General features: G+C 61.1%; 43 protein-coding genes and 4 tRNA genes (2 of these 47 cut by a window edge). 32 read left to right on the top strand and 15 right to left on the bottom strand.

Translation table 11 applies throughout. The features are described 5' to 3' along the window. The 3 genes from ACJO3T_RS08795 to ACJO3T_RS08785 all read right to left on the bottom strand — a co-directional run. Window positions 1-2,178: the 5' portion of a valine--tRNA ligase gene (locus ACJO3T_RS08795; protein ID WP_406964600.1), read on the bottom strand. 675 nt of this gene lie to the left of the window's left edge; only the first 2,178 of its 2,853 coding nucleotides appear in the window; its start codon is at window positions 2,176-2,178; its stop codon lies off the left edge, out of view. Window positions 2,179-2,333: 155 nt separating this feature from the next. Next, window positions 2,334-2,813, bottom strand: a complete 480-nt coding sequence (locus ACJO3T_RS08790) for a DNA polymerase III subunit chi (protein WP_406964601.1) — start codon at window positions 2,811-2,813, stop codon at window positions 2,334-2,336. Next, on the bottom strand, window positions 2,800-4,293 hold the full coding sequence (locus ACJO3T_RS08785) for a leucyl aminopeptidase (RefSeq protein WP_406978324.1): 1,494 nt from the start codon (window positions 4,291-4,293) through the stop codon (window positions 2,800-2,802). Before ACJO3T_RS08785 ends, ACJO3T_RS08790 begins: the two co-directional genes overlap by 14 nt. Before the next feature lie 207 nt (window positions 4,294-4,500). On the opposite strand from ACJO3T_RS08785, the gene lptF reads away from it, so the two are divergent. Together lptF and lptG are read left to right on the top strand one after the other, a co-directional pair. Further along, on the top strand, window positions 4,501-5,610 hold the full coding sequence (lptF, locus tag ACJO3T_RS08780) for an LPS export ABC transporter permease LptF (RefSeq protein WP_406964603.1): 1,110 nt from the start codon (window positions 4,501-4,503) through the stop codon (window positions 5,608-5,610). Beyond that, the gene (lptG, locus tag ACJO3T_RS08775) at window positions 5,597-6,658 is read left to right on the top strand and encodes an LPS export ABC transporter permease LptG (RefSeq protein ID WP_406964605.1); all 1,062 of its coding nucleotides are present in this window, start codon (window positions 5,597-5,599) and stop codon (window positions 6,656-6,658) included. Before lptF ends, lptG begins: the two co-directional genes overlap by 14 nt. Here the strand turns inward: lptG and ACJO3T_RS08770 are convergent, their stop codons facing one another. Next, a complete protein-coding gene (locus tag ACJO3T_RS08770; protein ID WP_406964607.1) occupies window positions 6,659-7,207 on the bottom strand; it encodes an RDD family protein in 549 nt (182 codons plus the stop codon). A 141-nt stretch (window positions 7,208-7,348) separates the two neighbouring features. Here ACJO3T_RS08770 and alaS point away from each other — a divergent pair, with 141 nt between their 5' ends. The 8 genes from alaS to ACJO3T_RS08730 all read left to right on the top strand — a co-directional run bounded on the left by alaS (window position 7,349) and on the right by ACJO3T_RS08730 (window position 16,155). Next, entirely contained in the window at window positions 7,349-9,979 is a 2,631-nt protein-coding gene (gene alaS / locus ACJO3T_RS08765; protein ID WP_406978323.1) for an alanine--tRNA ligase, read from the top strand. Between the two features lie 171 nt (window positions 9,980-10,150). Beyond that, window positions 10,151-11,383, top strand: a complete 1,233-nt coding sequence (locus tag ACJO3T_RS08760; protein ID WP_406964610.1) for an aspartate kinase — start codon at window positions 10,151-10,153, stop codon at window positions 11,381-11,383. 186 nt (window positions 11,384-11,569) lie between these two features. Continuing rightward, complete coding sequence (csrA, locus tag ACJO3T_RS08755; protein ID WP_406964611.1) at window positions 11,570-11,770, top strand: carbon storage regulator CsrA; 201 nt, start codon at window positions 11,570-11,572, stop codon at window positions 11,768-11,770. 169 nt (window positions 11,771-11,939) lie between these two features. Next, a tRNA-Ser gene (locus tag ACJO3T_RS08750) sits at window positions 11,940-12,029 on the top strand. Window positions 12,030-12,218: 189 nt separating this feature from the next. Further along, window positions 12,219-12,295: transfer RNA gene (locus ACJO3T_RS08745), tRNA-Arg, on the top strand. A gap of 188 nt (window positions 12,296-12,483) precedes the next feature. Beyond that, window positions 12,484-12,560 (top strand) — tRNA-Arg (locus tag ACJO3T_RS08740). A 451-nt stretch (window positions 12,561-13,011) separates the two neighbouring features. Further along, complete coding sequence (locus ACJO3T_RS08735) at window positions 13,012-14,439, top strand: alpha/beta hydrolase (protein ID WP_406978322.1); 1,428 nt, start codon at window positions 13,012-13,014, stop codon at window positions 14,437-14,439. A gap of 276 nt (window positions 14,440-14,715) precedes the next feature. Then, complete coding sequence (locus ACJO3T_RS08730; protein ID WP_406978321.1) at window positions 14,716-16,155, top strand: alpha/beta hydrolase; 1,440 nt, start codon at window positions 14,716-14,718, stop codon at window positions 16,153-16,155. A 45-nt stretch (window positions 16,156-16,200) separates the two neighbouring features. On the opposite strand, the gene ACJO3T_RS08725 is transcribed toward ACJO3T_RS08730, so the two are convergent. Then, window positions 16,201-16,740 carry a DUF2058 domain-containing protein gene (locus ACJO3T_RS08725; RefSeq protein ID WP_406964614.1) on the bottom strand — a complete coding sequence of 180 codons (540 nt, stop codon included), beginning with the start codon at window positions 16,738-16,740 and terminating at the stop codon, window positions 16,201-16,203. A 99-nt stretch (window positions 16,741-16,839) separates the two neighbouring features. On the opposite strand from ACJO3T_RS08725, the gene dbpA reads away from it, so the two are divergent. The 4 genes from dbpA (at window position 16,840) to ACJO3T_RS08705 (ending at window position 21,895) form a co-directional block, all read left to right on the top strand. Continuing rightward, entirely contained in the window at window positions 16,840-18,216 is a 1,377-nt protein-coding gene (gene dbpA / locus ACJO3T_RS08720) for an ATP-dependent RNA helicase DbpA (protein WP_406964616.1), read from the top strand. Between the two features lie 240 nt (window positions 18,217-18,456). Then, window positions 18,457-18,708: an OadG family protein gene (locus ACJO3T_RS08715; protein WP_406964618.1), complete on the top strand. Its 252-nt coding sequence runs from the start codon at window positions 18,457-18,459 to the stop codon at window positions 18,706-18,708. A gap of 42 nt (window positions 18,709-18,750) precedes the next feature. Further along, window positions 18,751-20,547, top strand: a complete 1,797-nt coding sequence (oadA, locus tag ACJO3T_RS08710) for a sodium-extruding oxaloacetate decarboxylase subunit alpha (RefSeq protein WP_406964619.1) — start codon at window positions 18,751-18,753, stop codon at window positions 20,545-20,547. Window positions 20,548-20,560: 13 nt separating this feature from the next. Next, window positions 20,561-21,895 carry a sodium ion-translocating decarboxylase subunit beta gene (locus ACJO3T_RS08705; protein ID WP_406964621.1) on the top strand — a complete coding sequence of 445 codons (1,335 nt, stop codon included), beginning with the start codon at window positions 20,561-20,563 and terminating at the stop codon, window positions 21,893-21,895. 154 nt (window positions 21,896-22,049) lie between these two features. Here ACJO3T_RS08705 and ACJO3T_RS08700 read toward each other — a convergent pair whose 3' ends face one another. Genes ACJO3T_RS08700 through imuA form a run of 3 tightly spaced genes read right to left on the bottom strand, consistent with a single transcriptional unit; the run spans window position 22,050 to window position 27,293 of the window. After that, complete coding sequence (locus tag ACJO3T_RS08700; RefSeq protein ID WP_406978320.1) at window positions 22,050-25,172, bottom strand: error-prone DNA polymerase; 3,123 nt, start codon at window positions 25,170-25,172, stop codon at window positions 22,050-22,052. A 10-nt stretch (window positions 25,173-25,182) separates the two neighbouring features. Further along, the gene (locus ACJO3T_RS08695) at window positions 25,183-26,601 is read right to left on the bottom strand and encodes a Y-family DNA polymerase (protein ID WP_406978319.1); all 1,419 of its coding nucleotides are present in this window, start codon (window positions 26,599-26,601) and stop codon (window positions 25,183-25,185) included. Next, the gene (imuA, locus tag ACJO3T_RS08690; protein ID WP_406978318.1) at window positions 26,598-27,293 is read right to left on the bottom strand and encodes a translesion DNA synthesis-associated protein ImuA; all 696 of its coding nucleotides are present in this window, start codon (window positions 27,291-27,293) and stop codon (window positions 26,598-26,600) included. Before imuA ends, ACJO3T_RS08695 begins: the two co-directional genes overlap by 4 nt. Before the next feature lie 122 nt (window positions 27,294-27,415). Between imuA and ACJO3T_RS08685 the strand changes: the two genes are divergently transcribed. Then, window positions 27,416-27,757, top strand: coding sequence for a 4a-hydroxytetrahydrobiopterin dehydratase (locus tag ACJO3T_RS08685; RefSeq protein ID WP_406964626.1), 342 nt, complete (start codon window positions 27,416-27,418; stop codon window positions 27,755-27,757). Here the strand turns inward: ACJO3T_RS08685 and ACJO3T_RS08680 are convergent, their stop codons facing one another. Next, window positions 27,758-28,546, bottom strand: coding sequence for a universal stress protein (locus tag ACJO3T_RS08680; RefSeq protein ID WP_406978317.1), 789 nt, complete (start codon window positions 28,544-28,546; stop codon window positions 27,758-27,760). A gap of 118 nt (window positions 28,547-28,664) precedes the next feature. After that, complete coding sequence (locus tag ACJO3T_RS08675; RefSeq protein WP_406978316.1) at window positions 28,665-29,522, bottom strand: helix-turn-helix domain-containing protein; 858 nt, start codon at window positions 29,520-29,522, stop codon at window positions 28,665-28,667. A gap of 374 nt (window positions 29,523-29,896) precedes the next feature. Here ACJO3T_RS08675 and ACJO3T_RS08670 point away from each other — a divergent pair, with 374 nt between their 5' ends. Beyond that, window positions 29,897-33,007 (top strand): hypothetical protein, encoded by a 3,111-nt coding sequence (locus tag ACJO3T_RS08670; protein WP_406978315.1) that lies wholly within the window; start codon window positions 29,897-29,899, stop codon window positions 33,005-33,007. Between the two features lie 100 nt (window positions 33,008-33,107). Here the strand turns inward: ACJO3T_RS08670 and ACJO3T_RS08665 are convergent, their stop codons facing one another. Next, complete coding sequence (locus ACJO3T_RS08665) at window positions 33,108-33,791, bottom strand: substrate-binding periplasmic protein (protein WP_406978314.1); 684 nt, start codon at window positions 33,789-33,791, stop codon at window positions 33,108-33,110. Window positions 33,792-33,940: 149 nt separating this feature from the next. Here ACJO3T_RS08665 and ACJO3T_RS08660 point away from each other — a divergent pair, with 149 nt between their 5' ends. Beyond that, window positions 33,941-34,393 carry an acyl-CoA thioesterase gene (locus ACJO3T_RS08660; RefSeq protein ID WP_406964633.1) on the top strand — a complete coding sequence of 151 codons (453 nt, stop codon included), beginning with the start codon at window positions 33,941-33,943 and terminating at the stop codon, window positions 34,391-34,393. Here the strand turns inward: ACJO3T_RS08660 and ggt are convergent. Further along, complete coding sequence (gene ggt, locus ACJO3T_RS08655) at window positions 34,390-36,111, bottom strand: gamma-glutamyltransferase (RefSeq protein ID WP_406978313.1); 1,722 nt, start codon at window positions 36,109-36,111, stop codon at window positions 34,390-34,392. The two genes, ACJO3T_RS08660 and ggt, sit on opposite strands and share 4 nt — an antisense overlap. A 163-nt stretch (window positions 36,112-36,274) precedes the next feature. Between ggt and purU the strand changes: the two genes are divergently transcribed. The 12 genes from purU (at window position 36,275) to pyrF (ending at window position 50,900) form a co-directional block, all read left to right on the top strand. Then, on the top strand, window positions 36,275-37,129 hold the full coding sequence (purU, locus tag ACJO3T_RS08650; RefSeq protein WP_406964636.1) for a formyltetrahydrofolate deformylase: 855 nt from the start codon (window positions 36,275-36,277) through the stop codon (window positions 37,127-37,129). 75 nt (window positions 37,130-37,204) lie between these two features. Then, entirely contained in the window at window positions 37,205-39,826 is a 2,622-nt protein-coding gene (gene gyrA, locus ACJO3T_RS08645) for a DNA gyrase subunit A (protein ID WP_406978312.1), read from the top strand. Next, window positions 39,819-40,901 (top strand): 3-phosphoserine/phosphohydroxythreonine transaminase, encoded by a 1,083-nt coding sequence (serC, locus tag ACJO3T_RS08640; RefSeq protein ID WP_406978311.1) that lies wholly within the window; start codon window positions 39,819-39,821, stop codon window positions 40,899-40,901. Before gyrA ends, serC begins: the two co-directional genes overlap by 8 nt. 2 nt (window positions 40,902-40,903) lie before the next feature. Then, on the top strand, window positions 40,904-42,001 hold the full coding sequence (gene pheA / locus ACJO3T_RS08635; protein ID WP_406978310.1) for a prephenate dehydratase: 1,098 nt from the start codon (window positions 40,904-40,906) through the stop codon (window positions 41,999-42,001). A gap of 76 nt (window positions 42,002-42,077) precedes the next feature. Then, window positions 42,078-43,199, top strand: coding sequence for a histidinol-phosphate transaminase (gene hisC, locus ACJO3T_RS08630; protein ID WP_406964641.1), 1,122 nt, complete (start codon window positions 42,078-42,080; stop codon window positions 43,197-43,199). Between the two features lie 40 nt (window positions 43,200-43,239). Beyond that, entirely contained in the window at window positions 43,240-45,435 is a 2,196-nt protein-coding gene (locus ACJO3T_RS08625) for a bifunctional prephenate dehydrogenase/3-phosphoshikimate 1-carboxyvinyltransferase (RefSeq protein WP_406964786.1), read from the top strand. Beyond that, entirely contained in the window at window positions 45,435-46,124 is a 690-nt protein-coding gene (cmk, locus tag ACJO3T_RS08620; RefSeq protein ID WP_406978309.1) for a (d)CMP kinase, read from the top strand. Before ACJO3T_RS08625 ends, cmk begins: the two co-directional genes overlap by 1 nt. A gap of 172 nt (window positions 46,125-46,296) precedes the next feature. Then, entirely contained in the window at window positions 46,297-47,988 is a 1,692-nt protein-coding gene (rpsA, locus tag ACJO3T_RS08615) for a 30S ribosomal protein S1 (RefSeq protein ID WP_406964644.1), read from the top strand. 259 nt (window positions 47,989-48,247) lie between these two features. After that, window positions 48,248-48,544 (top strand): integration host factor subunit beta, encoded by a 297-nt coding sequence (locus ACJO3T_RS08610; RefSeq protein WP_248231122.1) that lies wholly within the window; start codon window positions 48,248-48,250, stop codon window positions 48,542-48,544. 98 nt (window positions 48,545-48,642) lie between these two features. Beyond that, on the top strand, window positions 48,643-48,945 hold the full coding sequence (locus ACJO3T_RS08605; RefSeq protein WP_406964645.1) for a LapA family protein: 303 nt from the start codon (window positions 48,643-48,645) through the stop codon (window positions 48,943-48,945). Beyond that, window positions 48,946-50,115: a lipopolysaccharide assembly protein LapB gene (gene lapB / locus ACJO3T_RS08600; RefSeq protein ID WP_406978308.1), complete on the top strand. Its 1,170-nt coding sequence runs from the start codon at window positions 48,946-48,948 to the stop codon at window positions 50,113-50,115. It begins immediately after the preceding gene. 80 nt (window positions 50,116-50,195) lie between these two features. Next, a complete protein-coding gene (gene pyrF, locus ACJO3T_RS08595) occupies window positions 50,196-50,900 on the top strand; it encodes an orotidine-5'-phosphate decarboxylase (protein ID WP_406978307.1) in 705 nt (234 codons plus the stop codon). Window positions 50,901-51,422: 522 nt separating this feature from the next. On the opposite strand, the gene ACJO3T_RS08590 is transcribed toward pyrF, so the two are convergent. Beyond that, window positions 51,423-51,498, bottom strand: a tRNA-Asn gene (locus ACJO3T_RS08590). A 125-nt stretch (window positions 51,499-51,623) separates the two neighbouring features. After that, window positions 51,624-52,808, bottom strand: a complete 1,185-nt coding sequence (locus ACJO3T_RS08585; protein WP_406964649.1) for a pyridoxal phosphate-dependent aminotransferase — start codon at window positions 52,806-52,808, stop codon at window positions 51,624-51,626. 143 nt (window positions 52,809-52,951) lie between these two features. Here ACJO3T_RS08585 and uvrB point away from each other — a divergent pair, with 143 nt between their 5' ends. The 3 genes from uvrB to ACJO3T_RS08570 all read left to right on the top strand — a co-directional run bounded on the left by uvrB (window position 52,952) and on the right by ACJO3T_RS08570 (window position 56,943). Next, the gene (gene uvrB, locus ACJO3T_RS08580) at window positions 52,952-54,979 is read left to right on the top strand and encodes an excinuclease ABC subunit UvrB (RefSeq protein WP_406978306.1); all 2,028 of its coding nucleotides are present in this window, start codon (window positions 52,952-52,954) and stop codon (window positions 54,977-54,979) included. Between the two features lie 113 nt (window positions 54,980-55,092). Then, the gene (locus ACJO3T_RS08575; protein WP_406978305.1) at window positions 55,093-55,896 is read left to right on the top strand and encodes a flagellar motor protein MotA; all 804 of its coding nucleotides are present in this window, start codon (window positions 55,093-55,095) and stop codon (window positions 55,894-55,896) included. Between the two features lie 30 nt (window positions 55,897-55,926). Beyond that, window positions 55,927-56,943 (top strand): peptidoglycan -binding protein, encoded by a 1,017-nt coding sequence (locus ACJO3T_RS08570; RefSeq protein WP_406978304.1) that lies wholly within the window; start codon window positions 55,927-55,929, stop codon window positions 56,941-56,943. Between the two features lie 17 nt (window positions 56,944-56,960). Here the strand turns inward: ACJO3T_RS08570 and ACJO3T_RS08565 are convergent, their stop codons facing one another. Next, window positions 56,961-57,671 carry the 3' portion of a GNAT family N-acetyltransferase/peptidase C39 family protein gene (locus ACJO3T_RS08565; RefSeq protein WP_406978303.1) on the bottom strand. Its footprint extends 408 nt past the window's final position, so only the last 711 of its 1,119 coding nucleotides appear in the window; the start codon falls outside the window, past its right edge; it ends in the stop codon at window positions 56,961-56,963.

Here is a 57,671-nt window from a genome sequence, read left to right as displayed (position 1 = left end):
GTTTTCATCGTTCAGGACCGGCTTGGACAGCTCCAGATACCAGTCACAGTATTCGTTCCAGATAAACTCGTAGAGGGCGTGGGCCGCCAGGTCGAACCGGTACTGATCCAGGTGACGGATCACCTCGCCTTCGCAGTATTGCAGTTCGCTGATGATCCAGCGGTCCGCCAGGGACAGTTCCACGGGTTCGCCGTTGACGCCGCAGTCCTCGCCCTCGGTGTTCATCAGCACGTAACGGGCGGCGTTCCACAGCTTGTTGCAGAAGTTGCGGTAGCCTTCCAGGCGCTTCATATCCCAGTTGATGTCCCGGCCGGTGGTGGCCATGGCTGCAAGGGTAAAGCGCAGGGCGTCGGTGCCGTGGGCGCTGATGCCTTCCGGGAACTCTTTCTTCGTGCGCTTGGCGATCTTCTCCGCCAGCCTGGGCTGCATCAGGTTGCCGGTGCGCTTGTCCAGCAGGTCGTCCAGGCCGATGCCGTCGATCATGTCCAGCGGGTCGATAACGTTGCCCTTGGACTTGGACATCTTGTCGCCATGCTCGTCCCGGATCAGGCCGGTGACATAGACGGTGTGGAAGGGTACCTGCGGGGTGCCGTCTTCATTCTTCATGAAGTGCATGGTCATCATGATCATGCGGGCCACCCAGAAGAAGATGATGTCGAAGCCGGTGACCAGCACATCGGTGGGGTGGAAGGTCTTCAGGCGTTCGGTAATTTCCGGCCAGCCCAGGGTGCCGAAGGTCCACAGGGCGGAGCTGAACCAGGTGTCCAGTACGTCTTCGTCCTGATTCAGCGCGAGGTCGTCAGCCAGGCTGTATTTCTGACGCACATCGGCCTCGTCCCGGCCCACATAGATGTTGCCCTCGGCGTCATACCATGCGGGGATCCGGTGGCCCCACCAGAGCTGGCGGGAGATGCACCACTCCTGGATATCCCGCATCCAGGCAAAGTACATGTTCTCATACTGCTTGGGTACGAACTGGATGCGGCCGTCCTCCACCGCCTCGATGGCGGGCTTGGCCAGGGTCTTGGCATCCACGAACCACTGGTCGGTCAGCATGGGTTCGATGATCAGCCCGGAGCGGTCGCCCCGGGGCACACTCAGGAAGTGGTCCTGGGTGTCCTCGAGCAGGCCGGCGGCGTCCAGGTCGGCGACGATCCGCTTGCGGGCCTCCTCGCGGGTCTGGCCGGCATAGGCCTCCGGCATGGTGCCGTCGAGATCGGTATTCTCGGTGCCGTCGGCATTGAAGATCTCCGCCTCGGCACGGATGCTGGCGTCCGGGGTCATGACGTTGATCATGGGCAGACCATTGCGCTTGCCCACCTGGTAGTCGTTGAAGTCATGGGCCGGCGTGATCTTCACGCAGCCGGAGCCTTTCTCCGGGTCGGCGTGGTGGTCGGCGACAATCGGAATGCGGCGGTTTACCAGCGGCAGCATCACGTGCTTGCCGATCAGGTGCTGGAAGCGCTCGTCGTCCGGGTGTACCGCCACGGCGGTGTCCCCCAGCATGGTTTCCGGCCGCGTGGTGCCGACCACCAGGTAGTCCAGGCCGTCCTCGGTTTTCGCGCCGTCCGCCAGCGGATATCGCAGGTGCCAGAAATACCCTTTCTCTTCCTTGTTCTCCACCTCCAGGTCGGAGATGGCGGTGTGCAGTTTCGGGTCCCAGTTCACCAGCCGCTTGCCCCGGTACACCAGGCCTTCGTCGAACAGGCGGATAAACACTTCCTGCACGGCTTTGTAGAAGCCATCGTCCATGGTGAACCGTTCATGGTCCCAGTCCACCGAGGTGCCCAGCCGGCGCATCTGGCCGGTAATGGTGCCGCCGGACTGTTCCTTCCAGTCCCAGATACGCTTGATGAACGCCTCACGCCCCAGGTCGTGGCGGGTCTTGTCTTCCTCGCTGGCCAGCTTGCGCTCCACCACCATCTGGGTGGCGATACCGGCGTGGTCGGTGCCCACGGTCCACAGGGCGTTGCGGCCCTGCATGCGGCGGTAGCGGGTGAGGGTGTCCATGATGGTGTGCTGGAAGGCGTGGCCCATGTGCAGGCTGCCGGTCACATTGGGCGGCGGGATGGCGATACTGTAGGACTGACCTTCACCGCTGGGGCGGAAATACCCTTTGGATTCCCAGTTTTTGTACCACTGGCGCTCGATGTTTTCTGGCTGGTAGGTTTTTTCCATGGGTGTCTTCTGGTGACCGTTTTGGTTGGTTCGCAAGGGACTAAAATGAAAGGCCGATTATACATGGTCACTGGTGTTGCGGCGAATGGGCGGCAGTCGATGCAGGCCGATGTTTTTGGCGGGCTGCGAAAGGTTTGGAGTGCGCTGCCGGGCGCTTATCGCTTTCTCTGATCATGAACCCTGGGCTCAATACCCAATGCCCTTAACTGCTTGAACTGGGAGCGTGCGGTACTCAGCGTTTGCGGGTCGTTGTGGGCCACCAGGGCCAGCCGCCGGAAGCGATCGGCGTCCGCCGGCAGCTTGGCGGACAGGATAACGACTGTGTCCCAGTCATCCGCCGCTGGCTCGCATAGCAGGATGCCCACCGGGTCAGGGCAGCGGGTGGTGGCGTCGGGCACAATGCTGTGGGGGATGAAGGCATCCGGTGCGAAGTTCCACAACAGGTCGTCCAGCTCCTCGGCGTGGCTGTACTGATCGCAGGCGATGCAGACCCGGTCTCCCTGCTGCCAGGCCTTGTCCACCAGGCGGACCGCATGGAGGTTGCGGTCCGCCGGGCTGGCACCGGCAAGGATATGGAACCAGTACGATCGGTTCCCGTTGCCGCCGGTTCCGGACGGGGTGTTACTTTCCGGCATTGGACATCAGGTAGTCGACCAGCAGCGGTACGGGGCGACCGGTGGAGCCTTTGGCCTTACCGGAGAGCCAGGCGGTACCGGCGATGTCCAGGTGCGCCCAGCGATAGTCCCTGGCGAACCGGGACAGGAAGCAGCCGGCAGTGATGGTGCCGGCAGGTCGGCCGCCGATGTTCTGCATATCGGCGAAATTGCTGTCCAGCTGGCTCTGGTATTCGTCCCACAGGGGCAGGCGCCAGGCCCGGTCGCCGGAGCGTTCACCAGCGGCCAGCAGGTCGTCCGCCAGGGCGTCGTTGTTGGCCAGCAGGCCGGTGGCATGACTGCCCAGGGCAATGATGCAGGCGCCGGTGAGGGTGGCCATATCCACCACCACTTCCGGATCGTACTTCTTGACGTAGGTGAGAGCATCACACAGCACCAGCCGGCCCTCGGCGTCGGTGTTCAGGATCTCGATGGTCTGCCCGGACATGGAGGTGACGATATCGCCGGGGCGGGTGGCGGTGCCGCTGGGCATGTTCTCGGCGGCGGCCACCACGGCCACCACGTTGATCTTTGGTCTGGTCTCGGCAATGGTCTTCATGGTGCCGAACACTGCGGCGGCGCCGCCCATGTCGTACTTCATTTCGTCCATGCCTTCGCCGGGCTTCAGGCTGATACCGCCGGTATCAAAGGTGATGCCCTTGCCGACCAGCACATAGGGTTTGTCCTTGGCCTTGCCGCCCCGGTATTCCATGACAATCAGGCGGGCGGGCTGGGCGCTGCCGGCGGATACGGACAGCAGGCTGTTCATACCCAGCTTCTTCATCTGCTTTTCGTCGAGAATCTCGGTTTTGATGACCTCGTTTTCCTTGGCCAGCTCCTTTGCCCGGTCGGCCAGCCAGCTCGGGTGACAGACGTTGGCCGGGGTATTGCCCAGGTCACGGGTGAAGTTCATGCCGCGGCCGGTGGCCAGGCCCAGGTTGAAGGCGTCCTTCAAGGCCTTGCCGGCACCGGAGGCCAGCACGGTCATCTTGGTGAGGTTGCGCTTGGGTGGCTTTTCACTCTTGAAATCGAAGAAAGTGTAGAACTGCTCCTCCAGGGTGCGGCCAATCAGGTTGAGCTTCGCGGCCTCGGAGGTGGTGGCGTCCTCGCCGATAAGTGGGGTGTCGGCCAGGGCGACAACCGCGTTCTTGGCGGCGCCGTCCTTGAGCGAACCCGCCATGGCGACCAGGGCCTTGCGGTAGTCCGCCGGCTTGCGACCCGCGTTGCTGCCGCTGCCCACTACCAGCACACGGCTCCAGGGCGTGTCTGCGGTGGGGATCAGCAGGGTACTGGCGGTCTTGCCGGTAATGTCACCACTCTTGTGCAGGGCCTTGAGCTGGCCGCCCATGGCCTCGTCGGCCTGGGTGGTGGACGCGGGCCATTCGCCTTTCTCGGGAACGGCGACGACCAGGCAATCGGTTTTGGCACTGCTGATGGCTTTGCTGCTGAGCGTGAAATTCATGGCGACTCCTGAAGGTTGTCGGCAAGGTGTCAGAATGATCCCTATAGCATCGGGGTCTGTTCCCGATTTATCAAGCACTTTGCGGTGTTGCGGCTATGGTTTATACCCTGGGAGTTATTCCGGGGCGCCCCTGTCATTTGGCGGGCAGGTTCCATAGAATAGCCCGCATTCCCTTTATGCCGGTGACTGCCCTTTGCGAGGCCATTGTTGAGCATCATCTTCCGCTATCTGACCCGACAGACCCTGATCACCATGCTCGCCGTCTCCGGTGTGCTGCTGCTGGTGTTCATGAGTGGCCGGTTTATCAAGTACCTGGCCGAGGCAGCCGCCGGCGAGCTGGCCGGGGATGTGCTGTTTGCCATCATGGCCTACCGGTTTCCCGGTTTCCTCGAACTGATCCTGCCCCTGGGGTTCTTTATCGGCATCCTGCTCGCCTATGGCCGCATGTACCTGGAAAGCGAGATGACCGTGCTGTTCGCCTGTGGTGTCAGTGATCGCCAGGTCCTGGGTCATACCCTGATCGCGGCGCTGGTGGTGATGCTGGTGGTGGGGGCCATGAGCCTGTGGGTTACCCCCTGGGGCATGAAGAACGTGGAGCGGATCTTCCACGAGCAGAGTCAGGTGACGGAGTTCGAGATGCTGGCCCCGGGGCGGTTCCAGGCCCTGGATTCCGGGGGGCGGGTGACCTACACCGAGGCCCTCAGTGATGACAAGCGCAAGCTCCAGGGCGTGTTTATCGCGGAGTATTCGGAGGCCGACCAGCAGTTGAGCCTGGTGGTGGCCGAGGAGGGCTCCCAGTTCGTGGACGAGGACACCGGAAGCCGCTTCCTGGTGCTGCAGGACGGGGCGCGTTTCCAGGGGCTGCCCGGCGAGCTGGACTACGCCATCACCGAATTCCAGGCCTATGGTCTCAAGGTCGCCGAGCAGGATGCCCGGGGTGGCGAGGATGAAGAGGGCATGAGTACCGCGCAACTGATGGAATCGGATGACCCGGAACTGCGGGCACTGTTGCACTGGCGTTTTTCGCTGCCGCTGATTGTTCCGGTGGTGACCCTGCTTGCCGTGCGCCTGAGCCGGGTAAATCCGAGGCAGGGGCGCTTTTTCCACCTGTTACCGGCGATGATGATCTACATCCTCTACTTGGGGCTGCTCATCGTGGCCCGTGATGCCCTGGCGTCCGGCAAGGTGCCTGAATGGATCGGCATGGCCTGGGTGCATCTGCTGTTCCTGGCTCTGGGGCTGTGGCTGCAGTTCGGCCCCGCCTGGCTCCATCGACGGCGGCTTGAGCGCGAAGGAGGTGCCCGTGCGCAGGCTTGACCGGTACATCATGGGAAATGTTGGCGGCGCCATGTTCCTGGTCATGCTGGTGGTGCTGTCCCTGGACCTGGTGTTCGGCTACATCGCGGAGCTGGACGACACCCGCAACGACTACCAGGCCATGGAGGCGGTCCTGTACATGCTGCTGACGCTGCCCCGGCGAATCTATGACTACCTGCCCCTGGGGGCGTTCATGGGCTGCCTGGTGGGTCTGGGGGCCATGGCCAGTTCCTCCGAGCTGACGGTGATCCGCGCGGCCGGCGTTTCCATTCGCCGTATCGTCTGGTCCGCCATGAAGCCGGCGCTGGTCATTGTGCTGATCGGCGTGGTGATCGGCGAATACGTGGCACCCCCGGCCGAACGGATGGCCCAGAGCCAGAAGGCGGTGGCCCGGGGCGGCTCCGGCAATATCGCCGATGCCAGTGGTGTCTGGCACCGGGAAGGGGATACCTTTATCCATCTCAACGCGGTGCAGCCGGACGGTGACCTGCATGGCGTTGCCCTGTTCCGGTTTAATGACGACCGTTGGCTGGTGACGGCCAGCTACGCGGCATCGGCGACCTACCGGGGCGATCACTGGCTGCTACAGGATGTGCGCAGGACCTTCCTGTCCCGGGACGGTACCCGGCAGGAAAGGGTTGACCAGGAACGGTGGGACAGCGGGCTGACGCCGGAGGTGCTCAGTGTGCTGGTGGTCAAGCCCGAGAACCTGCCCCTGGGTGGTCTGTTCACTTACGCCCGTTACCTGGATCAGCAGGGCCTGACGTCCGGCCAGTACTGGCTGGCATTCTGGAAGAAGGTACTGATGCCGGTGGGCACGGCCGTGATGGTCATCGTGGCCATTTCGTTCATCTTTGGCCCGCTGCGGTCGGTCACCATGGGCTTCCGGGTGTTTACCGGGCTGATCGTCGGACTGCTGTTCAAGTACATGCAGGATCTGCTGGGGCCCATGAGTCTGGTGTTCGGGTTCAATCCGATCCTCGCCATCCTGATTCCGATCGTGATCAACGGCCTGATCGGCGCCTGGCTTATGCGCCGGGCGGGCTGATCAGGCCTTGCCGCCGGCCTTCTTTTCCTTCGCCAGGGCAACCACGACACTGTTGGAGGTCCGGTCCGTCAATGACAGCCCGTTGATGGGGTAGAACAGTGACACCAGCAACGGGATGGTCAGCAAAAGCGTGACCGTTCCGATGTAGTGGCCGGCCAGCATGGCGAGAAAGGTGGCGGCGGCCGCCGTACCATAGCGCAACAGTGCCTGGGTCCAGCTCACCGAGGTGCCATCAAGGTTCTCGATACGGATGCGCCAGACCTGCATGCCGAGGGTCTGGCCGATGCGTGTCCAGAAATAGGCAAAGAACAGGTAAAGTACCAGGAACAGTACAAAAGTGAGGCCCGGGCCACCCGAGAGCTCGCCGGCTTCCGCCATCTGCTCGTACCGGTCCCAGCCGGTGATCCAGCCGGCGATCATCAGGTAGGCCCAGGTGGCGAGTAGCAGCACGGCAATGCAGATCAGGCCGTCGTAGACAATGGCCAGAGCACGCTTGAGCGCGGTGGCGGGGGGAAGCAGTTCCTCGGCGTCGTGGAAGCGTCGGGGCATTGGGGCTCCTGGGTGGTTTCACGTTTTTCCTGATTTCGGCGTGTGCTAGAGTAGCGGATTTGCACACGCATGTAATTATTCCTTATTAAACGCGGCCCTGGCGGGTATTCCGCCGGGTTTCTGGAAAGGTATCAAAGGTCTATGAAAACCGCAGAGTTGCGTCAGGCGTTTCTCAAGTATTTTGAACAGCAGGGGCATACCATCGTTCCGAGCAGTTCGCTGGTGCCACAGGATGATCCCACCCTGCTGTTTACCAATGCGGGCATGAATCAGTTCAAGGACGTCTTCCTGGGTCGCGAGGAGCGGGATTACGTTCGTGCCACCACCTCCCAGAAGTGTGTGCGGGCCGGTGGCAAGCACAATGACCTGGAGAACGTGGGGTACACCGCCCGGCACCATACCTTCTTTGAGATGTTGGGCAACTTCAGTTTCGGCGACTACTTCAAGCGTGAGGCCATCAACTTTGCCTGGACCTTCCTGACCGGTGAGCAGTGGCTGAAACTGCCCCAGGAAAAACTGTGGGTCACCGTCTATGCGGAAGACGAGGAAGCCTACGATATCTGGAATCGGGAAATCGGCGTTCCGGCGGACCGCATCGTGCGTATCGGCGACAACAAGGGCGCCCGCTACGCCTCCGACAACTTCTGGCAGATGGGCGATACCGGCCCCTGTGGTCCCTGCACCGAGATCTTCTACGACCATGGCCCGGATGTGGCCGGTGGCCCTCCCGGCAGTCCGGAGGAAGACGGCGACCGCTATATCGAGATCTGGAACGTGGTGTTCATGCAGTACAACCGCCAGGCAAACGGCGACATGCTGCCGCTGCCCAAGCCCTCGGTGGATACCGGCATGGGCCTGGAGCGCATCACCGCGGTACTGCAGGGCGTCCACAGCAACTATGAGATCGACCTGTTCCAGGACCTGCTGAAGGCGGCCTCTGATGTGCTGGGTGGCGTCGACACCACCGAAGCCTCCCTGCGGGTGGTGGCGGACCACATCCGCTCCTGTGCCTTCCTGATTGCCGATGGTGTCATGCCGTCCAACGAAGGCCGGGGCTTCGTGCTGCGCCGCATCATCCGCCGCGCGGCCCGCCACGGCAACAAGCTGGGCGCCAGGGAGGCTTTCTTCCACAAACTGGTGGCTGCGCTCGTGGGCCTGATGGGCGATGCCTACCCGCAACTGCGCAGCAGCCAGAAACAGATTGAAAAGGTGCTGCTGCAGGAAGAGGAGCAGTTTGCCAAGACCCTGGACAAGGGCCTGCGTCTTCTGGAGCAGGATATTGCCGACCTGAAGGGCAGCGAGATCCCCGGTGAGACCATCTTCACCCTGTACGACACCTATGGCTTCCCGGTGGACCTGACCAACGACATTGCCCGCGAGCGGGGCCTGACGCTGGACTATGAGGGCTACGAGAAGGCCATGGAACAGCAGCGGGAACGGGCCCGCGCCGCCAGCAAGTTCGGCATCGACTACAACACCGCCGGCATCAAGCTGGAAGGCAAGACCGAGTTTACCGGCTACGAGCGTATCGACGGCCACGAGATCATCCGCACCGTGCTGGTGGATGGCGAGGAAAAACCGGCCGAGGCCGGCGACGAGGCGGTGATCGTGCTGGAACGCACACCCTTCTACGCCGAATCCGGCGGGCAGGTGGGGGACACCGGCCTGCTGACCTGGAGTGGTGGCTGCTTCCAGGTCAACGATACCCGCAAGGAAGGCGACAACCACCTGCACATCGGCACCGTGGTGGAGGGTGACTTCACCGCCGGACAGGAGGTGGATGCCCGCATTGATCACAGGCGCCGCGAGGACACCAAGAAGAACCACTCCGCCACTCACCTGATGAACGCCGCCCTGCGCAATGTGCTGGGTGAGCACGTGAGCCAGAAGGGGTCGCTGGTGGACCCGGACAAGCTGCGTTTCGACTTTTCCCATTTCGAGCCGGTCACGGAGGAGCAGCTGCGTGAGATCGAGCGCCAGGTCAATGAGCAGGTCCTGGCCAATACCCCTGTCCAGACCGACCTGATGGACATGGAGAGCGCTAGGGAGAAGGGCGCCATCGCGCTGTTCGACGAGAAGTATGGCGACACCGTGCGGGTGCTGAGCATGGGGGCCGACGACTACTCCATTGAGCTGTGCGGTGGCACCCATGTTGCCCGCACCGGCGATATTGGCCTGTTCCGCATTACCTCCGAAAGCGGTATCTCCGCCGGCGTACGGCGTATCGAGGCGGTGACCGGTTTTGGCGCCCTGCGCTGGATAACCGAGACCGAAGACACCCTCAACCGGGTCGGCAAGCTGGTCCGGGGCAGCCGTGAGACCGTGGTGGAAAAGGTCCAGGCGGTAATTGACCGCGGCCGTCAGCTGGAAAAGGAAGTGGAACAGCTGAAGGGCAAACTGGCCAGTTCCGCCGGTGCCGATCTGGCGGGCTCGGCGGTGGACGTCAAGGGCCTGAAGGTGGTGGCCGCCCAGCTCGACGGAGCCGACCGCAAGTCGCTGATGGAGACGGCCGACCAGCTCAAGAACAAGCTGGGTGAGGGCGTGGTGGTGCTGGCCAGTGTGGAGGATGGCAAGATCACCCTGGTAGCTGGTGTCACCAAGTCCGCCACCTCCCGCATCAAGGCCGGTGACCTGATGAAACACCTGGCCGGCCAGGTGGACGGAAAGGGGGGCGGTCGTCCCGATATGGCCCAGGGTGGCGGCAACAACCCTGATGCGCTACCCGCTGCCCTTGAGAGTGTTGCTGGCTGGGTTGAGGAAAACGCTGGCTGAAGCCAAATGTGAAATCGCTTCTCCGCGACTGTTATTCCGCTTTTAAGCGAGTGTATAATTCCGCGGTTTTTTGGGTGGCGGGACACTAGTGTCTGGCCGTTGGGGCAGCCCGATTCCGGTGGTAGCCGGGTCGGGCTGCTTGGTATCCCTGACCGGATATTAGGGAAGGACATGGCTCTTCTGGTTCAGAAATTCGGAGGTACATCCGTCGGCTCCGTCGAACGGATTGAGGCGGTTGCGGAGAAGGTCTGCCGGTTCCGTAACCAGGGGCACGACATTGTCGTGGTGGTGTCCGCCATGAGCGGCGAGACCAACCGCCTGATCGCCCTGGCCAATGACATCATGGAGGAGCCCACGCCCCGCGAGATGGACGTGCTGGTGTCCACCGGAGAGCAGGTTACTATTGCGCTGCTGTCCATGGCCCTGCAGAAGCAGGGGTGTGATGCCCGATCCTACACCGGGTCCCAGGTGCGGATCCTCACGGACAGCGCCCACACCAAGGCGCGCATCCAGGACATCGACGAGCGCAATATGCGCGGCGATCTGGACAAGGGTCGTGTCGTGGTTGTGGCCGGTTTCCAGGGGGTCGATGAGCAGGGCAATATTACCACCCTGGGGCGGGGTGGTTCGGATACCACCGCGGTGGCCCTGGCGGCGGCGCTGAAGGCGGACGAATGCCAGATCTACACCGATGTGGATGGTGTCTACACAACGGATCCGAGGGTGGTGGATTCCGCCCGTCGCCTGGATCGCATTACCTTCGAGGAAATGCTTGAAATGGCGAGCCTTGGCTCCAAGGTATTGCAGATCCGGGCCGTGGAATTTGCCGGCAAGTACAATGTTCCGTTACGGGTGCTATCTTCCTTCCAGGAGGGCGAAGGCACCCTGATTACCTTTGAGGATGACAGCGCCATGGAACAACCGGTTGTTTCAGGAATTGCATTTAACCGAGATGAAGCCAAACTGACCATGGCGGGAGTGCCTGATACGCCGGGCATCGCGCTTCGTATTCTCAAGCCGGTCAGCGATGCGAACATAGAAGTGGACATGATCGTCCAGAACGTGGGGGCCGATAACCACACCGACTTCACGTTCACCGTTCACCGCAACGATTACCGTCGCACCCGTGAGATCCTGGAGAAACTGGCCAGGGAACTGGGTGCCCGGGAAGTGAACGGCGACGACAGGATTGCCAAGGTCAGCATCGTGGGCGTGGGCATGCGCTCACACGCCGGGGTAGCGACCCGCATGTTCGAGGCGCTGTCCAACGAAGGTATCAATATCCGTATGATCTCCACCTCTGAAATCAAGGTGTCGGTGGTGATCGACGAGAAGTATCTTGAGCTGGCAGTGAGGGCGCTTCATAGCGCGTTTGATCTGCAATCAGCCGGGACAGAGGCCTGAAAAAGGCGGATAAACAGGTCGGTCCGCCAGGGTCTCGCTATAAGAAAGGGAACCAAACCCGTCTTTAAGTCGTCACACTATTGCCTGTAAGGGATTGTGCGACTTTTGGTCAGGTGCATCCCAATATAAATTGGTAACTAATTGTTCAAGTCGGAACAGGTAGCTCTGGAATAGGGAGTAAAGGACATGTTGATCTTGACCCGCCGCGTAGGCGAAACCCTGATGGTCGGTGACGAAGTAACAGTCACCGTACTGGGTGTGAAAGGAAACCAGGTACGTATTGGTGTGAACGCGCCGAAAGAAGTGGCCGTACACCGTGAAGAAATCTACCAGCGTATCCAAAGCGAAAAAGGCGACCCTGAAGGCCCCGAGCCCGGCAATCGCTGAGAGACGTAACCGGCCGGGTTAAAGGCTGTTATCGTCCGAAAACCGCCATGACAACAGGCCGTGGCGGTTTTTTCGTTATGGATTGAGGGGATGGCCCAGGCGTCCAGAAAAATTCTGTGTCAACCCTATGAAAACAGAAAAATTATGGTAGTATACGCGCCGTTGTCACGGAGAGGTGGGTGAGTGGCTGAAACCAGTTCCCTGCTAAGGAACCGTACGAGCAATCGTACCGAGGGTTCGAATCCCTCCCTCTCCGCCATTTTTCCTTCTATAAAGGAGGGAAACTGGCGACAGGTTGAGATAGCAATCGACCAGGCGGCCTCAGGCTCGCTGAATAGCTAAATCTGATGCGCGGCTGTAGCTCCCCGGAGCGCCGGTCGGCTGGATAAAGCACCTGGCTACGAACCAGGCGGTCGAAGATTCGATCGAAAGCTTAGAAGTTTGATGCGCGGCTGTAGCTCAGCTGGATAGAGTACCTGGCTACGAACCAGGCGGTCGGAGGTTCGAATCCTCCCAGCCGCGCCACTTATTGCACAGTCTCATCGTGAATCCGGAAAGCGCGACAAGCTTTGGAGTTCGATGGGATTCGAACCGGAAGAGGTTCGACGAAAAGTTTAGAGTTTGATGCGCGGCTGTAGCTCCCCGGAGCGCCGGCCGGCTGGATAAAGCACCTGGCCACGAACCAGGCTATCGAAAGCTTAAAAGTTTGATGCGCGGCTGTAGCTCAGCTGGATAGAGTACCTGGCTACGAACCAGGCGGTCGGAGGTTCGAATCCTCCCAGCCGCGCCATTTATACAGAAACGCCTCAGTCTGGAGCACCCCTCTGGCTGAGGCGTTTTTCGTTGTCTACTGGGAGGATTTGAACCGATAGAGGTTCGACCGGAGCACGCGAAGCGTGCGGAGGAACGTCGGAGCCAAGCGACGACGGCCCCGAAGGGGAAGGGTCGCAGGCCCGCCTAATCCTCCCAGCCGCGCCATTTATACAGAAACGCCTCAGTCTGGAGCACCCCTCTGGCTGAGGCGTTTTTCGTTGTGCGGCACAAACATTCCGTTTGCCACAGGAATGCAAATTTTCATCAAAAGTAACACCAAAAACGCATAGCGTAGATACATGTGTATCTCAAGTGTTCGCGGAACGTTCTTTCCTCCCTTCTAATAATCTCTGGTTGTACAAAATGATATTCCGCATGGCGGAATATCTTGTCGGCCAAGATACAACAATAAAAGTCGGAGGTTTACCTTGAACAAAAACAAACTTGGGTTTGCGATTACTGCTGGGTTGTTGACCACGTCCATGCTGGCGGCCTGCGGTGGCGGCAGCAGTGGTGGCGATGATGACTCTGAAGTCACACGAACCCATGACTCCCGCGAGTTTGCACCCGCAACCGATATCTCGTTCTCGGCGTCTCCCTCGGCGTCGGCCTACTACGGCACCTATGAGGGCCTCCAGGGGCCGGCTGTCTACGCAGCCGAGATTCCCGACGGCTGGAATGGCCATGGATTGATCATGTACACCCACGGCTATCGCGGGACGGGCGAAACCCTGGAGGTGTCCGTTCCGGACGCCGCCTGGCGGGCGACGGTACTGGCGGCTGGTTATGCCTGGGCGGCTTCATCCTATTCCGCCAACTACTACGATGTGCGTGCGGCCATCGAGGATACCAATAAGCTGGCCCTGGAAGTGATGGACTACATCGAGACGGATTTCGGCAACGCCTATGACGATCCTCAGCAGATCCTGATATCCGGGTACTCCCTGGGCGGACACACCGCTGCGGCGGCGGTTGATCGTGAGAACATGGAGCGAACCGCCTATAAGGTGGACTACCAGGGGGCGGCGCCGTTCTGTCAGGCGGAGCAGAACCAGTTCCAATGGCTGGGCGATTATCCCCGGGTCATTCAGGAGCTGTCCGGGTATGGCGATGAGCCTTACGAGGATTTCCAGCAGAACCTTCCGAGCATGTTGGCGAACCTGTTCGAGTTAGATGGCGCTAATGTGGACTGGGATCAACCGAATGAAGCAGGGGAGCGGCTGAAAACCATTGCCATGAACCTGACAGGCGGAGAGCGCCCGATCTTCTATGACTTCGGTTTCCCGAATCCGGCGCTCCAGGGGGCGGTGCTTGGAAGCGGCGGCAGCGGCGGTGACGTCGCAGGCATCCTGGCCCGGAATATCTATGACAATACCGATCGGGGGTATCGCTGGACAGACAGTGATCCCATGTCCGTGGATGAAGAAAACTTCAATGACCAGATCGAACGGATCAGTGCCGACGCTGGCGTAAATCCGCTTCGGGACGACGGTGTCCGGTGGATACCGCTGGTACAGGGTGATTTCGACGTTCCGGTACTGACCATGCACACCCTGGGTGACTTCTACGTGCCGTTCAGACACCAGCAACTGTATCGCGAGGGTGCCATTGAAAATGGTTCCGACGACATGCTGGTACAGCGTGCTATCCGGGCGCCCGGTCATTGTGATTTCACTGGTACGGAAATCCAGACCGCGCTGGTGGACTGGCTGACCTGGGTAAACGGTGGTGCCAAGCCTGATGGTGACGAGGTACTGGATCCGGCTGTGGTTGCCGATCCGGAGTACGGTTGCGACCATACCGTCAATGACACCACCCAGGGTCGGGATTCTCTGGGCCTCCCGGCCTGTTCCTGATCAAACTGCCCTCTGAGGTACAGGTGCGGGCACGGTGGGTGCCTGCATCTGTACCCCTCCCATCCCGTCGGAGGCTCCGGCCAACCTTCCTGAAACATCCGCTTGCTGGTCTGCCGCCAAAGATACTCGAAATGCAAAATAGTGTTAAAAGAAGAGTGTGGTGTATTAGCTGAACGATCATCCCTCCCCTTTAATTAGACGTGCCTCACAAAATGGCATATTCGTCGGACGCGCTTTGGTCCGATCTATAACAACAAAAGGAAAGTGGAGGTTACCTTGAACAACAAACGATTCTCGCTGGCCGCCCTGGGTCTTAGCGCTCTTCTGCTGGGTGTTTCCACCTCAGCCAATGCTATCTGGTGGGAATGGCCTGAACAGGTCCGTGACCACGATAGCCGTGAATTTGTCGTTGCCGATCCCCTGTCCTTTGATGCATCGGCCGCCGGGTTGTCCGAGGCGGTTGTCAATGCCAACCGGCATTGGGGGCGCTATGAAGGTATCCAGGGGGAGGCCGCCTATACCGTGGAAGTTCCCGAGGACTGGAATGGCGGTCTGATCATGTGGGCCCGTGGTTACGGGGGGGAGGGCGAGACCCTGAGGCGGGTGGTTCCCAGCGTTCCCTTCCGTAATGTTGCCCTTGGCGCCGGGTATGCCTGGGCAGCCTCATCCTATTCCGCCAACTACTACGACGTGCGCGCCGCACTGGAGGATACCAACAAGCTTGCCCTGGAGGTGACGGATTACCTGGAGCAGGACTGGGGGGGCGACTATGGAGCCGTGCAACAGTACCTGATTGCCGGCGGCTCCATGGGAGGCCATACCGCTGCGGTAGCGGTGGAAAAGGAAACCCGGTACACAGCCCGTTACCCGGTCCGGTATGAGGGAGCGATGCCGCTATGTCAGGCGGAACAGAACCAGTTCAACTGGCTGGGTGACTACACCCGTGTGGCCCAGGAGCTGGCAGGTTATGGCGACTATCCCCAGGACCAGTTCCAGGAACTGTTGCCGTTGATCCTTGGCGAGCTGTTCGTTGCGGTGGAAGGGGAGAATGCCTGGGAGCCGAAAGGTGAAGCCGGCGACAGACTCTTCCACATTGCCGAGGAACTGACCGGTGGTGAGCGTCCGATCTTCGAATATGGCTTCCGCGTTGGCGGTCTGCAGTATGCGGTGCTGGGCACTGGCGGAGCCGATGGCACGCTGAATGGCATCCTGTCCCGGAATATCTATGACAATACCTGGCGTTTCTATCGCTGGACCGATGGTCGCCGTATCACCTGGGACGAGTGGCGCTTCAACCGTGAGGTTGACCGGGAACGCGCCGACCTGCTGGCCAATCCGATCCGCACGGATGGGGTGCGCTGGCTGCCCCTGGTGAAGGGCAATTTCGATGTGCCGGTGTTGACCATGCACACCCTGGGGGACTTCTACGTGCCGTTTAAACACCAGCAGCTTTATCGCAAACGGGCGGAGTTGCGTGGTAACGGTGATCTGTTGGTGCAGCGCGCCATCCGGGCGCCCAGCCATTGTGACTTTTCGGGTACCGAGATCGCCACCGCCACGATTGACTGGCTGACCTGGGTTAACGGCGGTCCCAAACCCGGCGGAGACGAAGTACTGGACCCGAAGGTGGTGGCCGACCCGGACTACGGCTGCCAGTTCACCAACAACGCGCTATCGGTCGGGCGTGACAACCTGCCCGCCTGCAGCGGCGACTAACCACATATCACCCCATCCCGTGCCAGGGAAGGCTCGGGATGGTGATCACCACATCAGGTCGTCCGGAATCTCGTAGCCCGCGTAAGGGTCGTCCTCATCCTGCTCCGCCTGCTGCTGGCGTTCGTGCAGCACCACCACGGCGGCCTCGTCCCGTTCCATGATCTTGCGGGCCACCGGCTCCGGAACCACTTCATAGTTGTCATTGACGAAAACCACCGCAAGCCGGCCCCGTGAGAGCTGATCGGTCATGGTGTCGTCCACCAGGATCTTCTTGATCTTCTTGCCGTGAACGAACTGGTAGTCGGTATCGCAGCGGCTGCGGTCCAGGCGGTTGGTGTCTACCAGTTGGCGGATCTGGGCGGCGATGGCCTTGCGCCGGGCTTCCTCGTTGCGCTGACGGTTCAGTTCCCGGTCGCGTTCGGCTTTTTCCTCCCGGGCCTGCTGAGCCCGTAACTTGGTTTCGTCCTGCTGGACAGCGCCCTTGGGTTGCTGTTTACGCTGTTTCTTCTTTTCTTTCTGATGGGCCTTGAGCTTTTTCTCGTCGGCAAGGCCAGCCTTGAGCAATTGTTCCTGAAGTGATGCCATGCTTGTTTCCGTGGGCGATTCTGAATTGACGACGGTTTCCGGTATTATAAGCGTCTGACGACCCTTGTCGTAACCTCCATTCTCCTTTCCGGACCTCCCATGACTACATTCCAGATACCTGGCCTGTCCAGCGCCATGCTCGACAACCTGACGACGCTCGGCTTCGAATCCCCGACGCCGATACAACAGGGGGCCATCCCGGTGGTGCTGGAAGGGCGGGACGTGATCGCCATGGCCCGCACCGGATCGGGCAAAACCGCCGCCTTCGGTATCGGAATGGTTGAGCGGCTCAATCCCAAACGGTTTGCGGTACAGGCTCTGGTGTTGTGCCCCACCCGTGAACTGGCCGATCAGGTGGCCAAGGCACTACGGGAGCTGGCACGGGCCTACCACAACATCAAGATTCTGACCCTGTGTGGCGGCACGCCAATCGGTCCGCAGATAGGTTCACTCAGCCATGGTGCCCATATCGTGGTGGGTACTCCGGGGCGAGTGCAGGATCATCTCCGCAAGGGCACGCTCTCGCTTGACCGGTTGAACATGCTGGTGCTGGATGAAGCGGATCGAATGCTGGACATGGGCTTCCAGGAAGCCGTGGAATCCATTGCCTCTCATTGCCCGGAGGATCGGCAAACGCTGCTGTTCTCGGCCACCTGGCCGGAGGCGATCCGCCGATTAAGTACCCGGTATCAGCGAGACCCGATCAGTGTGACGGTCAGTGGGGGGGAAGAGTCGACAGCCACCCTTCAACAACGGTTCTACGAACTGTCGCCGGGTCAGGAGGCAGAAGCGCTTATGGGGTTGCTGTCCAGGGAGCAGCCTTCCGGCTGTCTGGTGTTCTGTGCCACCAAACAGGATTGTGACACGGTGGCCTCCTCACTGACCCGAAGCGGTTTCAGTGCCCGACCGCTGCACGGAGATCTGGAGCAGAAAGAGCGGGACCTGGTACTGACCCTGTTCGCCAACCAGAGCTGCACGATTCTGGTGGCTACCGATGTGGCGGCCCGTGGGCTGGATATCGATGACCTGCCGCTGGTGGTGAATCTTGAGCCTGCCCGGTCGCCGGAAACCCACACCCATCGCATTGGGCGGACGGGGCGTGCCGGTCGGCAAGGGCTGGCCGTCACTTTTTTCACACCGGCCAGGGCGCACAAGATCACCCAATTGGAGCAGTCCACCGGAGAAACCATCGAACCCGTGTCGGTGGACGAGCTGCTGACCGTGCCCCTGGCACCGATCAAGCCCCGATATGTGACGCTCTGTCTGTCTGGCGGCAAAAAGGACAAGGTGCGCCCCGGGGATATCCTGGGAGCCTTGACAGGGGAGGCAGGTCTGCCCGGGAAGGTGGTCGGCAAGATCCACATCGATCCGTTTCAGAGTTTCGTGGCCGTTGAGTCGGCGGTCGCAAAAAAGGCGCTAAGTCGGCTTGAAGACGGTCGCGTCAAGGGCAGAAAATTCCGCGTGCGAATGGTTTGAAAGCGATCTGAAGAGGCCTTTTTTGCCATGAGGGGGTAATACGTGGTAATGCCAATTGCAGGATGTGAAGTGCTGGAAAAATGCGGGTTTCCGGCCAATAACCAAGTTGCCCTGTCAGGAATAAAACGGTAAATTACGCAGGATTTTGCCTCCGACAATGGTCTTAGTTCCAGTTGTGGTAAGGGTTGGGACACCGCTGTCAGAGGAAAGTCATCACATTCAACACAGGTAGCACATGTTATGAGTGAGCTGATGTCACAGGCGGTCGACCTGATGATCGCAGGCATGGGTTTCGTGTTCGTATTCCTGGTTATCCTGGTATTCGCAACCGGAATCATGTCCAGAATCATTGGCCGATTCGCGCCGCCCGAGCCGGCGACACCGGCCAGGGCGCCACGTGCCAAAGCATCTGCACCCGCTGCGGTTGATCCCGACACGGCGGAAGCAATAAAGAAAGCGATTGCACAATACCGGTCACGCCACAAGAAGTGACCGGCGCAGAATACTAGAACCTTTTAACAGAAGGCTGACACGATGACTGACACCAAGAAACCATTGGGGATCACGGACGTTATCCTGCGGGATGCGCATCAATCCCTGCTGGCAACCCGCATGCGTCTTGATGACATGCTGCCCATTGCCGAGAAGCTCGACAAGGTCGGCTTCTGGTCTCTGGAATCCTGGGGTGGAGCAACCTTTGACTCCTGTATCCGCTACCTGGGCGAGGATCCGTGGGAGCGGATCCGCGAACTGAAGAAAGCCATGCCGAATACCCAGCAGCAAATGCTGCTGCGCGGCCAGAACCTGCTGGGTTACCGTCATTACGCGGACGACGTGGTGGACCGGTTCTGTGAGCGTGCCGCCGAGAATGGTGTTGACGTGTTCCGGATTTTCGATGCCATGAACGATCCGCGTAACCTGGATCGTGCCATCAAGGCCGTTCGCAAGACCGGCAAGCATGCCCAGGGTACCATCGCCTATACCACGAGCCCGGTGCATACCATCGACATGTGGGTCGATATGGCGAAAGAAGTTGCCGATATGGGCGCGGACTCCATCGCCATCAAGGACATGGCCGGCATCCTCAAGCCTTACGTGGCCTTTGATCTGGTTAGCCGCCTGAAGAAAGAGCTGGATATCCCCATCCACATGCAGTGCCATGCGACCACCGGCATGTCTACCGCCACCGCCATCAAGGCCGCGGAAGCCGGTATCGACAATGTGGATACCGCCATTTCTTCCATGAGCATGACCTATGGTCACTCGCCCACCGAGGCCGTGGTTGCGATCCTGGAAGGTACTGACCGCGATACCGGGCTGGACCTGGAGTTGCTTGAGGAAATTGCCAGTTACTTCCGCCAGGTGCGTAAGAAGTATGCGAAGTTCGAGGGCAGCCTGCGTGGCACCGATTCCCGTATTCTGATTGCCCAGGTGCCGGGCGGTATGCTGACCAACATGGAGAACCAGCTTCGCGAACAGAATGCCACCGACAAGTTCGATGACGTGCTGGCGGAAATTCCCAAGGTTCGTGAGGACCTGGGCTTCATCCCGCTGGTAACCCCTACGTCCCAGATCGTGGGTACCCAGGCGGTACTGAACGTTCTGACGGGCGAGCGCTACAAGTCCATCTCCAAGGAAACGGCCGCCATTCTCAAGGGTGAGTACGGTGCCGCGCCCTCTGACTTCAACAAGGAGTTGCAGGAGCGTGTTCTCGATGGCAAGGAGCCGGTCACCTGCCGTCCGGCGGATCTGATCGAGCCGGAAATGGACAAGCTGACTGATGAGCTGAAGAAGCTGGCGGAAGAGAAGAACATCAAGCTGGCGGACCAGGCAGTGGACGATGTCCTGACTTATGCCCTGTTCCCGCAGATCGGCCTGAAGTTCCTGGAGAATCGTGGCAATCCGGATGCCTTCGAACCGGTACCCTCCGCGGAAGACGCGGCTGCGGCATCGGCGCCGGCCAAGTCCACCGAAGGCCCGGAAACCTACACTGTTACCGTGAATGGCAAGGAATACGTTGTCGGTGTTTCCGAAGGTGGTGAGCTGAGCCAGATCGAAGCCAAGGGTGGCGCTGCCGCACCTGCTTCCGGTTCTGCACCGGCACCGGCCACAGGGGAAGGTGAACCCGTTGTGGCGCCTCTCGGCGGCAACATCTTCAAGGTTCACGTTTCTCCGGGGGATCAGGTCGAGGAAGGCGATGTATTGATCATCCTCGAAGCCATGAAGATGGAAACCGAGGTCCGCGCTCCCAAGGCCGGCACCATCGGCGAAGTTTTCATCAAGGTTGGTGACGCCGTATCTCCTGATGACGAAATGCTGACAATCGCATAAGGGCCAGCATTCCATGGATAAATTACTAACGCTGTGGACAGGCAGTGGTCTGTTCAATATAGAGTTGGGCCAGGTGGTCATGATCGCCGTTGGCCTTCTTCTTCTGTTCCTTGCAATTCGCAAGGGGTTTGAGCCGTTGCTGCTGGTACCCATCGGGTTTGGCGGTATCCTGGCGAATATTCCGGAGGCAGGGCTTGCCCTGACTGCGGCGGAAAATGCCATCCATTTCGCGCTGAAGGGCGGTAATGCCGAGATTCTTGCCGCGCTGGCCGCGCCACTGGATGTGGCCTATCAGGCCGGCCAGTCGGTGACGCCCGAACTGAAGGAAGCCTTCAAGGTCGCGGTTAAGGAGGCCAGTTATTCCGAGATGGCGATGGCAAACTCCATCGCTCAGGATTTCGGTTACGGCAATGGCATGTTGTACAACTTCTACTCCGTGGTTATCGGCAGCACCATCGGGCCGCTGGTGATCTTCATGGGTGTGGGGGCAATGACCGACTTCGGTCCCCTGCTGGCCAATCCGAAGACCATGCTGCTGGGCGCGGCTGCCCAGTTCGGTATCTTCGGTACCGTGCTGGGTGCGGCGCTGCTCGACTGGCTGGGTGTTCTTGATTTCACCATCCTGGAAGCGGCAGCTATCGGTATCATCGGTGGCGCGGATGGCCCCACATCCATCTACGTGTCCAGCGTACTGGCTCCGCATCTGCTGGGCGCCATCGCGGTGTCGGCCTATGCCTACATGGCGATGGTTCCGATGATCCAGCCGCCGATCATGAAGGCGCTGACGACCAAGGAAGAGCGGGCCATCAAGATGAGCCAGTTACGTCCGGTCAGCAAGCGGGAGAAGATCACTTTCCCGCTGGTGGTGCTGATCGCCGTGGTGCTGTTCCTGCCGGATGCGGCGCCGCTGCTGGGCATGTTCTGCTTTGGTAACCTGATGCGTGAGTGTGGCGTGGTTGAGCGTCTGAGTGACACCGCCCAGAACGCGCTGATCAATATCACCACCATTTTCCTTGGCCTGTCCGTGGGTTCCAAGCTGATGGCGGACAAGTTCCTGGATGCCCAGACTCTGGGTATCCTGGCGCTGGGTATCGTCGCCTTCGGTGTGGGTACTGCCTGTGGTGTTCTGATGGCCAAGCTGATGAACTCCATGGTGAAAGAGAAGATCAACCCGCTGATCGGTTCTGCCGGTGTATCCGCGGTGCCAATGGCGGCGCGGGTCTCCAACAAGGTTGGTCTTGAGGCCAACCCGCAGAACTTCCTGCTGATGCACGCCATGGGCCCGAACGTGGCCGGCGTTATCGGCTCTGCGGTTGCTGCCGGTGTGATGATCAAGCTGCTTAGCTGATCTTCTGTCACTGGCTTTGGAAAACCCCGGTAGGCATTTAGCCTTCCGGGGTTTTTTTGTTTTCCGGCCTGGTGAATTTTGGGGGCTGGTCTGGTGGTAGGGGGTGCCATACTCCCCAATTTGCAGGCTAATGAAGTCGAAGCAAACGAGAAGCCTACTGAAAATCCCGGGAAGCCACCGGCAGGGTATGAATCAGATGACTCAGGTCCGTCAGCTTTCCCGCCATGATATGAACGATCTCCCCCTCACGCTCCACAATGCCCTTCACATGCAGCAACCGAGAGGTCAGCAGAGGTTTGCGTTGCTGCCGGGCAGTGTTTAACCAGACCACCACATTGATGTTGCCGAATTCGTCTTCCAGGGTCACAAAGGTCACGCCAGAGGCGGAACCGGGGCGCTGGCGACCGGTGACCAGGCCGGCGACCTGGACCGGGCGGTTGGGTTCGGCGGTTTTTAACTGCTGCGAGTTCAGGCAGTTGCGCAGTTCGCCCTGTTCCCGTAGCAGGGCCAGGGGATGCCGTTCCAGGCTGAGTCCCTGGCTGGCGTAATCCGCCAGGATATTCTGGCCCTCCGATGGCTCCGGGAGGTCGATGTCATCCTGCTCCGTCCGGTAGTCGCCGTCATCACCGGCCTCGGAAACCCACAGGGGCGCGGCGGGTTCGTGTCCCAGTAACTGCCAGTAACTCTGGTGGCGATGGCCACTGATAGCCTCCAGTGCATTGGCTCCGGCCAGCAACTCCAGGTCCCGCTGGGGCAGGGCGGTGCGCTGCCTGAGTTCCCTGATGCTGTGGTAGCCGCCGGGTGGTCGCTGACGGCACAGGATATCGGCGCTGTCCGGATTCAGGCCCCGGATCTGTTGCAGGCCAACACGCAAGTGTTGTCCAGGGCCCTCAAGGGTATAGTCCCAGTGACTGTGGTTCACATCCGCCGGCAGTACGGTGACATCATGGCGGCGCGCATCCTGGATCAGTTGCGACGGGGAGTAGAAGCCCATGGGCTGGCTGTTCAGCAGGCCGCAGTAGAAGGCCGCCGGGTGGTGACACTTGATCCAGGCGGAGATATACACCAGCAGGGCAAAGCTGGCGGAATGGGACTCCGGGAAGCCATAGCCCCCAAACCCGCAGATCTGCTGGTACAGCCGTTCGGCAAAGTCCTCATCGTGCCCGCGGGCCCGCATGCCGTTGATCAACTTGTCCCGGAACGGCGTCAGGTCGCCGTGGGACTTCCAGGCCGCCATGGCCCGGCGTAACTGGTCAGCCTCGCCAGCGGTAAAGCCGGCGGCCAACATGGCCAGTTTGATAGCCTGTTCCTGGAAGATGGGAACGCCCAGGGTTCGTTTCAGCACCGCCCGGACTTCGGCGTTGGGGTAGGTGGGTTTCTCCAGGCCGTGCCGTCGCTTGAGGTAGGGGTGCACCATATCCCCCTGGATGGGGCCGGGACGGACAATGGCGACCTGGATCACCAGGTCGTAGTACTTTTCCGGTCTCAGGCGGGGCAGCATATTGATCTGTGCCCGGGACTCCACCTGGAAAACGCCGATACTGTCGCCGGTTTTCAGCATATCGTAAGTGGCTTTGTTTTCCCGCTCGATGCCCTGCATGGTCAGGGGCTGACCGTCGCCCCCGGGGATGAGTGCCAGGGCCTTGCGGATGGCTGTCAGCATGCCCAGGGCGAGTACGTCCACCTTCATCAGCCCCAGGCTTTCCAGGTCGTCCTTGTCCCACTGGATCACCGTGCGGTTTCCCATGGCGGCGTTTTCCGTGGGTACCAGTTCCGCCAGGGGGCCCGAACTGATCACGAAGCCGCCCACATGCTGGGACAGGTGGCGGGGGAAGCCCAGCAGGGTGTTCACCAGGGTAAAGAACTGGTTGGCGACGCGCTCGTGACGGGTCAGTCCCTTGTCCAGAATTTGGCCGCGCCAGTCGGTTTCCCGGTCCCGCCAGTCGATGCCGTTGAGCAGTTGCTCCACCTGTACCGGGTCAAAACCCAGGGCCTTGCCCACATCCCGGATAGCGCTGCGGGGGCGGTAACGAATGACGGTGGCTGCCAGGGCGGCCCGGTCCCGCCCATAGCGCCGGTAGATGTACTGGATGACCTCTTCCCGTCGCTCGTGTTCGAAGTCCACATCGATATCCGGGGGCTCACCACGGTCCTTCGAGATAAACCGTTCGAACAGCAGCTCCACCTGGCGGGGGTCCACCTCGGTGATGCCCAGGCAGTAGCAGACCGCCGAGTTGGCCGCCGATCCCCGGCCCTGGCAGAGGATGTCCTGGCTGCGGGCGAAGCTGACGATGTCCTGGATGGTCAGGAAGTAGTGTTCGTACCGCATCTCATGGATCAGGGCCAGTTCCTTGTGGATCTGTGCCTGGAGATCCGCTGGCGTGCCGTCCGGGAACCGCCGTTGTTCGCCCTGGCGGGTCAATTCCTGCAGCCAGGAGGCCGGAGTCTCGCCGTGGGGGATCAGTTCCGATGGATACTCGTAATGGAGCTCGGATGGGCGGAAGGTGCACTGTTCGGCAATGGTCAGGGTCTCCTGCAACCAGGCCTTCGGGAACAGGCGTTCCAGTACGGGGAGGGGGCGCAGGTAGCGTTCACCGTTCTGGAACAGGTGATGGCCGGCGTCTTCCAGGCTGGTGTTGTGGCGAATGGCGGTGAGTACGTCTTGCAGGGGCTGGCGCTGCCGGCAGTGCATGTGCACCTCGCCGGTGGCGGCAATGGGGCGCCCGAGCTGTTGTGAGAGGGCGTGGATACGTTGCAGGTGTTGGTCCTCCCCGGATTCCAGGGTGCGACTGGCCGCCAGCCAGAGTTGGTCCGGGAACCGGTCCAGCAGCCATTCACCAATGCGATGTGCCTCGGCATACCGGTCCTGCTCCGGTACCGGTGGTAACCACAGGCAGAGACAGTGATCCAGGGTATGGGTTTCCAGGTCCTCCGGAAGCAGTTGATAGCGGCCTTTCGGAGCCCGGCGCCGGGCAGTGGTGATCAGCCGGCAGAGCTGGCCATAGCCCACCAGGGTGCGGGCCAGCAGGATTAGCCGGGTTGTGGGCGATGCTGGAAATGCCGGTTCCAGTTCGAAATAGCTGCCGGTGATCAGTGCCACCGGGCTGCCCTCCAGAGCCTGCCAGGCCCGGGGAATGCCGGCTACGGAGCAGGTATCGGTAATGGCCAGGGCCTGGTATTTCAGCTCCAGGGCCTTCTCCGCCAATTCATGGGGGTGGGAGGCGCCGGTCAGGAAGGTGAAATTGCTGAAGCAGTGCAACTCGGCATAACCGTTCATGGGGCGACTCCTAACCAAACCAGCCATGGACGAACCAGCTTAGCTGGTTGTCCCGGTAGACCCAGGCCAGTTGCCCGCTGGCAAGGCGGGCAATGTAGTAGTCCCGCATCACCCGGGCGCCATCCCACCAGCCCCCACTGATGCGCTCAGGGCTGCTGAGCCAGGCTTCCGGTGTGGTGTCCAGGGGGAGGGGGTGTGGCAACAGCCACAGCGGGCGCAAGGGAAGGTGTGCCGAAGCCCTGCCATGGCCGTGGTGCCCGGCGGCCAGGCTGCGGGCGCTCCAGGCCCGTTCCGGCCGGTGGTCCGCCGCCGGTGCCAGGTGATGCAGGGCCTGTTCCCCCAGGCGGGCCTGCAGGCGGCTGACCAGGGTATGCCAGGCTTCGCCGGGATCGGAGGCTTCCCCCAGCAGGTCCGTGTGGGTAACAGCCTGACGGTCGAGGAAGCGGGTGACTTTCAGTTCCAGGGTTTCCACCGGTGCCTGCAAGGGGTGCTGCTCCAGGCGAATCCTGAGCAGGCTCAGGAAGGCGTCCGCCCGGTGTTCCGGGCCGGTGGTGCGCACCCTCAGGCGACTGGGCTCCCGCCGGTAATGGTGGAGTATCAGCAACAGGCTGTCGGTGTCCTGCTGGCGCCATTGCAGGTCGCTTTCCAGTTCCGACAGCATGCGTTGCAGGGCGAACAGGAGGCCCTGGGCTTTCTCCACGGGCAGGCCGAAATCAGCCCGTTGCCGGAAGTGGTGGGGTGGCTGCCAACTGGTCTGCGGGTCCGGTCGCTGCCCCTGGAGCCGCTGGACATAGGCCAGGGTTTCCGGTGCCAGGCGGCGGGCCAGTTCCGGGGCCGGCAGCCGGAAGACCTGGCCCAGGGTGGTCAGACCCAGGCGGGTCAGGCGTTGCAGGGTGCGTTCATCAAAGCCGGCGTGGGCCAGGGGGAGAGCCTCGAGCCGACCTAGCATGTGCGATGCTTCCCCGGTACAGCACTGGACCCCGGCCCGGGCCAGCAGGCGGGTCGACAGGGGCGTCGTGCCGGTGGTCAGGGTGGCGTTCAGCCGTCGCTCGTCCAGGGCCTGCTGGAGTTGCTGCCGCAGTGTTTCCAGGTCGCCGTACAGTCGCTGCACGCTGGCGGCCTCCGCCAACAGGCCGTCCGGTGGATGCAGGGTGATTCGGTCCATGTAGCGGTACAGCCAGTGGGCCTGTTGCTCCAGTATCTCGCCCTGGCGGGCATCGTCGGCGTGGATCATGACCAGTTCCGGAGCCAGGTTGAGGGCGGTCTTCAGGGCCATACCGGGCTGGATGCCCAGCTCCCTGGCCCGGGGGCAGGCCTGCAGCACCTGCCGGGTGCCGTGGGACAGCACCGCCAGTGGCCCGGTATCCTGCCGGGAGCGGGCGATATGGTCCAGCAGCAGGTGCCGGAAATGCAGGTATAGCCAGGTCATGGCGCCGGTCCGTCAGGCCAGGGCCCGCGGATAACCGTGGCGGAGGGTTCCCGGTCGGCCTGTCCCGCCCGGGCTGGCAGGGGCAGGGTGCAGCCCTCACCGGGCCAGCTTCCCCGGCGTTTGAGGATGTTGATCCGCAGGGCCAGCGAAGGATCGGGTGCCAGTTCCAGGCGCAGGGCGGCCGGGGAACTCTGGTGAGCCTCCCGGCGGGACTGGAACAGGATGCAACTGCTCTGGCCGGCCTCGGCAGCCAGTTGCAGGCGGCGGATGTCCCGGGCGGCCAGGGTGCCCGGCCAGGCCATGACCAGGCCGGTGATGGTGGAGCGCAGGCAGTTTTCCAGGGTCCATAGCAGGTCCGGGTGGGATTCGGTCCGCACGACCACCAACTGATCCAGGTCGATATCCTCACGGGCCAGGGCGGGGGCGTAGGGTGTCAGGGGTGGATTGATCCAGAACACCGCCTGTTTACGGTGGGTTACCCGCCGCAGCAGGGGCAGTACCAGTTGCAGTTCACCGATCCCGGGGACATCCAGCAGGCATTCGCTGAGGGCTCCCCGAGGCCATCCAAGGCCGCCGAGCTGCTCATCCAGGGCGTCGAACCCGGTGGGATCCGGAGCGGGTGCGGTTGTCTTCTGGTGGTGTCCGTGCCACAGACGGGCATCCGTGAACAGGGTGTTCAGCAGGTCATTCATGGTTCAATCCGATACTGTTTAAATGTACAGTATTATGAACCCGGGAGGATTTCAACAGTGGTGCCGACCTGTTACGGTGAAGATGAACCGAACGGAACGCACAGACATAGGGAGACACTAAAATGATTGCACTGGAAAAAGAGCAATGTGAAGCCTGCCGGGCTGATGCGCCGACCGTCACCCCGGAAGAGCAGGATACCCTGATGAAGGACGTGCCCGATTGGGAAGTCATCAAGGTGGATGGGGTCAACCAGTTACGCCGGGAGTTCCGCTTCCGTAATTTCGTCCAGGCCCAGGCCTTCACCAACCGGGTAGCGGACCTGGCAGAGGAAGAGGGGCATCATCCAGCCATCCTGCTGGAGTTTGGCAAGGCGACGGTGCGCTGGTGGACCCACAAGATCCATGGCCTGCACCGTAACGACTTCATCATGGCGGCGAGGACCGACAAGCTGTTCGAGGAGTAGTCAGGGGACCAGCAACACCGGGTGGCGGCTTTCCCGTACGACGGTTTCTGCGGTGTGCCCGAGGGGAAACTGGTCCTCGGGCGTGCTGCCGCGCTTGCCGATCAGGGTCAGTGCTGGCTGGCTGTCCCTGATCAGCGTCAGTAGCTCACGGGACGGATGCCCGGTGAGGATCCTGGCATGGACCGAGGCCTTGCTGTTGGCGATATCGTGAACCAGCCTGTCCACCTCGTCGGCCTCCGGAGGGGCGTCATCCGGACGCACCCAGACCACCCGGCCTTCCTGGCCATCGCCTGTCAGCCCCCGGAACAGATCCTCGCAACGGCGGGCGTTCCCGGAACCGTCGGTGGCCAGGAACACTGGTGAATGCGGGGAGGAAGGTTGTGCCTCAACCGGCAGTATCAGTAAGGGACGCCGCGTCATACGGGCCAGGTTCATGGTGATATTACCCCTGAACAGTTCGCGACCGGCGGAGTGATGGGTGCTGCAGCAGATAACACCATCGGCCTGGTGGTGGCGGGCCAGCTCCAGTACACAGGAGGCCACGAACCCATGACGGACCTCATAGTCGGTATCCACCTGCCACTGTTCGGCATACTGCTTGGCAAGATCCCTCAGTTTGCTCTCCACGGCGCTGTCGCTGTCCCGAATATCTTTTCGGGTGTGGGGTTCAATTACATAGGTGAGCGTCAGCCTCTTGGTCCCAAGTCGCTCCAGCAAGGGGGGCAACTGCTTGATGGCCTGTTCCCAGTTGTCGGAATAATCAACGGTCAGAATCAGATGGCTCAGCATATCCAGCACGCTCCTTGGAAGCATCATCAGATGGTCATGGGAAAGGCCTGATACGGCATTAAGGACGCTTTCAGGGACTTCCTGATACAAAGCTAGCACATTGTGGTGACGGCGCTATTCAGGAAACTTCCAGGGGCTTGCTCGATCCGGACAGGGCGCTGAAACCCTCCGCCAACAGCTGGGGGTCGATATGGAAGCGGACGCCTTCACTGGTTCTGAGCAGTCCGGATGGCATGATGCCCATCATGCTGTGAAAAGTATTGGAAAAATGGGCCAGGTCGGAAAATCCCGAAGCCACGGCAGCCTGGGTGAAGGTCTGGCCATTGGCGATGGCCAGTGTGGTGGCGTGCATGCGGTGCCATTGCCGATAGCGACCGGCGGAGATGCCAAGGTACTGGCGGAACAGCTGGATCACCCGGGGCACTGAGAGGTTGACCGTGGCCGCCAGGTCTTCCGTGGTGATGTTCTGGGTTCGCCCTCCCCGGATCATGCTGATGGCCCGGACAACCCTGGGGTCGACGCCGGTCGGGTCCAGCCGGTTGGTGTCCGGCACCCCCAGCTTCACGAGGGTGCCCAGCACCGCCTGGGGAGACAGGGATGCTCCCAGGATATGCCGCGCCAGGGACACCAGGTGATCTTCACCGGACAGGGACCAGAGGATATCGCAGGTCCTGTGGACCGCGGTTCCGGACAGGGCAGCGAAGTCGTGCTGGAACGGATCAAGAAACAGCACCATGACGGATGGGCTGTCACTCTCGACCCAGATGGGCAGGCCGGGCCTGACCAGACAGCAGCGGGTATCCACCGCTTCGTCGGCATGGGTCTGTCGATGTACCCGCAGGTTGCTTTCCACACCGACCAGCAGGGCTGCACTGCCGTAGCTGCGGTAGCGCGGTGCCAGGCTGGGGCCGGCGTAAAGTACGCGGTTATCCCAGATATAGATGTGAGTGGGCACACGGTCGGCCGGAGATTGCACGGGGTTCCCTCCGTGGGATGCAAGTCTTTCCAAACTCCCTGAGAAGCCCCTGAACAACGGGGCCTGGGCGCGAGACGATGTTCAGCGCCTGTCAGTGGCTTTCTGTCATCCCTATATCCTACCCGGTATTGGCTGGAAGTGAGGTCATATCGGCGTGACCAAGTGCTCAGATGGTACCGAATTATCATTGCGCACAAATGATGCGGTCATGACCACGGGTATCCTGCGGGTTCCAGTTCAGGGGCGGCTCCGGTCCGCTCCTTATGCAGTATGGACGATGCATAACGCAAACAGGGTAGCCAGGGAGCAGTAGGTTGCCTTCAGGGAGAGTTCAATGGAGAGTTCCAATGAATAAGAACATCAGGCGACCGCTTATGAATAGGCGGGCCTCGGCATGTCGTTACTATCTGTCCGGCCTGGCCCTGGCCATGGCTGCCGTCAATGCGCCGGCGGCGGTCCTTTTCGAGGAGAATTTCTCGGATGGCCTTGGCGCCTTTACCGACCAGGGCCGCGTCTACAATATGACCGCGGGTGAGGTGTCCATGCGTGGTGGCGGGTCTACCGAGACCCGGGTCCGTTCCGGCCCCATCGCGATCAATGGCGCCAGTGACCTGACCCTGTCCTTCTACAGGGACATTTCAGGGTTTGACAGCGGTGAGTCACTGACAGCCTTTGTGTCCAGCGACGGCAGCACCTTCCAGTCCATCCAGTCCGTCAGCAGCGGATCCGGCGTGGTGACCGTGGATATCAGTGATGTGGCCGATGGTCAGGACCAGGTATACCTGCAATTCGCCATCAATGCGTCCAGTTTCTTCGAACGGGCGGGCCTGGGCAGCATCCTGCTTGAGGGCAATGCATCGGATAATCCGGACGATCCGGATGACCCCGATGACCCGGACGATCCCGATGATCCGGACAACCCCGGCGGTGATGATGAGCCCATGCCTGAAGCCGGGGATTTCGTCACCTTCGAATCCGGGCATGTGCGCCCCATGGCCCTGTCGTCTGACGGCAACCGCCTCTACGTGGTGAATACGCCGGACAACACCGTGCAGGTGTTCGATGTATCCGGTGCCTCCCCCACCCCGGTGGAAACCATTCCGGTGGGCCTGGAGCCGGTCTCCGTGACCCTGCGTAACGACGGTGAGCTGTGGGTGGTCAACCACCTGTCCGACAGTGTCAGCATCGTTGACGTATCCGGTACCACCGCCCGGATCAGGAATACGCTGCTGGTGGGTGACGAGCCCCGGGACATCGTCTTTGCCGGTAATAACGACCAGTGGGCCTTCATTACCGCTGCCCACCGTGGTCAGAACGTGCCGTTCGATCCCGAGTTGACCACGCCGGGTGTCGGTCGTGCTGATGTCTGGGTGTTCGATGCCGGTAATCCCGGTTTCCAGCTTGGCGGCGAGCCCGTCACCATCCTCAATATGTTTGGCGACACCCTGCGCGGCCTGGCCCGCAGCCCGGATGGCACCACGGTGTATACCGCCGTATTCAACTCCGGTAACCGGACCACGGTCCTGGATGAGGAAATTCCCGATGGCGGTCTGGACAAACCTGGTCCGCAGGTTGCCGCGGATGGTACCGAGCAACCCCGTACCGGCATGATCGTGCAGTTTGACGGTCAGGACTGGATGGGACCCGGTGATCCCGTCAATGGCGATGCCCCCCAGGCCTGGAACGATCTGGTCAAGCTCGAACTGCCGGACTACGACGTGTTCGAGATCGACACCACCGGTTCCGTGCCCCGTGTGGCCTCCCGCACCAGTGGCGTGGGTACCACGCTGTTTAACCTGGCGGTCAACCCGAGCAACGGCAATGTGTACGTTTCCAACCAGGAAGCGAACAACCTGACCCGTTTCGAAGGCCCTGGCCTGGCCTCCACCACCGTGAATGGCAACTTCGTGCAAAGTCGGATCACTGTGGTAGACGGCAATAATGCCTTGCCGCGTCACCTGAACAAGCACATCGACTATACCACCGAACCTGGCAACGGAACCGCCAGCGAGAAGGAGCGTGCTGTCGCCATTCCGTTGCAGATGGCGGTGTCGTCTGATGGCGAGGACCTGTTCATGGCATCCATGGGTTCCAGCAAGCTGGTACGCTATGACACCGGTGCCCTGGAGAACGACAGCTTCCAGCCCAATACCAACGACCAGCTGGTTGTCAGCGGTGGCGGTGCCACCGGGGTGGTACTGGATGAGGCTCGTGGCCGTGCCTTCGTGACCACCCGCTTCGACAACGGCGTGTCAGTGGTGGATATCGACGGCACCATGAGCGAGCTGGCCCATGTCACCATGGACAATCCGGAACCGCAGAAAGTGGTCGAGGGTCGCCGGTTCCTGTACGACGCCACCTACACCTCCAGTCGGGGTGATTCCTCCTGCGCAGGTTGTCACGTGTTCGGGGACATGGACCACCTGTCCTGGGACCTGGGTAACCCGGATATCGCCTCCGAGGACAATCCCAACGAGTACAACGAGAACGTTCCTGCATTTGGCCGCAACCTGACCTTCCACGCCATGAAGGGACCCATGGCCACCCAGAGTCTGCGTGGCCTGAAAGGCAATGGCCCCATGCACTGGCGGGGCGACCGTACCGGTGAGGACCGGGCGCCTGGCGAAAGCCTCGAAATGGCCGCCTTCAAGGAGTTTAACGAGGCCTTCCCGGGTCTTGTGGGTCGTTCCTCCGAACTGACGGATGCGGAAATGACCAGCTTCGCGGAGTTCGCGCTGGAGCTGGCCTATCCGCCCAATCCGGTTGCGGCCCTGGACAACAGCCTGAGTCCACGATTGCAGGAGGCCCTGGAGGTCTACAACACCATCAATTCCGATTTCGTGACCAACTGTAATGGTTGCCATGTGCTGGATGCGGATCAGGGCATGTTCGGTACCGATGGCACCATGTCCATTGAGGGTGGTGATGTTGACGAGGACATGAAGATCCCGCACTTGCGAAACATGTACCAGAAGGTTGGCATGTTCACCAAGAATGGTGCCGATCGTCCGGAAACCGGTCCCCAGATCCGTGGCTTCGGTTACGACAACCAGGGGGCATCCGGTTCCATCGACAACTTCCTGAGTGCTCCGGTATTCCTCCTGCTGGGTGAAGAGAATCGCCTGATGGTCCAGGACCTGGCCCTGGCATTCCCGTCGGAAATGAATCCCATCGTGGGTCAGCAGGTGACCCTGAACCCGGACAACCGCAACCGAGCGGACGTACAGGCTCGTCTGGACCTGCTGATCGAGCGGGCCCTGGTGACCGATCCACGTCCTGAGTGCGACCTGGTAGCCACGGCGGTACTTGATGGCCAGACCAGACGTTGGGTGTTCAACGCCAACGAGAAGTTTGTGCCGGGTGACCGTGCCACGCCGTCCCTGTCCCGCAGTGAGCTGCTGTCCCAGGTGAACGACGAGGACACTTCGGTGACCTTTACCTGCACGCCTCCGGGCAGCGGTGTTCGCAACGTGGCAAGCAACTGATCCGTCGGTTGCCTTGTTGTCAGGCTACGGCCTGAAGAATAAAACCCCGGCCTGCGAGCCGGGGTTTTTTGTGTTCTGCCAGGTGATATAGAACGTTTATTCAGTATTCCTGCCCGATTATTTCGGTATCTTCCTTCATGTCATCCCAGGCGCGGTTAAGGTCCTCGACCATCCTGTCGGTGCCCGGTGCCTTTTCCGAGAAGACCAGTGTCAGGGGCCAATCCAGGAGGTTGTCATACTGAAGGTCGGGCAGGGGGTTGTCCTGGAGCAGGTTGTCCATGGGGGACTGGAAGTTGATAAGGTAGTCGCCACGTTCGAATGCCAGCATCCGGATGGCAGAGAGGTGACTTGGGGCAATCGTGACCTGGGTGTCCGGGTCTTCCTTCAGAGAGTCCAGTAGGCGCCAGTAGGTATAGCCCCGGATCAGGATCAGGCTTTTACCCTGGAGATCTTCAATGGAGGAAATTCGGGCCGCATCCTCCCGGGAGTAGGCGTTGAGCCGGATGCTGCCGGTATGAAAATCGGTTTCCCGGGTGTAGGGGCCCAGCTCGGGAACGCCGGCCGACCCGAGCCACATATCGATGTCGCCGTGTTCCAGATACAGGTAGACCCGCTCTATGGGGAGCTCCTGCCAGGTGATATGGTATCCGGCCCGGTCGGCGACAGCCTCGGACAGGTCAATGAAGGTGCCTTCCACCTCTCCGGTGTCCGTAGTGGTAGGCCAGTGGCGGGAACTCGATGAAGGCTCCACGAATAACCGGGCGATCCTCAGCGTTCGCTGCATGGGACGGGAAGCTGGCCAGTGTCGCGGCGAGCGACACGGCGCCTATGGTGCGACGAAGCTTGCTCATGAGCGGATCTTTATACTTGGAATTATTGTGCGGTTTGCATGGCGAACTTACTTGAGTTTGTAAATTATCGGGAAGCAGAAGCATGACAGCAGACTATCTGCGAAAGCGGACCGGGTTTCCGGTCTTTGATGAGATTACAACACGATGGGCGGACAATGACCTCTATGGGCATGTCAATAATGTGACCTATTACGCCTGGTTTGACAGCAGTGTGAACCGTTACCTGATTGAGCAGGGCGGCCTCGACATTCATAACGGTCAGACAATTGCCTATGTGGTGAATTCCTCCTGCGACTATTTCAGTCCCATCGCCTATCCGGAAAGGGTGGAGGCCGGGCTGCGGGTGGAAAGGCTCGGGAACAGTTCGGTGGTGTATAACATCGGTATTTTCCGCCAGGGGGAGGAGGAGGCCTGCGCCGTGGGCCGCTTTGTCCATGTTTTCGTGGACCGGAAAACCGATCGCCCGGCGCCGATTCCGGACCAGATCCGGCAGGCCCTGTCGAAACTGGTCCGGGAAACGGACGGGGCAGGCTAGTAACCGCGGGCGCTGGACGTACTTCTACGAGGATCCGCGGCGCCCCACAGCTGCCCGTTATCGTCGACCTGGATGCTCTGGATGGCGCCCATGGCGGCCCGGGGCCTGACGGTGTGCCCCATGCTCTCCAGCAGGTCAATGGTGTCCGGGCTGATGCCCTGCTCGATACGGATTTCGTCCGGCAGCCACTGGTGATGGATGCGGGGCGCCGACACTGCCGACTGGATGTTCAGGTCATGGTCGACCACATTCATGATCACCTGCAGGGTGGTAGTGATTATACGGGAGCCGCCAGGACTGCCGGTCACCAGGACATTCCTGCCGTCCTTACGCAGGATGGTGGGCGACATTGAACTGAGCATGCGCTTGTCAGGCTCGATACGGTTGGCTTCGCCGCCGATCAGGCCGTAGGCATTGGGAACACCGGGCTTGGCGCTGAAGTCGTCCATCTCGTTATTCAGCAGGAAGCCGGCGCCGGCCACGGTAATACCTGAGCCGTAGCTGAAGTTTATGGTGTAAGTGTTTGAAACGGCGTTGCCCCACTGGTCCACGATGGAAAAGTGAGTGGTCTCGTTGCTTTCATAGGGCTGTGGCTTGCCGGGGGCGATCTGTTCAGAGGGCGTCGCTTCATGGCGATCGATTCCATTCCTGAGGTGCTCCGCATAGGCCTTGCTGGTCAGTCCTTCCAGCGGTACCTCGACAAAATCCGTATCTCCCAGGTATTCGGAACGGTCGGCATAGGCCCGTTTCATGGCCTCGGCCATCAGGTGAATGGTCTGTGCCGAGTTATGGCCATAGTCGCCCATGGGGTAGCCTTCAAGGATATTCAGTATCTGGACGATATGGGTGCCGCCGCTGCTGGGTGGTGACATGGAGAAGACCTCGTGGCCACGATAGGTGCCCATGACCGGTTCGCGGATAACCGGCCTGTAGCCAGCCAGGTCCTCCAGGGTGATCAGGCCGCCGCCACGCTCCATTTCGTCGACGATCAGGCGGGCGGTTTCTCCTTCGTAGAAATCCTCGATACCGTGGTCGGCAATACGCTGCAGGGTGGCTGCCAGTTCCGGCTGGCGGAAGACCTCGCCGGGCTGGGGCGCGCTGCCATCCTCCCGGTAGAAGGTGGCCCGGGTGGCGGGCCAGGGCTGCAGTCTGTCGCGGGCCTGTTCCAGGCCTTCGGTGAAGCGGTGGGGTACCTCGAAGCCGTCCCGGGCCAGGGCAATGGCCGGCGCCAGAGCCTCGGCCAGGGTGATGGTGCCGTACTCCTCCAGGGCCATGGCAAATCCCGCCACCGTCCCCGGCACGCCCGACGCCAGGTGGCTGAAGCGACTGCGCTGTGGCACCACGTTACCGTCACTGTCCTGGAACATGGTCCGGGTGGCCACCGCCGGGGCTGTTTCCCGGTAATCGATGGCTTTCACCGGGCTGCCATCTCCCGGCGCCACCAGCATGAAACCGCCGCCACCGATATTGCCGGAGCGGGGCTGGGTCACTGCCAGGGCAAAGCCGGCGGTCACCGCGGCATCCACGGCATTACCTCCGTCCTTCAGGACCTCCAGGGCCACTTCGGTCGCCTTGTGATGACTGGTGGCCACCATGGCCTGGTCGCCGGGCACAGGGTGCTGACGTTCTCCCTCGAGGATGGCCTGGGCGTTGCAGTACCCTGACAGCAAGGTCAGCAGGACCAGCCAGGGGAGGCAGTATTGCCGGGGGCGTTGCATGGGGGTGCTCCTTTTGGTTGGTGGCGCGGTCGTCGGAAACGGCTGCTGCACCTTCGTTCCAGCGCCGGTTTAGGCTATGATAGCCGGTCATTTTTCCATACGGGGGCCGGTCGTGAATTCGTCCGGTTTTCCGTTTTCTCCAGTTCCCTTATAGGACAGGTTCATGGAACACACATACCGTCTGGTGATTTCCTGCCCGGACCGGGTGGGTATTGTGGCAAAAGTCAGTAACTTCTTGTCCACCTACAATGGCTGGATCACCGAAGCCAGCCACCATTCCGACAATCAGGCTGGCTGGTTCTTCATGCGTCATGAGATCAAGGCCAGCTCCATTCCTTTCGGCCTGGATCAGTTCCGTACCGCCTTCGAGCCCATCGCCCGGGAATTCGAGATGAGCTGGCATATTGCCGACTCGGCCCAGCCCAAGAAAGTGGTGCTCATGTGCAGCAAGGAGTCCCATTGTGTGGCCGACCTGCTGTATCGCTGGCACAGCGGCGAGCTTAACGTGGATATCGCGGCCGTAATCTCCAACCATGAGGACCTGCGCCGAATGGTTGAGTGGCATGAGATTCCGTACCACTGTATCCCGGTCAGCAAGGAGAACAAGGCTGAGGCCTTTGCCGAGATCGACGGCCTGTTCCAGTCCTATGAAGCGGATGTGATCGTGCTGGCGCGCTACATGCAGATCCTGCCTGCCGAAGTGTGCGAGAAATACAGCGGTAAGGTGATCAATATCCACCATTCGTTCCTGCCGTCCTTTGCCGGTGCCCGGCCCTACCACCAGGCCTACAGCCGGGGTGTAAAGCTGATTGGCGCCACCTGCCATTACGTGACCCAGGACCTGGATGAAGGCCCCATCATCGAGCAGGATGTGATCCGCATCAGCCACAGCGATGCCATCGAGGACATGGTGCGACTGGGCAAGGATGTGGAAAAGAATGTCCTGGCCCGTGGCCTGCGCGCCCATGTCGAGGACCGGGTCATTACCTACGAAAACAAGACCGTGGTTTTTGACTGAGCCGACTACCTGATTGTGGTAGTATCGATCGCTTAAACAACACGACTTCCAGCAAATTCAAAGGAACCATTCTCGATGGGTGAGTTAGCCAAAGAGATCCTGCCGGTCAATATCGAAGACGAGCTCAAACAGTCGTACCTGGACTACGCCATGAGCGTCATTATCGGCCGGGCGCTTCCCGATGTCCGTGATGGCCTCAAGCCGGTACACCGGCGTGTTCTGTTCGCCATGTCCGAGCTGGGCAACGACTGGAACAAGCCGTACAAGAAGTCCGCCCGTGTGGTGGGTGATGTGATCGGTAAATACCATCCCCACGGGGACTCCGCGGTCTACGACACCATCGTGCGCATGGCGCAGCCGTTCTCCCTGCGTTATCCGCTGGTGGACGGGCAGGGCAACTTCGGTTCCATCGACGGTGACAACGCGGCGGCCATGCGTTACACCGAGATCCGCATGGAAAAGCTCGCCCAGGCACTGCTGGCGGACCTGGACAAGGAAACGGTGGACTACGTCGACAACTACGACGGCACCGAGAGGATTCCGGACGTCCTGCCGACGCGGGTGCCGAACCTGCTGGTCAATGGCTCCTCCGGGATTGCGGTGGGCATGGCCACCAACATCCCGCCCCATAACCTGACGGAAATCATCAATGGCTGTCTGGCACTGATCGACAACCCGGACACCACCATCGACGAGCTGATGGACATTATTCCGGGGCCGGACTTTCCCACTGAGGGCATCATCAATGGCCGTGCCGGTATCGTAGAGGCCTACCGTACCGGTCGTGGCCGCGTCTGGATCCGTGCCCGTCATGAGATCGAGCATGACAAGAAGACTGGCCGCGACGCCGTCATCATCACCGAGCTGCCATACCAGCTCAACAAGGCCCGGCTCATCGAGAAGATCGCCGAGCTGGTGAAGGAAAAGCGCCTGGAAGGCATCACCGAGCTGCGGGACGAGTCCAACAAGGAAGGCATCCGGGTTGTGATCGAGCTGCGTCGGGGCGAAAACCCCGAGGTCATCGTCAACAACCTGTTTGCCCAGACCCAGCTGGAAACCGTGTTCGGCATTAACATGGTGGCGCTGCTCAACGGCGAGCCCAAGATCCTCAACCTGAAGGAAATGCTCGACGCCTTCGTGCGCCACCGCCGGGAAGTGGTCACCCGCCGCACCATCTACGAGCTGCGCAAGGCCCGGGAGCGGGGGCATATCCTGGAAGGTCTTACCGTTGCCCTGGCCAACATCGACGAGATCATCGAGCTCATCAAGGCTTCTCCGTCCGCCGCCGAAGCCAAGGAAAAGCTGATGGACAAGGGCTGGGCGCCCGGCGATGTGCTGGCCATGCTGGAACGGGCCGGCAAGGATGCCTGCCGTCCGGATGACCTGCCGGAAATCTATGGCCTGCGTGACGACCTCTATCACCTGTCACCGGAACAGGCCCAGGCCATCCTTGACCTGCGCCTGCACCGCCTGACCGGCCTGGAGACCGAGAAGCTCCAGAACGAATACAAGGAAATCGTCGAGAAGATCGCTGACCTGCTGGACATCCTGGGTGATCCGGAGCGTCTGCTGCAGGTGATCCGTGATGAGCTGGCGGCCATCGTTGACGAATACGGCGACGAGCGCCGTACCGAGATTATCAGCTCCCGCCGTGACCTGACGGTGGCGGACCTGATCGACGAGGAAGACCTGGTGGTGACCATCTCCCACGGTGGCTACGCCAAGACCCAGGCGGTAGAGGACTACCAGGCCCAGCGCCGGGGTGGCCGGGGTAAGGCCGCCACGTCCATGAAGGACGAGGACTTCATCGAAAAGCTGTTGGTGGCCAATTCCCACGATACCATCCTGTGCTTCTCCAACCGCGGCAAGGTCTACTGGCTGCGGGTGTTCGAGATTCCCCGGGGCAGTCGTGGTTCCCGTGGTCGTCCGATGGTGAATATCCTGCCGCTGGACGAGGGTGAGCGTATCACCACCTTCCTGCCGGTACGGGACTACCCGGAAGATCATTACGTACTGATGGCGACCTCCAACGGCGTGGTCAAGAAGACACCGCTGCCGAATTTCTCCCGCCCCCGTTCCAACGGCCTGATCGCCCTGAACCTGGATGAGGGCGATGCCCTGATCGGTGCGGCCATCACCCAGGGCGAATCCGAGGTGATGCTGTTCTCCACCGCCGGCAAGGCGGTGCGCTTCAACGAGGAAGCCGTGCGTCCCATGAGCCGCACCGCCCGTGGTGTGCGTGGTATCCGGATGCCGGAAGGGCATCATGTGGTATCGCTGATCATTCCCCAGGAAGGCGGCGTTATCCTCACGGCCAGTGAGAATGGCTACGGCAAGCGCACGACGTTTGATGAGTTCCCCGCCTACAGTCGTGGCAGCCAGGGCGTGATTGCCATGCAGTGTTCCGAGCGTAACGGCAACCTGGTGACAGCACTGCAGCTGTTCGATGGCGACGAGATGATGCTGATCTCCGACAAGGGCACCCTGGTGCGTACCCGCACTGACGAGGTGTCCGTCCTCAGCCGGAACACCCAGGGGGTTCGCCTGATCCGCCTGACCCAGGAAGACGAACGCCTGGTGGGTGTGGAGCGGATTGCCGAGAGCGATGACGAGGAAGCCGAGGAAGCGGAATCCGGGGAGGAGTCCGGTGAGGAAAGTGCCAGCAACGACAGCAATGGGGACGCCGCCGATGAGTAGGGCGTACAACTTCTGCGCCGGCCCGGCCGCCCTGCCGGAGCCCGTGCTGCGGCAGGCAAGGGACGAAATGCTGGACTGGCGAGGCACCGGCATGTCGGTGATGGAAATGAGCCATCGCAGCGACGACTTCGTGGAAATCGCCGAAACCGCTGAGAAAGACCTGCGTGAACTTGCCGGCATTTCAGATGATTACAGCGTACTCTTTATGCAGGGTGGAGCTTCCAGCCAGTTTGCCACCGTGCCCCTGAACCTGCTGGGCGACAGTGGCCGGGCGGACTATGTCAATACCGGCATCTGGTCGAAGAAGGCCATTGCCGAAGCCAGCCGTTACGCGGATGTGAACGTGGCGGCCAGCAGTGAGGATAGCGGTTTCACCACCGTTCCCCTGCAGGAGACCTGGAACACCAGCGCCGATGCCGCTTACCTCCACTACACCCCGAACGAGACCATCGGCGGGCTGGAGTACGACTTCATTCCGGACAGCGGCAATGTCCCCCTGGTGGCGGACCTGTCCTCCACCATCCTCTCCCGGTCGCTGGATGTGTCGAAGTTCGGCCTGATCTACGCCGGTGCCCAGAAGAACATCGGCCCATCGGGCCTGGTGGTGGTGATCATCCGCAAAGACCTGCTGGGCAAAGCCCGGGCGGAAACGCCGACCATGATGAACTACCAGGTGCAGGCGGATAACGGCTCCATGTACAACACCCCGGCGACCTACTCCTGGTACCTGGCCGGGCTGGTGTTCAAGTGGCTGAAAGAGCAGGGCGGTGTCGCGGCCATGGAGCAGCTCAACCGTCGCAAGTCGACCAAGCTCTATGACTTCATCGACCGTAGCGACTTCTACGCCAACCCTATCGATCCCCGGTTCCGCTCCTGGATGAACGTGCCGTTTACCCTGGCGGACGATGGCCTGAACAGCACCTTCCTGAAGGGCGCCGAGGCCCGGGGGCTGCTGAACCTCAAGGGTCACCGCAGCGTGGGTGGCATGCGCGCCAGCATCTATAACGCCATGCCCGAAGCGGGCGTGGACGCCCTGATCGACTATATGGCCGGATTTGTGAAGGAGCATGGCTGACCATGAGTGACGAGCAGACCCGGCTGGCGGAGCTCCGGGACCGGATCGACAGCCTTGATCAGCAGATCATGGATCTGATCAGCGCCCGGGCCCAGTGCGCCCAGGAGGTGGCCCATGTGAAGACGTCCGCCAATTCCGGCGAGGATGTCTTCTTCTACCGGCCGGAACGGGAAGCCCGGGTGCTGCGCCGCATCAAGGAGTCCAACCCCGGCCCGCTGGCGGATGAGGAAATGGCCCGCCTGTTCCGGGAGATCATGTCCGCCTGCCTGGCCCTGGAACAGCCCATGCGGATAGCCTTCCTGGGCCCTGCCGGCACCTTCACCCAGGCGGCGGCGCTCAAGCATTTCGGCCATTCCGTGATCTCCGTGCCCATGCCCGCCATTGACGCGGTGTTCCGGGAGGTGGAGTCCGGCGCTGCCCAGTACGGCGTGGTGCCGGTGGAAAACTCCACCGAAGGCATGATCAACCACACCCTGGACATGTTCATGTCGTCACCGCTGAAGATCTGCGGTGAGGTGCAGTTGCGTATCCATCACCACCTGATGCGCTCGCCGGATAGCGGTGACCAGCCGTTGACCCGTATCTACTCGCACCAGCAATCCTTCGCCCAGTGCCGACAGTGGCTGGATGCCCACCAGTACGGCGTGGAACGGGTCACGGTCAGCAGCAATGCCGAGGCGGCCCGGCGGGCTGCCAGCGAGCCCGGCACCGCCGCCATTGCCGGCGATATGGCCGCGGAACTCTACGGGCTCGACATTATGGCCGGCAAGATCGAGGACCGGCCGGACAATACCACCCGGTTCCTGATTGTCGGTCGTGAGGCGGTCGGCCTCAGCGGGCAGGACAAGACTTCAATCCTGGTATCCATGCGCAATCGTCCCGGTGCCCTGTACCAGTTGCTGGAGCCGTTCCACCGGGCCGGTATCAGCCTGACCCGGATCGAGACCCGGCCATCACCCAGCGGCACCTGGGCCTATGTGTTCTACATTGATTTTGAAGGCCATATGGACGATGCCCCCATCAGCAAGCTGCTGGAGGACCTGGAAGAGGACGCGGTTGAACTCAAGCGACTGGGGTCCTACCCCGCCGGTGTGCTCTAGTGTCCCGTGCGGTTAATTCGCTGATCAGTTGCCGTACAACAGGAAACCCTGGCACGGAAACCCGGAGGATTTGGACATGTCGATCGACTATCAGTCACTGGCGGTGGAAGGCGTACAGGGCCTGACCCCCTACCAGCCAGGAAAGCCCATCGAGGAACTGGCCCGTGAATACGGCCTGGAGCCTGACAGTATCGTCAAGCTGGCCAGCAACGAGAACCCGCTGGGGCCCAGTCCGATGGCGCTGGATGCAGCGCGGGAGGCCCTGGAGGAGATGTGCCGCTACCCGGATGGCAACGCCTTTGGTCTCAAGCAGGCGCTGTCACGATACCTGGAAGTGGCGCCCAGTCAGCTAACCCTGGGCAATGGCTCCAACGACGTCCTGGAAGTGATTGCCCGCTGCTTTGCCGCGCCCGGTGCTGAGGTGATTTACTCCCAGCATGCGTTTGCCGTCTACCCCCTGGTGACCCTGGCAATTGGCGCCAAGGGTGTAGAAGTGCCGGCCAGGAACTGGGGCCACGACCTGAAGGCCATGGCCGATGCGGTCACCGACCGAACCCGCTTGATCTTTGTGGCCAATCCCAACAATCCCACCGGCACCGTCGAGGGCGAAAAGGCCATCAGGGCCTTCCTGGAGCGGGTACCCCGCCGGGTCCTGGTGGTACTGGATGAGGCCTACTGTGAATACCTGACCGGGGATGACGACGATGCGGATGGCATCGGCCTGTTGCGGGAATACCCCAACCTGATCGTTACCCGCACCTTCTCCAAGGCCTGGGGGCTGGCGGCCCTGCGGGTGGGCTATGCGGTGTCCTCACCTTCGATAGCCGATATCCTCAACCGGGTTCGTCAGCCGTTCAATGTGGACACGGTGGCCCAGGCGGCGGCGACGGCGGTACTGGGCGATCTGGAGTACCTGGAGCGTTCCCGGGAGGTGAACCGCAAGGGGCTGGCCCAGCTTGAGGCAGGCTTCTCGGAGCTGGGGCTGGACTGGATTCCGTCCGCCGGCAACTTCATTGCCGTGGACGTGGGCGACAATGCCCAGGACGTGTTTGAAGGGCTGTTGCAGCAGGGCGTCATCGTGCGACCGGTGGCCGGTTATGGCATGCCCCGGCACCTGCGGGTCACCGTTGGCCTCCAGGAGGAGAACGAACGCTTTCTGGATGCCCTGAAATGGACACTGGGCAGGCGGGGAGCCTGATGTGACGGAACCTCGGGCGCAAGGGCCACTGTTTGAACGTATGGCCGTTATCGGTCTCGGGCTGATTGGCGGCTCGCTGGCCCGGGCCGCCAGGCAGTCCGGCCTGGTGGGCACCGTGGTTGCCGCTGACCGTAGCGATGACGAGCTTGCCCTGGGGGTGGAGCTGGGGGTGATCGATGGTCACGGCTCCGTGGCGGAGGTGGTTGCGGGGGCTGACCTGGTGGTGGTTGCCGTGCCCGTCCGGGCCACGCGGGATGTGCTGGCGGCCATCCGGCCCCACCTCTCGCCGGAGGCGGTACTGACCGATGTGGGTAGTACCAAGGGCAGCTTCGTGGCGGCGGTGCATGAGATTTTCGGGGGCTGGCCCCCCAGGGTGATTCCCGGCCATCCCATTGCCGGCTCCGAAAAGAACGGGGTCAGCGCGGCACGGGGCGACCTGTTCAGCGACCACAAGGTCATCCTGACACCGCCGGCAGACGCGGCGGCGGACGCCCTCGACCGGCTCACACATTTGTGGCAGGGCTGTGGCGCCACCGTACTGACCATGGATGTGGCCCGTCACGATGAAGTGCTGGCGGCCACCAGTCATCTGCCTCATCTTATTGCGTTCTCGCTGGTGGATACCCTGGCCGGTGAGGACCAGAACATGGAAATCTTCCGCTATGCAGCGGGCGGTTTCCGGGATTTTACCCGCATCGCCGCCAGCGACCCGGTCATGTGGCACGATATCTTCCTGTCCAACCGGGATGCGGTGCTCAGGGTGATTGATCATTTCAATGAGGACCTGGCGCAGCTGCGGCAGGCCATCGAAGACCAGGATGGTGCCGCGCTGCTGCGGGTTTTCAGTCGTGCCAGGGCGGCACGTAACCATTTTTCCAAGATGCTTTCAGGGCAGGCCTACGTGACAGATATGAGTCAGAAACCGGTCAGGTTCCGGCTGCAGCCGGGTGGTAGTGTTAACGGGGACATCCGGGTACCGGGCGACAAGTCCATTTCCCATCGCTCCATCATGCTGGGGGCCCTGGCGGATGGTATCACCGAAGTGGATGGGTTCCTGGAGGGGGAGGACAGTCTGGCCACCCTGCAGGCGTTCCGGGATATGGGGGTCACCATTGAGGGGCCCGACCATGGCCATGTGCGTATCCACGGGGTTGGCATGAATGGCCTGGAAGCGCCCCGGGGGCCCCTGTACCTGGGCAACTCCGGTACCGCCATGCGGCTGTTCACCGGCCTGCTGGCGGCCCAGCCGTTCGACTCCGAACTGACCGGCGACGCCAGCCTGTCCCGCCGGCCCATGGGCCGGGTGGCCGAGCCGTTGCGGGCCATGGGAGCCGTCATTGATACCGCGGAGGGCGGGCGGCCACCGCTGAAGATCCGGGGCGGCCAGAAGCTTGCCGGTATCCACTATGACATGCCGGTGGCCAGTGCCCAGGTGAAATCCTGCCTGCTACTGGCGGGGCTCTACGCCGATGGCATGACCTCCGTACACGAGCCGGCACCGACCCGGGACCATACCGAACGCATGCTGGAAGGCTTTGGCTACCATGTTCACCGGGATGCCGCCACGTCCAGCGTGGTAGGTGGTGGACACCTGAGCGCCGGCCGTATCGATGTGCCGGCGGACATCTCCTCCGCCGCCTTCTTCCTGGTGGCTGCGAGTATTGCCGGGGATTCCGACCTGACCCTGCGCCACGTGGGCATGAATCCGACCCGCACCGGCGTGCTTAATATCCTGACGCTGATGGGCGCCGATATCACCGTCTCCAACGAGCGTGAGATTGGCGGCGAGCCGGTAGCGGACCTGCGGGTGCGAAGCGCCACCCTGCGGGGGATCGATATCCCCGAGGATCAGGTGCCCCTGGCCATCGACGAGTTTCCGGTGCTCTTTATAGCCGCTGCCTGTGCTGAGGGTCGCACCGTGCTGCGTGGGGCAGAGGAGTTGCGGGTCAAGGAGAGCGACCGTATCCAGGTGATGGCGGATGGCCTGAAGGCGGTAGGGGTGACAACCACGGTAACCCCCGACGGCATCATTATCGACGGCGGCCAGACCATTGCCGGCGGTGAGGTGGACAGCCATGGCGACCATCGCATTGCCATGTCCTTCGCCGTGGCTTCCCTGCGGGCCAGTGGTGAGATCCTGGTCAATGACTGCGCCAATGTGGCGACGTCCTTCCCCGGCTTTGAGGCCCTGGCCCGTCAGACCGGCATCCGCATCGACGCCGAGGAGGGAAGGTAATGCAGTCCGTATCAGACAATACCGTACCCGTAGTGACCGTGGATGGTCCCGGTGGCTCCGGCAAGGGCACCATTACCCAGATGCTGGCCCGTCAACTGGGGTGGCACCTGCTGGACAGCGGCGCACTGTATCGCCTGACGGCGCTGGCGGCCCGGCGTCAGGGTGTGGCGTTCGATGACGAGGCCGCGCTGGTCAATGTGGCGGCCGGTCTTGATGTGACCTTTGAGCCCACGCCGGAAGGCGAGCCGGTCAAGGTGATCCTCGGTGGCGAGGACGTGACCCGGGAGATCCGCACCGAGCAGACCGGCGATGACGCCTCCCGTGTCGCCGTGATCCAGGCGGTGCGGGACGCCCTGTTACAGCGCCAGCGGGACTTCCGCAAGGCACCGGGGCTGGTGGCCGACGGCCGCGACATGGGCACGGTGGTTTTTCCCGAAGCGCCGGTGAAGGTTTTCCTCACCGCCAGTGCCGAGGAAAGGGCCCAACGGCGCTATCTCCAGTTGAAGGAGGCCGGTGCGGATGTTAGTATTGACCACCTTTTAGACGAGATCCGGGCTCGCGATGAACGTGACATGAACCGTTCCGCAGCCCCGCTTAAGCCTGCAGAAGATGCGCAAGTCATTGACTCTACGGGTTTAAGTATCGAAGAGGTGCTGTCAAAGGTCATGGCCCTTGTGGGTCAGGCCTGACTGCACCCTTTTGCTATTTCTGTTGTATTTTTGAGCAGTTTTACAGCGGAAATGGCGGGTAAAGGATCCGGTGGCGGTGTGAATGCCAGCCCCTTGCCACTGCCGGATATTGCTAACAGACCGTGCTGCTGGCGGCGCGGAAGAAACTTGCGTTGATCACATAGGACACATAATGAGCGAGAGCTTTGCTGATCTTTTCGAAGAAAGCCTGAAAGAAATTGACATGCAACCGGGTTCCATCGTCCAGGGAACCGTGGTGGATATCGACAACGACTGGGTCACCGTTAACGCCGGACTGAAGTCCGAAGGCGTTATCCCCGCCTCCCAGTTCCTGAATGAAAAAGGCGAGTTGGAAATTGCTGTCGGCGACGTTGTCGATGTAGCTCTCGATGCGGTTGAAGACGGTTTCGGTGAAACCCGTCTGTCCCGCGAAAAGGCCAAGCGTGCCGAAGCCTGGAAAGTACTGGAAAAGTCCTTCGAGGCGGAAGAAGTTGTCAAGGGCATGATCAATGGCAAGGTCAAGGGCGGTTTCACCGTCGATCTGTCCGGTATCCGTGCCTTCCTGCCGGGCTCCCTGGTAGACGTTCGTCCGGTCCGCGACACCGCGCACCTGGAGAACAAGGAACTGGAATTCAAGGTTATCAAGCTGGACCAGAAGCGTAACAACGTGGTGGTGTCCCGCCGCGCCGTTCTGGAAGCTGAAAACAGTGCCGAGCGTGAAGCCCTGCTGGAAACCCTGACCGAGGGCATGACCCTGCAGGGTATCGTCAAGAACCTGACCGATTACGGCGCGTTCGTTGACCTGGGTGGCGTTGACGGCCTGCTGCACATCACCGACATGGCCTGGAAGCGCATCAAGCATCCGAGCGAGATCGTGAACGTGGGTGACGAGATCACCATCAAGGTCCTGAAATTCGACCGTGAGCGCAACCGGGTTTCCCTGGGTCTGAAGCAACTGGGCGAAGATCCCTGGGTGGATATCAAGGGTCGCTATCCGGAAGGCAGCAAGGTTACCGCCCGGGTGACCAACCTGACCGACTATGGCTGCTTCGCCGAGCTGGAAGAGGGTGTTGAAGGTCTGGTACACGTGTCCGAAATGGACTGGACCAACAAGAACATCCATCCGTCCAAGGTGGTTCAGGTCGGTGACGAAGTGGAAGTCATGATCCTGGACATCGACGAAGAGCGTCGTCGTATCTCCCTGGGCATCAAGCAGTGCGTGCCGAACCCCTGGGAAGAGTTCTCCGCGAACTACAACAAGGGTGACAAGGTGTCCGGCAAGATCAAGTCCATCACGGACTTCGGTATCTTTATCGGCCTGGACGGCGGCATCGACGGCCTGGTTCACCTGTCCGACATCAGTTGGAACGAGACTGGCGAAGAAGCCGTTCGCGAGTACAAGAAGGGTGACGAGGTTGAGACCGTTATCCTGTCTGTTGATCCCGAGCGTGAGCGTATCTCCCTGGGTATCAAGCAGCTTGAAAGCGATCCGTTTGCCGAGTTCGTACAGTTGAACGACAAGGGCTCCATCGTGCGTGGCACCGTTTCCGCGGTTGATGCCAAGGCAGCCACCATCGCCCTGAACGACGAGGTTGAAGCGGTACTGAAGGCCTCCGAAATCAGTCGCGACAAGGTGGAAGACGCCCGCAACGCGCTGAAGGAAGGCGAAGAGGTTGAAGCGAAGATCATCAGCATCGATCGCAAGAACCGCGTCATCAACCTGTCCGTGAAGTCCAAGGACGTTGAAGACGACAAGCAGGCCCTTGAAGGCGTACGCGCCAAGGCCGCTGAAACTTCTGGTGCGACCACCATCGGTGATCTCATCAAGGAGCAGATGCAGCAGCAAAACGCCAATAAAGAGTGATTCGATCCTCTTGAAGACAAAAAAACGGGCTCTAAGAGCCCGTTTTTTTTGTCTTTTTTTCAGCATTAGCTAAACTAGCAGTGTCTTTGCCTGTTACCTAAGTCATTGGTTGGGTTAGCTGGAATCTGGCTGGTCGGGAATGGGTTGAGACTTGAGAAGCTGACTCTAGGGGTGTGCGAGGTATGGATCGCAGCGGTGCGGGTTGCTACCACGTGGAACTCCAGAGGCTTCGTAATAAAAATGAAAAGGGATGGGCCTCATGACAAAGTCTGAACTGGTCGAACTGATTGCCTCGAAACAGACTCAGCTGTCTGTGAAGGATGTGGAACTGGCTGTTAAAACGGTTATCGAGCACATGTCTCAGTCACTGGCGGATGGGCAGCGGATAGAAATCCGTGGATTCGGCAGTTTCTCCCTCCATTATCGGGCGGCCAGGACCGGTCGCAATCCGAAAACCGGAGAAGCGGTACAGTTGCCGGCGAAATACGTTCCGCATTTCAAGCCGGGCAAGGAACTGCGTGAGCAGGTCAACGACAGTATGAAGAAGGGCTACTGAACCGGTCTCCGCATTCTGGCGTTAGCCACCCGAACCCTGAATTCGGGTACAATTGGCGTGGTTCATCGTGAATTCCCAATTCCTGGAGCAGGGGTGCTATGGCAGGGTTTCAGAAGATAATTCTCCTTCTGGTCGTGATACTGGTCGCCATTGCGGTGCTGGTGTTTTCCATGAACAACCAGATGGCGGTCTCCCTCAACTTCCTGTTTTTTGAAACCCGGCCCCATGGTGTTGCGGTCTGGGTCATCCTGGGGTTCACTTTCGGTATTCTTCTTGGTGTGGTATTAACTCTTTTGGCGACTGTTCGTGTATCGGTCTCCCGACGTCAGCTACGCAAGCGTCTGGACAAGGCGGAGCGAGCCCTGGAACAAAACAGAACCCCTGACGATCGGGCGCTCTAAATGGATATGTTTTTTCAGTGGCTGCTGCTGACGGCTGCCGTCGCTGCAGGCTGGTTTATCGGACGATACTTCCGTTCCGACCATAGGGCGGCCAAGAATATCTCGGATGAGTCGTCCGTCCGAGAGCGTTTGCAGTTCCTGTTCACCAACTACTCCGACCAGGCCGTGGAGAACTTCGTCCAGTCCCTGGCGGTCAACAAGGATACCGTTGGCCTGCACCTGTCCATCGGCGCCCATTTCCGAAACAAGGGTGAAACCGACCGGGCCATCCTGATCCATCAGAATCTGCTGGCCCGCCCGGAGCTACCCGCCCATTTCTCTCCCCAGGTCACCTTCGAGCTGGCCCGGGACTATCTGGCCGCCGGCCTGCTGGACCGGGCCGAGGCGCTGTTCCACCAGTTGATGGATGACAGGGGCTATGGCGAACGTGCCGCCGGCCAGCTTATCGAGCTTTACCAGCAGGAGCGTGAGTGGGGCAAGGCAGCTCAGGTGGCCCGCACCCTGATGAAGGGTGCCCTGAACCCGAAGCTGGCACGACAGCTTGCCTATATCACCTGTGAACTGGCGGATGAGAGCCTTCACAAGGACGACCGCTGGGGCGCCCAGAAGCTGGCACGGGAAGCGCTGTCCATCGACCCTGACTGCGTCCGCGCCAGCTTTATCCTCTCCACCCTCCAGGGGCGCCAGGGTAACTACCGGGAAGCGGCCAATGCCTGCCTGAAGGTTTTCGAGCAGAATCCGGAGTTCGGTCCGGAAGCCATCGACCGTTTCATGAAGCTGGAGCGCTCCCATGGCAACGTGGGGGGCAACGTCAAGCGTTTGCGCAAGCTTTACGAACAGCACCACGGCACCAGTCTGTTGCTGGCGCTGGCGGAAGCAGTGGAGCGTTCTTCAGGCCGTCAGGCCGCCATCGACCTGCTGCGCAGCGAGCTGGAGTCCCGGCCCAGTGTGCGTGGTCTCCTCAGGCTGGTGGAGCTTGCGGGCTACGAACGGGGCCTGGCCACCGGGGAAGGTCGGCTGGTCAGCCGTATCGGCCAGTTGATCCTGACCAACCGCCCCGTCTACCGTTGCGTCAACTGTGGTTTTTCCGGCCAGCAGCTCCACTGGCTCTGCCCGAGCTGCAAGGAGTGGGAGACGGTACGCCCGATCCAGGGAGTGGAGGCAGAGTAAGGCGTTTTCTGCCATAATCCCTGCCCGAACCGTTCCGGCCCCACCGGAGCTTCCCACCGTTCGGACACAGGAGCCTGCCCATGACCGATGCCCTCGGCCCCCGTATTGTTGTTGCCCTCGATTTTCCTTCCGAAGCGCCGGCCCTGGAGCTGGTGGATACCCTGGATCCGGCCCTGTGCCGTCTGAAGGTGGGAAAGGAACTGTTTACCCGCTGTGGTCCGGATCTGGTGCGCAAGCTGCACGACCGGGGCTTTGAGGTGTTCCTGGACCTGAAATTCCACGATATTCCCAATACCACCAAGGCAGCGGTTGCTGCGGCGGCGGAGCTTGGCGTGTGGATGGTGAATGTCCATGCCTCCGGCGGTGAAAAGATGATGGTGGCCTGCCGGGAACGTCTGGAGTCCTTCGGTGCCGATCGTCCGCTGCTGATTGCGGTCACGGTGTTGACCAGCATGGGGCCGGACGATCTGGCGGGTATAGGTATTACCGACTCGCCGGCGGATCAGGTAAACAGGCTGGCAACGTTGACCCGTAACTGTGGTCTGGATGGGGTGGTGTGTTCGGCGCAGGAGGCGCCGGTCCTGAAGCGGGAGCAGGGCGCCGGGTTCAAGCTGGTTACTCCGGGTATTCGGCCTGCCAGTGCCGATCACGGGGATCAGCAGCGCGTTATGACGCCTTCTGCGGCTATGGCTGCCGGCAGTGACTATCTGGTGGTTGGTCGGCCCATTACCCAGGCTTCTGACCCTTTGGCCTCTTTGAAGGCTATCGTTTCTGAGATTTCCTGACCTGTGGGAGATTGGCCTTGTAGCCTTCTGGTTTGGTGCCAGGTCGTTCCTTCTTTTGTAGCCTTCTAGTACGTGCCTGAGGGGCAGGTCGATATCCTTTTCTGGGGGACGCCCGGCAAGTACGTCCATGTAGGGCTTGACGAAAACCGTCCCTGGTTTTCGACACCCCCAGAAAAGGCTCTCAACCGGCCCCTTTCTATCTTTGGGTGATATCGCTTTGGGCGCTTTGATCTATACACAGCGCCACACGCAGATATTGATGCAAAAGCTGCGGGACTGTTCCCGCCAAGGCGATATTCGGAAAGTTGGAGAGGGACAGGTCGAGAACGTTTTTCGGGACCTTCAAAAACATGGACGTTTTTGAAGGGCCTACAGGGATGTATTCACGGCGTGTCCCGAAAAACGTTCTCGACCTGGCACTCCTGGCACCATGCCAGAAGGCTACAAGGCCAGGTTCCAAAAAAGAAAGGCAAAAACGAAAAAAGCCGCGTCTGAAACATCAGAGGCGGCTTTCTGGAATAGTGGCTCCCCGAGCTGGGCTCGAACCAGCGACAAACGGATTAACAGTCCGTTGCTCTACCAACTGAGCTATCGGGGAACAGTCGGTGTCGACGAGGCGCGTATATTAAAGAGCCGTTACCACCCCGTCAACCCTTTCAGTGGACTTTTTGGTGACCCCCGAGAAACCCCTCCGGAGACACCGTCCAGCTTGGTTGTACCGGCTCAGGAGAGCGCCTTCTTCAGGCGAGCAACCGCCTCCTTGAGGACATCCATACTGGTGGCAAAGCTCAGCCGCATATGCCCGGGAGCACCGAAGGCCGAACCCGGCACCAGGGCCACGCCGGCACCCTTCAGCAACACCTCGGCCATCTCCACATCGTTGGAGACATTCTCGGTCTTGTCGATGGCCCCCTGAAAGCTCGGGAACACATAGAACGTACCGTCGCCCTCCAGGCATTCCACGCCCGGAATCTCGTTCAGCGCCTTCACCAGATAATCGTGACGCTCCCTGAACGCCTTGACCATCTCGCCCACGCAGGCCTGGTCGCCCTCAAGCGCTGCCTGTGCCGCCGCCTGGGAAATGGACGCCGGATTGGAGGTGCTCTGGGACTGGATCTTCTTCATCGCCCCGATGATCCTGGCCGGGCCCGCGGCATAGCCGATACGCCAGCCAGTCATGGAATAGGCCTTGGACACTCCGTTGAGTACGAAGGTACGGTCGTAGAGTTCCGGTGTCGCGTTCAGGATGTTGCAGAACTCGCTGCCCGTCCAAAGGATCGGCTCGTACATGTCGTCGGTGGCGATCATGATGTTCGGATGCTTCTTCAGCACCTCGCCGATGGCCTGCAACTCCTCAAGGGAATAGGCCATGCCGCTGGGGTTGGACGGACTGTTGATCACGAACAGCCGGGTACGCTCGGTAATGGCGTCCTCCAGCTGCTTCGGAGTAATCTTGAAGCGGGTCTCGGCACTGGTCTCGATGATCACCGGCTTGCCTTCCGCCACCAGCACCATATCCGGGTAGGAGACCCAGTAGGGGGCGGGAATAATGGCCTCATCGCCCGGGTTCAGGGTGGCCAGGGCCAGGTTGAAAAAGCTCTGCTTGCCACCACTGGATACCAGTATCTGGTTGGGCTCGTAGTCCAGACCATTGTCCCGCTTGAACTTCGCGATGATCGCTTTCTTCAGCGCGGGAGTACCATCCACGGCGGTGTATTTGGTCTGACCATTGCGGATTGCTTCGATCGCCGCTTCCTTGATGTGGTCAGGGGTATCGAAATCCGGTTCCCCGGCGCCCAGGCCGATAATGTCCTGGCCGGCGGCTTTGAGCTCAGCGGCCTTGTTGGTGACGGCAAGGGTGGGGGATGGCTTGATGGCCTGTACACGGGTGGAAAGTTGAAGGTCCAAACTTGCGCTCCTTAAAGATGCGTCTGAGAGGGCTGCAGCCCGGGTAAAGTGACACCGGGTCGTTTACACAGGCTGTTTAACCCATGGATGTTACCATGGGAGCTTTGCAACGATAAGTTTCCCGCGAGGGTGGAGGTAATTCCTTGTCCAGGTTCAGAGTGGATTCTCCCTATCAGCCGGCCGGTGACCAGCCCAGGGCCATCGACGGTCTGGTGGATGGTATCGAGTCAGGGCTGGCGCACCAGACGCTGCTGGGGGTGACGGGTTCCGGCAAGACATTCACCATCGCCAATGTGGTGGAACGCATCCAGCGGCCCACCATTGTCATGGCCCACAACAAGACCCTGGCGGCCCAGTTGTATGGTGAGTTCCGGGAGTTCTTTCCGGACAACTCGGTGGAGTACTTCGTTTCCTACTACGATTACTACCAGCCGGAGGCCTATGTGCCGGCCTCGGATACCTTTATCGAGAAGGATGCCTCGGTCAACGAGCATATCGAGCAGATGCGCCTGTCCGCCACCAAGGCCCTGCTGGAGCGGGACGACGCCATTATCGTGGCCACCGTGTCGTCCATCTACGGCCTGGGGGATCCCCAGTCCTACCTCAAGATGATGCTGCACCTGGACCGGGGCGACGAGATTGACCAGCGCACTATCCTGCGGCGCCTGGCGGAGTTGCAGTACACCCGCAACGACGTGGAGTTCCACCGCGCCAATTACCGGGTGAGGGGAGACGTTATTGACGTGTTCCCGGCGGAATCCGAAAAAGAAGCGATCCGTATCGAGCTGTTCGACGACGAGGTGGAGAACCTGAGCTACTTCGATCCCCTGACTGGGGAGGTGCTGCGGCGGGTGCCCCGGGTCACCATCTATCCCAAGACCCACTATGTCACCCCCCGGGAAACGGTGCTTGGCGCCATCGAACGGATCAAGGTGGAACTGGACGAGCGCCTGAAACAGCTCCGGGACAACAACCGCCTGGTGGAGGCCCAGCGGCTGGAGGAGCGTACCCGCTATGACATCGAGATGATGCTGGAACTGGGCTACTGCAACGGCATCGAGAACTACAGCCGTTACCTGTCGGGCCGGGCACCGGGCGAAGCACCGCCCACGTTGTTTGATTACATACCGCCCAACGCCCTGCTGGTGGTGGACGAATCCCATGTCACCATTCCCCAGATCGGCGCCATGTACAAGGGTGACCGGTCGCGAAAGGAAACCCTGGTGGAGTACGGCTTCCGGCTGCCGTCGGCTCTGGACAACCGGCCCATGCGGTTTGATGAATGGGAGCGCATCGCCCCGCAGATGATCTTCGTCTCTGCCACCCCGGCCAAGTATGAAGAGGAGCACGCCGGCCAGGTGGTGGAGCAGGTGGTGCGGCCCACCGGCCTGCTGGACCCGGAGATCGAGGTGCGCCCCGCGTCCACCCAGGTGGACGACCTGCTGGGGGAGATCCGCGAGCGGGTGGCCGCCGAGGAACGGGTACTGGTGACCACACTGACCAAGCGCATGGCGGAGGACTTGACCGACTTCCTGATGGAGCACGATGTACGGGTCCGCTACCTGCACTCGGACATCGACACGGTGGAGCGGGTGGAGATCATCCGCGACCTGCGCCGGGGCGAGTTCGACGTTCTGGTGGGCATCAACCTGCTGCGGGAAGGGCTGGACATGCCGGAAGTGTCCCTGGTGGCCATCCTGGATGCGGACAAGGAGGGTTTCCTGCGCTCGGAGCGCTCGCTGATCCAGACCATTGGCCGGGCGGCCCGGAACGTGCGGGGCAAATCCATCCTCTACGGCGATGTCATCACCGGCTCCATGCAGCGGGCCATTGATGAGACCGCACGCCGCCGCGCCAGGCAGCAGGCCCATAACGAGGAGCATGGTATTACGCCCCAGGGGCTGAACAAGAAGATTGCCGACATCATGGAGGGGGCCCACGGCGGTGGCCGGGGCCGTCGCCGTGCCGAGCGACCGGGCCAGAAGGCCGCCGAGGAGGCGGAACACTACCAGGTCAAGGCGAAGGGCAAGTCGCCGGAGGAACTGCTCAAGGATATTACCCGTCTGGAGGACGACATGTACAAGGCGGCCTCGGACCTGGACTTCGAGAAAGCGGCTCGGATCCGCGACGAGATCGCCGAACTCAAGGAAGCCGCAGTCCGCCTGGGATGATGGGCTGCTGGTAATCTTGCATTACCGTCAGTGACTTGCCAGTCTTAGGGAGCACCCCCTAGTGCACTAGGGGGTGCTCCCCCTGACCTTCAATCAGCCAGACGGAAGACCGGATGAGTAGCCTCAAGCAGACCCTTTTCTGGATGTCCCTGTTCCTGGCCGTGGTGGTGGCGGTCTGTGCCGCGATCTACCGACCACTGGAAACGGCCTTTATGGCCAACTGGGTGTTTAACCTGCTGATTGTCCTGGTGTTGCTGGTGGGCATCGTGCTGACCTACCGTCAGGTGCTGGTGCTGCGCCCGGAGATGCGCTGGGTGGCCCAGTTCCGCACCGGCCATTCCGGGCTGTCCGTGCTCCAGGAGCCCCGCCTGCTCAAGCCCCTGGCCCGGCAACTGGGGGAGGACGCCAAGCGGGACCAGTTCACGCTGTCGACCATGTCCCTGCGCACGGTGCTGGATGGTATCCACAGCCGCATGGACGAGCAGCGGGAAATCACCCGCTACTTCATCAGCCTGCTGGTATTCCTGGGGCTGCTGGGGACCTTCTGGGGCCTGCTTGGCACCATCAACGCGGTGGGTCAGGTGATCACCGGGCTGGACATGAGCCAGGAGGATTTCGGACAGGTGTTCGGTGATCTGCAGGCGGGCCTTCTGGAGCCCCTGAAGGGGATGGGCACGGCGTTCAGCTCCTCGCTGCTGGGGCTGGGTGGCTCGCTCATCCTGGGGTTCCTGGATATACAGGCCGGCCACGCCCAGAACCGTTTCTACGACAGCCTTGAGGAATGGCTGACCGGGGTCACCAACCTGTTGGACGCCGTGGACGGCGGCGTGCCGGTGGATGCTGGCGAGGAGTCGGAACTTGAGCGCCTGCAGGCGGAGAATGAGCGCCTCAAAGACCAGTTGTCCGACCGGGAGTAACGCCATGATCACGCCCGGGAGCAGCGCCCCATGATTGGTTACCGCCGTCGTGCCCGCTCGGCCATCAACATCTGGCCGGGTTTCGTGGACGCCCTGTCCGCGCTGTTAATGCTGGTGATCTTCATGCTGCTGGTGTACGTGGTCAGCCAGCTCTACCTGTCACAGACCCTGTCGGACCGGGATTCGGAGCTGGCCCGGCTCAGCAGCCGGCTGGCGGAGATTTCCAGTCTGCTGGGCCTGGAGGAGGAGCGCAATGACGCCCTGGAGCGGGAAATGCAGCGGGTCCAGCAGCAGCTTGGTGAGTCACTGGCGCTTAGCGATGAACTGGAAATGGAGCTGGAAGAAACCCGGCACCAGGCCATCAGCCGGCAGAATGACCTGGAGGCGGCCCTTGATCAGGAGGAGCGCCTGGCGGCGTCCCAGCGGGCACTCCTGCAACAGCTCTCGGATCGCATCGGCGCCCTGCAGCAGCAACTGGCGACCATCACCACGGCGCTGGAGCTCCAGGAAGAACTGACGGCGGAGAAAGAGGCGGAACTCAAGGACGTCAGCCAGCGCCTGAATACGTTATTGGCGGAGCGGGTAAACCAGCTGCAGCGGTACCAGTCGGAATTCTTCGGTCGCCTGCGGGAGATCCTGAAGGACAACGAGAACATCCGGGTGGTGGGGGACCGCTTCCTGTTGCCGTCGGAGCTGCTGTTCGCCTCCGGGTCCGCCAACCTTGGCGCGTCAGGTCGGCGGGAACTGGACAAGCTGGCCAGCGTGCTGCTGGATGTAGTGGAAAAGATTCCGGACGATATCGACTGGATCCTGCGCATTGACGGCCATACCGACCGTATTCCCATCGACACCCCGGCGTTCCCATCCAACTGGGAGCTGTCCACAGCCCGGGCCGTGTCGGTGGTGCGTTACCTGGCGGAGCAGGGCGTGCCGGAGGACCGCATGGCGGCAGCCGGCTTCGGCGAGTTCTTCCCGGTGGCGGAAGGCATGTCCGAGGAGGCCCTGAGGCGGAACCGCCGTATCGAGATCAAGCTCACCGACCGGTAGGCCGGTAAGCCTGCTCCTTACTGTGGTCGGCGGGGGCCGACGATCACCGCGGCCTGGAGGGGCTGGTTGCGACCATAGCGGGCCATGCGGTCGAACACCTTCCGTTCCACCGGCAGGTACTGCTTGTCGGCGATGGTCTCACCGTCATCCACATCCACCTCCGGATCGTGCAGGTAAACGAACTGGTCGTCCATGGCACACACCGTGACCCAGTGGGGCACGCGGCTGCGGTTGAGCTGCCAGGTGCTGATCAGGATCATCGGCACCTTGCCCCCCAGCAGGGCACGCTCCATGTCCGCCAGGGTGAGGGGATCGTGATGCAGTTCGATGCCGGTCTCCCCGATATCCTGCAGGAAGCCCTCGTGCACCAGCTCCAGCACCTGTTTCTTGTCCTCACTGCGTACGGTCTCCCGGAACAGCGGGCCCTCCTGGCTGACATAGGCGGACGCCTCGTAGCCCCGCTTCCAGGCGGCCAGGGCCAGGCCATGGGGACCGCAGCCGCCGTGGCCGGCGAGCATGAAGATGGTGGTGGCCTCCCGCCAGATCCTCAGTTCTTCCAGCGTGGTCAGGGGCTGCCCGTCGTGCACCGCCGCCATGGCCATGATCAGCGAGGCCGGGCCGCAGGTGAACTCAGTGGACTGGGGGTAGTAGGGCACCTCGGGAAAACGGCCCTGAGGTTCATAAAACAGGATACGCCGTTCAAACCTCAGGGCGTCGCCATGGTCCTC

It is taken from the genome of Marinobacter shunpengi (assembly GCF_045449715.1).
Classification (GTDB): domain Bacteria; phylum Pseudomonadota; class Gammaproteobacteria; order Pseudomonadales; family Oleiphilaceae; genus Marinobacter.
This window is presented reverse-complemented; position numbering and strand designations above follow the sequence as displayed.

Excerpts from the sequence above, each read along its gene's own strand:
- ACJO3T_RS08670 (WP_406978315.1), top strand. The coding sequence starts at position 29,897 with ATGAATAGGCGGGCCTCGGCATGTCGTTACTATCTGTCCGGCCTGGCC.
- ACJO3T_RS08725 (WP_406964614.1), bottom strand. The coding sequence starts at position 16,740 with ATGGCATCACTTCAGGAACAATTGCTCAAGGCTGGCCTTGCCGACGAG.
- ACJO3T_RS08680 (WP_406978317.1), bottom strand. The coding sequence starts at position 28,546 with ATGCTGAGCCATCTGATTCTGACCGTTGATTATTCCGACAACTGGGAA.
- pheA (WP_406978310.1), top strand. The coding sequence starts at position 40,904 with ATGAGTGACGAGCAGACCCGGCTGGCGGAGCTCCGGGACCGGATCGAC.
- cmk (WP_406978309.1), top strand. The coding sequence starts at position 45,435 with ATGCAGTCCGTATCAGACAATACCGTACCCGTAGTGACCGTGGATGGT.
- ACJO3T_RS08705 (WP_406964621.1), top strand. The coding sequence starts at position 20,561 with ATGGATAAATTACTAACGCTGTGGACAGGCAGTGGTCTGTTCAATATA.
- purU (WP_406964636.1), top strand. The coding sequence starts at position 36,275 with ATGGAACACACATACCGTCTGGTGATTTCCTGCCCGGACCGGGTGGGT.
- ACJO3T_RS08715 (WP_406964618.1), top strand. The coding sequence starts at position 18,457 with ATGAGTGAGCTGATGTCACAGGCGGTCGACCTGATGATCGCAGGCATG.
- oadA (WP_406964619.1), top strand. The coding sequence starts at position 18,751 with ATGACTGACACCAAGAAACCATTGGGGATCACGGACGTTATCCTGCGG.
- ACJO3T_RS08665 (WP_406978314.1), bottom strand. The coding sequence starts at position 33,791 with ATGCAGCGAACGCTGAGGATCGCCCGGTTATTCGTGGAGCCTTCATCG.
- ggt (WP_406978313.1), bottom strand. The coding sequence starts at position 36,111 with ATGCAACGCCCCCGGCAATACTGCCTCCCCTGGCTGGTCCTGCTGACC.
- serC (WP_406978311.1), top strand. The coding sequence starts at position 39,819 with ATGAGTAGGGCGTACAACTTCTGCGCCGGCCCGGCCGCCCTGCCGGAG.
- csrA (WP_406964611.1), top strand. The coding sequence starts at position 11,570 with ATGTTGATCTTGACCCGCCGCGTAGGCGAAACCCTGATGGTCGGTGAC.
- ACJO3T_RS08605 (WP_406964645.1), top strand. The coding sequence starts at position 48,643 with ATGGCAGGGTTTCAGAAGATAATTCTCCTTCTGGTCGTGATACTGGTC.
- ACJO3T_RS08575 (WP_406978305.1), top strand. The coding sequence starts at position 55,093 with ATGAGTAGCCTCAAGCAGACCCTTTTCTGGATGTCCCTGTTCCTGGCC.
- ACJO3T_RS08770 (WP_406964607.1), bottom strand. The coding sequence starts at position 7,207 with ATGCCCCGACGCTTCCACGACGCCGAGGAACTGCTTCCCCCCGCCACC.
- ACJO3T_RS08785 (WP_406978324.1), bottom strand. The coding sequence starts at position 4,293 with ATGAATTTCACGCTCAGCAGCAAAGCCATCAGCAGTGCCAAAACCGAT.
- gyrA (WP_406978312.1), top strand. The coding sequence starts at position 37,205 with ATGGGTGAGTTAGCCAAAGAGATCCTGCCGGTCAATATCGAAGACGAG.
- ACJO3T_RS08760 (WP_406964610.1), top strand. The coding sequence starts at position 10,151 with ATGGCTCTTCTGGTTCAGAAATTCGGAGGTACATCCGTCGGCTCCGTC.
- alaS (WP_406978323.1), top strand. The coding sequence starts at position 7,349 with ATGAAAACCGCAGAGTTGCGTCAGGCGTTTCTCAAGTATTTTGAACAG.
- ACJO3T_RS08610 (WP_248231122.1), top strand. The coding sequence starts at position 48,248 with ATGACAAAGTCTGAACTGGTCGAACTGATTGCCTCGAAACAGACTCAG.
- ACJO3T_RS08685 (WP_406964626.1), top strand. The coding sequence starts at position 27,416 with ATGATTGCACTGGAAAAAGAGCAATGTGAAGCCTGCCGGGCTGATGCG.
- ACJO3T_RS08700 (WP_406978320.1), bottom strand. The coding sequence starts at position 25,172 with ATGAACGGTTATGCCGAGTTGCACTGCTTCAGCAATTTCACCTTCCTG.
- ACJO3T_RS08570 (WP_406978304.1), top strand. The coding sequence starts at position 55,927 with ATGATTGGTTACCGCCGTCGTGCCCGCTCGGCCATCAACATCTGGCCG.
- pyrF (WP_406978307.1), top strand. The coding sequence starts at position 50,196 with ATGACCGATGCCCTCGGCCCCCGTATTGTTGTTGCCCTCGATTTTCCT.
- ACJO3T_RS08625 (WP_406964786.1), top strand. The coding sequence starts at position 43,240 with ATGGCCGTTATCGGTCTCGGGCTGATTGGCGGCTCGCTGGCCCGGGCC.
- imuA (WP_406978318.1), bottom strand. The coding sequence starts at position 27,293 with ATGAATGACCTGCTGAACACCCTGTTCACGGATGCCCGTCTGTGGCAC.
- dbpA (WP_406964616.1), top strand. The coding sequence starts at position 16,840 with ATGACTACATTCCAGATACCTGGCCTGTCCAGCGCCATGCTCGACAAC.
- ACJO3T_RS08660 (WP_406964633.1), top strand. The coding sequence starts at position 33,941 with ATGACAGCAGACTATCTGCGAAAGCGGACCGGGTTTCCGGTCTTTGAT.
- ACJO3T_RS08790 (WP_406964601.1), bottom strand. The coding sequence starts at position 2,813 with ATGCCGGAAAGTAACACCCCGTCCGGAACCGGCGGCAACGGGAACCGA.
- lapB (WP_406978308.1), top strand. The coding sequence starts at position 48,946 with ATGGATATGTTTTTTCAGTGGCTGCTGCTGACGGCTGCCGTCGCTGCA.
- ACJO3T_RS08695 (WP_406978319.1), bottom strand. The coding sequence starts at position 26,601 with ATGACCTGGCTATACCTGCATTTCCGGCACCTGCTGCTGGACCATATC.
- hisC (WP_406964641.1), top strand. The coding sequence starts at position 42,078 with ATGTCGATCGACTATCAGTCACTGGCGGTGGAAGGCGTACAGGGCCTG.
- rpsA (WP_406964644.1), top strand. The coding sequence starts at position 46,297 with ATGAGCGAGAGCTTTGCTGATCTTTTCGAAGAAAGCCTGAAAGAAATT.